The sequence below is a fragment of the Candidatus Kosakonia sp. 282A-S69 genome (assembly GCF_029433855.1).
Classification (GTDB): Bacteria; Pseudomonadota; Gammaproteobacteria; order Enterobacterales; family Enterobacteriaceae; genus Kosakonia; species Kosakonia cowanii_A.
Genome location: NZ_JAROAU010000001.1, coordinates 639,888 through 697,558 on the forward strand (window position 1 = coordinate 639,888; position 57,671 = coordinate 697,558).

Sequence of the window (57,671 nt, forward strand, 5' to 3'; positions counted from 1 at the left end):
TAGCTAAATGCGGAAGAGATAAGTGCTGAAAGCATCTAAGCACGAAACTTGCCCCGAGATGAGTTCTCCCTGAGACTTTAAGTCTCCTGAAGGAACGTTGAAGACGACGACGTTGATAGGCCGGGTGTGTAAGCGCAGCGATGCGTTGAGCTAACCGGTACTAATGAACCGTGAGGCTTAACCTTACAACGCCGAAGATGTTTTGGCGAAGAGAGATGATTTTCAGCCTGATACAGATAATGTTGTGCGGCATAAGCGGCATGACGACAGAATCTGCCTGGCGGCAACAGCGCGGTGGTCCCACCTGACCCCATGCCGAACTCAGAAGTGAAACGCCGTAGCGCCGATGGTAGTGTGGGGTCTCCCCATGCGAGAGTAGGGAACTGCCAGGCATCAAATTAAGCAGTAAACCGGGGCAACAAACCGGTGGTTGTAAAAAAATTCGGTGGAGCGGTAGTTCAGTCGGTTAGAATACCTGCCTGTCACGCAGGGGGTCGCGGGTTCGAGTCCCGTCCGTTCCGCCACTTATTTTAAGAACCGTATCTCTCACGAGATACGGTTTTTTTTCGTCTGCACTTTATGAAAAAGGGCCGAATGGCCCTGATCCCTACTCTTCCCAGCGCTTTAACAGCAAACTGGCGTTTACGCCGCCAAAGCCGAACCCATTTGACATCGCGTAACGAATCTCAAGCGGCTGTGCGGTAAGCGCCACCACGTTTAATCCCTCGGCTTTCTCATCAGGATGATGCAAATTCAGCGTCGGCGGAGCAATCTGTTCACGCAGCGCCTGAACCGTGAAAATCGCCTCTATTCCTCCCGCCGCTCCCAAAAGATGCCCTGTCGCTGACTTAGTGGATGTAATTGCTACCGTACTGTTAGTGCCAAACGCCCGTTTTATCGCCGCCAGTTCGCCCTTATCGCCAACCTGAGTTGAGGTTGCATGGGCGTTAATATGCTGAATGTCGACGGTTGAAATCCCCGCCTGACGGATCGCGGCTTCCATAGCCCGTGCAGCACCGTTACCATCTTCCGGGCCGGCAGTAAGATGGTACGCATCTGCGCTGGTGCCATACCCTACCAGTTCAGCCAGCGGCGTCGCGCCGCGCGCCAGCGCATGTTCGAGAGATTCAATCACCAGCAAGCCGGCGCCTTCACCCATCACAAAACCATCCCGATCGCGATCAAATGGGCGTGAAGCGGTCGACGGATGATCGTTAAAACTGCTCGACAATGCGCGTGCCGCTGCGAATCCCGCAAGGCTTACCCGATGGATCGCTGCTTCACTGCCACCACATAACGCGATATCAGCTTCACCGCTGCGTATCAACCGCGCGGCATCACCAATAGCCTGCGCTCCGGCCGCGCAAGCTGAAACGGGTGCGCCGATCGGGCCGCGAAAACCATAGTTAATTGAGACATGCCCAGCGGCGAGGTTGGCGAGAAAAGAGGGAACGGTAAAAGGGGATAGCTTACGTGGTCCACGGGAATCCGTGGTGCGTACCGCGTTAGCGATCTCGCTGAAGCCGCCGATCCCCGTGGCGATAACCGTTGCGGTTCGATCGCGCTGCGCATCCTCCTGTGGAAACCAGTTCGCCTGCGTTAACGCCTCTTTTGCTGCCACCAGCGCAAACTCAATAAAGCGATCCATTTTTTTACGTTCTTTCGCCGGGATCGTGCTTAACGGATCGAAACCGTGATGTGGATCCTCTTCAATAGAAGGGACCTGGCCTGCCACTTTGCAGGCGATATCGTCGACGATTTTATCGTCAAGACGGGAGATACCCGATTTGCCCGCAACTAATGATGACCAGACGTGAGAAAGGCCGCAGCCCAGCGGGCTGACGATGCCCATACCGGTTATAACGATGCGCTTTTGCGAAATGCTCATATTCACTCCTCCTTATTCATATGTAATTGTGGCGCATATTTCAGCGACGTCTCCCCGGCCTGCTTACGCTGCAAATAGTCATGACGATAGCGGATCACCGGTGACGCTGCCGGGCCGGGCATCATGGCGTACTTTTCAGGAGTGATGGGCTCGCCGGTGGCCTTATCGACGAGAATCGCCTCAACAGGGCGTGACGTTTCCCGTTCAACCAGCGCCATCTGTGGGCCTTCAGGTGAGAAATGACGATTACCCCACTGCGCCAGCGCGATGATGACGGGACGAAAATCCTGGCCTAATGGTGTGAGGTGGTATTCATAGCGCGGCGGGGTAGTGCTGTAGCACACCTTTTCAAGCAGCCCCTCTTCAGCCAACATTTTCAGGCGTCGGGAGAGGATATTCGGCGCTATATTGGCATTTTTCTGGAACTCATCGAAACGGGTAAATCCTGCGAAGGCGTCGCGCAGGATAATCATGCTCCAGCTATCACCAATGCGTCCCAGACTACGGGCAACAGGGCAGGGAGCCTGGAAAAGTGCTTCATTTTTCATGATCGACATCTGCTGTAGTAAATATGCCGCACCAAAGTGGCATAGTAACTTGCAATATGCAAGTTACTACTTTTTTACCTACTATTGCCGCTGCGGCAAAAATCCTCTGCTTTTCTGTCTCTTTTTCACCCTCGCTCAACTCACCATAATCACGCCATCTACTGAGAAATATTGAGAGAGGAATTGATATGTCTATCCCTGCATTTGGACTGGGAACCTTCCGTTTAACCGATGACGCGGTTATCGCCTCGGTGAAAACGGCCCTTGAATTGGGTTACCGCGTGATCGACACCGCGCAGATTTATGGCAATGAAGCCGCCATTGGCGAAGCGCTTGCGCAGAGCGGCGTCGCGCGGGAATCACTGTTTATCACCACCAAAATCTGGACTGAAAACCTGGGGGAAGAGAAGCTGATCCCGAGCCTGCATGAGAGCCTGAAAAAGTTAGGCACTGACTACGTGGATTTAACGCTAATTCACTGGCCGTCGCCGGGCGCAGCCGTGCCGGTTGCCGAGTCGATGCAGCAGTTGATGAATGCCAAAGCGCAGGGGTTAACGCGCCAGATCGGCATCTCCAACTTTACTATTGGGTTAATGGAGCAGGCGATTGAAGCAGTCGGGGCTGAAAACATTGCCACTAACCAGATTGAGCTCTCCCCCTATCTGCAAAACCGAAAAGTGACGCAGTGGGCAAAAGAGCACGGTATCCATATCACCTCATATATGACGCTGGCTTATGGTAAAGCGTTGAAAGATGCCACGATTGCCCGCATCGCCGAGAAACATCGCGCAACGCCAGCGCAGGTGATCCTGGCATGGGCAATGGGGGAGGGGTACGCAGTGATTCCATCCTCAACCAAACGCGAGAACCTGGCGAGCAACCTGCAAGCGCAGAGTCTGAAACTGGATGCGGATGACAGGGCTGCCATCGCCGCACTGGATTGCAATGACCGGCTGGTCAGCCCGGAAGGGCTTGCACCTGAGTGGGATTAATCAGCAACGTGACGGGAGCCTGGCTCCCGTTTCTTTTATCTACCCGTCTGCGGCACATGCTCGCTGACGAAGTCGATAAAGGCGCGAATACGCGTGCTCACAGCCCGATCGCTGTAGTAAACCGCGCTGAAGGGCATCTCTACCGGCAGTAATCTGTCTGACATCAGCGCAACCAGCTCGCCGCTCGCCAGCTCTTTATCGATCATGTAATCCGATAAGCTGGCGATACCGTTACCGCTCAGACAGAGGTGCTTGAGGGTTTCACCGCTATTGGACGCGAGCGTGGGCGTCACCTCCAGCAGTTGCCCATCCGCTGCTGCCACCGGCCAGGTATTCAGTGATACCGGCTCCGTAAAGCCCAGGCAGACATGGTTTTGCAAATCCTCTACCGTTTCGGGGGTACCGTAACGGGCAAGGTACTCGGGCGAAGCAATAATTTTGCGGTAGCTCTTAAAGAGCGGACGCGCGCGCAGGCTGGAATCGGTCAGCTTGCCGACGCGAATAGCGACATCCACCTTACGTTCAATCAGGTTGATAAAGGTTTCGCTTGAGACCAGCGACAGGTTGATCTCCGGGTAACGTTCACGAAACGGCTTAATCAGCGGCATTAAAAAGTGCAGCACCACCGGCGTGGCGGCGTCGATACGCAGCGTACCGCGCGGCGCCGATTTATTCTCCATCACCTCGTTTTCCGCCGCCGCCATCTCCTGCAGCACCGTTTGTACACGACGGAAATAGCGCTCGCCCTCCTCTGTGAGGCTAAGCTGACGCGTCGTGCGATTGAGCAGATTAACGCCGAGCTTATTCTCCAGCTTCTTTACTGCCCGGCTAATGGCAGAGTTTGCCTGACCGAGACGTTCAGCCGCGCGGCTAAAACTGCCGCTCTCCACGACTGCGACAAAAATGGCGAGTTCTTCCGAGGTGGTTTTCATTATTGCCTCTGTAGCAACATTACAACGAGATTATTCATGCGGACGTATTTAACCACGCCGCGTGTCGCAATGCCATTGCGCGGCGTTAAGGTCAATGGCACCTATACAACCAGCGTCTTTTCCGGTGATTATTCATTGAAACTATGGTCTACAATCCCTATAACTGAGTGACGCCCCTTTTTCGGGCGCGGAAATCAAAGAGGTTTAAAGCCGAAGTGGCGAAAAATACTTACGCTATGCGATATGTTGCCGGACAACCAGCGGAGCGCATTTTACCGCCGGGATCGTTCGCCAGTATTGGTCAGGCTTTACCTGCCGGCGTTCCTCTCAGCCAGGATGAAAAAATCCGCGTACTGGTGTGGAACATCTTTAAGCAGCAGAGGGCGGAGTGGCTCTCGGTGCTGCAAAGTTTCGGCAAAGATGCGCACCTGGTTCTGTTACAGGAAGCGCAGACGACGCCTGAACTGGTGAGTTTCGCAACCAGTAACTATCTTGCCGCCGATCAGGTTCCCGCCTTTGTGCTGCCTCAGCACCCCTCAGGCGTGATGACGCTCTCTTCTGCCCATCCGGTCTACTGCTGTCCTCTGCGCGAGCGTGAGCCGATTCTGCGGCTGGCAAAGTCAGCTCTTGTGACGGTTTATCCGCTGCCGGACAGCCGTAATCTGATGGTAGTGAATGTTCACGCGGTTAACTTCAGCCTCGGTGTCGATGTTTACAGCAAGCAGTTGCTGCCGATTGGCGATCAGATTGGTCGCCACGATGGCCCGGTAATTATGGCCGGTGATTTTAACGCCTGGAGCCGCCCGCGCATGAACGCGCTCTACCGTTTCGCACGTGAAATGGCGCTGCGGCAGGTGCGATTCACCGACGATAATCGTCGGCGAGCCTTTGGCCGGCCGCTCGATTTTGTCTTCTATCGCGGCTTAAACGTTGATGAGGCCTCGGTGCTTGTGACCCGCGCATCGGATCACAACCCGCTACTGGTGGAGTTCAGCCCGCTCCCTTCCGGCAAATAGGTCGAAAAAAGATAAAAAAAAGCACCGTGGGGAAACGGTGCTTTTTTATTGTTTCAGCTCAGGAGTCAGGCGTCGCGCTGTTCTTAACGAAGAGCGTGATTTGATCGCCCGGTCGCAGATTGGACGTATCGGTGTTCCAGCGCATCACATCTTTAATGTTTACGCCGTGGCGTTTCGCGATACTCGACAACGAATCACCTTTGCGCACGCGATAGGTAATGCTGTCGCTGTTGCTGGCAAGACGCTGTGCGCTGCTGCCTGCACCCACCGTCAGGTTTTGACCCACTTTCAGGTTCGCGCCGCGCAGATTATTCCACTGCTTCAGATCCTTTGCGCTTACCCCGAGGCGTGAGGCGATACCAGATAGCGTATCGCCTGAGCGAACCTTATAGCTTTTACTGGAGAGCGGAGTGTTATCCGCAACCAGCGTCGGCTGTACGGCGGCGATTTCGCCGGATGCCAGCGACTCACGCAGCTGATCTGCATGTTTCTTTGGCACCATGACGTACTGTGGACCGGCTGAACCCAACGTTGAACCTTTAACGCCTGCGTTAAACGCCTTCAGTTTGTTGACGGATATCCCCGCCATTTCAGCCAGCTGACCCACTTCTACCGGGCTATTCAGCCTGACGCGCGCCAGCGCACGGCTTTCGTCCGGCGTTGGCAGGTTGATGCCATAACGTTTGCTGTTTTTGAGAAGATCGCTCAACGCCAGCATCTTAGGCACATAAATCTTTGTTTCATAAGGCAATGACAGCGACCAGAAATCGGTAGGTTTCCCCTGCGCTTTGTTCGCTTTAATCGCCTTCAGTACGCGGCCTTCACCGCTGTTATAGGCGGCAACGGTCAGTAACCAGTCGCCGTCAAACATACGGTTAAGACGCTGCATCATGTCGAGTGCGGCCGTAGTCGAGGCCACAATGTCACGACGCGCATCGTAGCTGCGTGTCTGTTTTAAACCATAATTTCGCCCTGTGCTCGGAATGATTTGCCAAATGCCTGCGGCATTGGCACCAGACGTTGCGTGCGGGTTAAAAGCGCTCTCCACTATGGGTAGTAGTACCAGTTCCATGGGCATGTTACGTTTTTTAACTTGCCCTGCTATCCAGTACATATACGGCTCTGCCCGTAAAGTTACATCGTGGAGATAGCTCTTATTGTTTAAATACTTCAGTTTCTGCTCGCGAATCCGGCTGTTTTCCGGAATTCCCATCTTTAGCTCGTCGCTTATGGAGGTCCACAAGTTGCTGTCCGTTTGGTCGGCGAGTGTTCCGTCGTCCATCCAGCGTGCCTGACTTGTGAACTTCCCAGCTTCCCCTTGACCAGCTGCAGAAAGGCTCTGTGCGTGCTGTTGTACCGAACCGTCACGTTGCGACGCCTGGCAACCCACGAGCAGGACAGAGGCGAATAATATCGCTTTTGCCTTCATGTGTGTGTCAATAGTAGTTGCTTAAAAGACGAGCGATGATAACGGCGATGTTTTCAAAAGGCAACCCGCAATGTCAGAAAGCATCTTTCTTTGCCCGTAACCAGGCGAAACGCTCCTCTGGATGTTGCAACACCATTTCTTGATTTATTACTTCAATTAAATCAGCATCTTCCGTACGTAAAAATAAATTTATTTTCCGCTCATTTTTCAGAATTACAGGGAGTGTTTTTTCGTTTTTAGCACGTAACTCACTCACTTTCTTATAATATTCCTGAACGTCTGCATCTTCCGGCAACACGCTGACAGCAAACTTCATATTCCCTAAAGTGTATTCATGTGCGCAACAAATCACCGTGTCGTCGGGAAGAGCGTTAATTTTGCAGAAGGATTGATACATCTGCGTTGCAGTCCCTTCAAATAATCTTCCACAGCCACCAGAGAAGAGCGTATCGCCGCAAAAAAGGTAAGGAAAACTAAAGAAACAGATATGTCCTAAAGTGTGCCCTGGGGTGGCGAAGACCGAGAAATCATGGCCTAAAACGGTGACCGTATCGCCTTCGGCCACAACCTGGGTCGTGCCCTTATGTTGTGTCTCTGCTGGCCCATAAACCACCACATTAGGGAAAGCCTCCCGCAAGGCCTGCACGCCGCCGACATGATCGTTATGGTGGTGCGTTAGCAGAATGGCTTCGGGTTGCCACTGCTGTTCTTCAATGGCGCGCAGCACCGGGGCGGCCTCGCCCGGATCAACGATCAGACAGCGCCCATCATCCTTGCTTAACACCCAGATGTAGTTGTCCTGAAACGCGGGAATACTGTTAAGATTCATAAATTACCTCTCAAAGCGTAGCGGAAGGTTGCAATGAAGCCGGCAAGGACTCCCCGAAAATTCGTCGCGCCCGTAAGCTGGGGCGCGCTCCCAAAAGGTGTTTATTATCGCCAGGCGCTGGAGGAGGAAATCAAGCCGTGGCTGGCGAAAATGTATGGTTTTCACCTGCTTAAGATTGGCAACCTCAGCGCGGAAATCAACCTCGAAAGCTGCGCGATTTCCCATCAGGTCAATGTCTCGCTGGCAGGCGAACCTGCGCAGGTGCGCGCGGATCCGCTCTCTTTACCGTTTGCCGAGAAGTCCGTCGATGCCTGCCTGCTGGCCCATACGCTGCCCTGGTGTCCCGATCCGCACCGGCTGCTGCAGGAGGTCGATCGCGTGCTGATTGACGACGGCTGGCTGGTGATGAGCGGTTTTAACCCCATCAGCCTGTTGGGCGCCTGCAAAGCGGTGCCGTTTGCGCGCCGCTCGCCGGCGGTCAAAAGCCGAATGTTTACCCTCACGCGCCAGTTTGACTGGCTCGCGCTGCTCAATTTTGAAGTGCTTCATTATAGCCGCTTTCGCGTGTTGCCCTGGACGAAGCAGGGCGGAAAGCTGCTGAGTGCGCATCTGCCGGCGTTGGGCTGTATGCAGCTGATTGTGGCCCGTAAACGCACCATTCCGCTGACGCTCAATCCCTTAAAACAGAGCCGCTCACGGGCGCGCGTACCGCAGGCCGTTGGTGCAACACGGCAGTCTTAAGCGAGGGTTTCCGGCTGGTAACCGACATCTTCCTGGGTAGGATTCATCGCCGCCGCGCGCGCCAGCTCATCGCAGCGTTCGTTTTCCGGGTGTCCCGCGTGGCCTTTTACCCACTCCCAGCGAATTTGATGCTGGCTGAGCGCCGCATCCAGACGCTTCCACAAATCGACGTTTTTGACCGGTTTCTTCTCTGCCGTTTTCCAGCCGCGTTTTTTCCAGTTGTGGATCCACTGGGTGATGCCCTGGCGCACGTACTGGCTGTCGGTGCTAAGCACCACTTCGCAGTGCTCTTTCAGCGCTTCGAGGGAGACTATCGCCGCCATCAGCTCCATGCGATTGTTGGTGGTTAAACGGTAGCCTTCGCTGAAGGTCCGTTCATGTCCGCGATAACGTAAAATGGCACCATATCCACCCGGTCCCGGATTGCCGAGGCACGATCCGTCGGTGAAAATTTCTACCTGTTTGAGCATCTCTGGTAGACTTCCTGAGTTGAAAACGACAAGTCTGACATAAATGGCCGCTATGAGCACTGCAATTACACGACAGATCGTCCTCGATACCGAAACCACCGGTATGAACCAAATCGGTGCGCACTACGAAGGGCATAAGATCATTGAGATCGGTGCGGTCGAGGTGATAAACCGCCGCCTCACCGGCAATAACTATCACGTCTACCTGAAGCCCGATCGGCTGGTGGATCCGGAAGCGTTTGGCGTTCACGGTATCGCCGATGAGTTCCTGCTGGATAAACCCACTTTCGGCGATATTGCCGATGAGTTTATCGACTATATCCGCGGCGCGGAGCTGGTCATCCATAACGCCTCGTTTGATATCGGCTTTATGGATTATGAGTTCAGCAAGCTGAACCGCGGCATTCCGAAAACCGAGACCTTCTGCAAAATCACCGACAGCCTGGCGCTGGCGCGCAGAATGTTCCCGGGCAAGCGTAACAGCCTTGATGCGCTCTGCTCGCGCTACGAAATAGATAACAGCAAGCGAACGCTGCACGGCGCGCTTCTCGACTCCCAAATACTTGCCGACGTCTATCTGATGATGACCGGCGGCCAGACATCGATAAAGTTTTCGATGGAAGGCGAGAGCCAGAATCAGTCAGGCGAAGCGGGGATCCAGCGCGTTGTGCGTCAGGCGAACAAATTGCGCGTTGTTTTAGCCAGTGATGAAGAGCTGATGGCCCATGAATCGCGCCTCGATTTAGTACAGAAAAAGGGCGGAAGTTGCCTCTGGCGCGGTTAAATCCATTTATTAATCGTGAAAAATCAGCCCGTGGGCGATTTTTGCAGCAAACGATTCAAAACAAGAGAAAAAGCGTTGACGGCACCAGAGGCAATACGTAATATTCGCCTCGTTCCCTAACAGGAACACAACGCGGAGCGGTAGTTCAGTCGGTTAGAATACCTGCCTGTCACGCAGGGGGTCGCGGGTTCGAGTCCCGTCCGTTCCGCCACTATTCAGAAGGCCTGAATCATTGCTGATTCAGGCCTTCGTCGTTTCTACTCCTTCACCACCGCGCGTTGCGCGATAAACCCGCTCTCCACGCCCGCACGCTCATGACGCGCCAGCCAGCAGTAGCAACCTGCACCGAGAAAGACGCCGATAAACCAGCTGAAGTTTGCCACTTCATGCAGCGCCGGAATAAAACTAATTACCAGTCCCACCATCACCGACGGCAGCAGCGCGGCAATCGCCCTGGGGTTAAAGCCGTTTTTGTACCAGTAACGGCCATTCGGGGAGACAGAAAAGAGATCGTCGACAAACACCTGGCCGCGTTTAATCAGATAGAAGTCTGCCAGCAAAATGCCAAACAGCGGGCCGATGCAGGCACCGAGCACATCCAGCGTGTAGTGGATCAACTCCGGGGACTGGAACAGGTTCCACGGCGTCAGCAACACGGAGCCGACCGCCGCAATCATTCCCCCGGTACGAAAGCTGATCTTCTGCGGTGCGCAGTTGGAAAAATCAAACGCCGGCGAGACGAAGTTAGCGACAATATTAATGCCGATCGTGGCGGTAATCATGGTCAGCAGGCCAATCGCCATCGCCAGATCGCTGCCCACATGGCTGACGGTTTCAATCGGGTCAGTGATCATTTTGCCAAACAGCGATTGCGTTCCCGAGACAATCACCACTGTCACAATCGAGAAGAGCAGGAAGTTAAAGGGCAGTCCCCAACGGTTGCCGCGGCGGATGGCCTGCATGCTTTTGCCGTAACGGGAGAAGTCACCAAAGTTGAGCAGCGGGCCGGAGAAGTAGGAGACCACCAGCGCCGTGGCGGTGATCATCTGCCATGCCTGCTCGCCGGGTGTCAGCGACTTACTGGCAAGGGTAAAAGAGATACCGTCAAACCCGGTCTGGTAGAGGATCCAGCCTGCCAGCGCCATCATCACTACATAGACCGCCGGCCCGGCAACATCAATAAAACGTTTGATCGCGTTCATTCCGTGCCAGAAGACCAGCGCCTGCAGCGCCCACATAATGCCGAAGCAGATCCAGCCCAGCGCCGACAGCCCCAGAAAGTGGCTGCTTGTCAGCGCGCCCAGCGAAGGCCAGAATTTGAGCGCCACCAGCATCAGGGCATTGGCGGCCAGATAGGTTTGAATACCGTACCAGGCGAAGGCGATAAGCCCGCGGATCACCGCCGGAATATTGGCGCCGAACACGCCAAATGCCTGACGGCAAATCACCGCATAGGGTACGCCGGTCATCTGGCTCGGCTTCGCCACCAGGTTTGCACAGAGCTGCACAATACAGATCCCCACCAACAGGCAGAGCAGCACCTGCCAGCTGGCGAGCCCTAAGGCGAAGAAGCTGGCGGCAACCACATAGCCGCCCATGCTGTGCACATCGGACATCCAGAACGAAAAGATGTTGTACCAGGTCCAGTTCTGCTGGCGAGTCGGGGCGAGATCCTCATTAGTCAATCTTGGGCTATAACGAGCATCGTACTGCGGATCAGGGTTTGGCATGGATTCTGCTCCTTTAAATAGCGGTAGCGTTTATAGGTCTGCTATCGGCTATTGCATTAACCAGGCCAGGTTTGGATTTTTTGTATACAAGATGGATAAAAAACGTATACAAAAAAGGCAATGCTGCGTCACACAGGAATCAGGTTATGAACCATTACACGGGGCTACAGGCGCCTGCCGATCGGGATGAGAGAGAGCATTTCATCTGGCAATCGCTGTTAACGGCCATTGTTGAGCATCAGCTGCCGCCGGGCAGTAAGTTGCCGGAAGAGGCGCTGGCTGACGTATTTGGCGTCAGCCGCACCGGCATTCGCAAAGTGCTCACGCGCCTTGCAACGGTGCAAATGATCACCATCGCGCCCAGACGCGGTGCATTTGTCGCTAATCCTGGCATCGATGAGTCAAAAGAGATCTTCGCCACGCGCAAAATGATTGAGTGTGCCAACCTGCCGCAGGTGCTGGCACATCTGCAACCGCCGCATCTGGCGGCGCTGGAGGGGATCATTACTGAGGAGGAGGCGGCGCACCAGCAGCATGACGGCGCAGCGGCCATTCGCCACTCGGCGGCTTTCCATATTCAACTGCAGGCGATCTCGGGCAATGCGGTGGTGACCGACATTATCACGACGTTGACGCAGCGCTCCTCGCTGGTGATTGCCGCTTGGGGCGCGCCGTGGCAGCAGGGCTGCCGCTGTCACGATCATGATGCGCTGATCGCACTCTTACGTAATAAGGATCTGGCGGGCCTTCAGCACGCCATGGCACACCACTTTGACCACATTGTTTCCAGCCTGCGCTTTGAGCGCAGCGGCGAAACGCTGCCCGATTTTACCCGCCTGTTTGGCACCCGAGGAGAGCTGTAATGAGCGCATTTTGTATACAGGTCATCAACCCCAATACCAGCCCGGAGATGACCGAAACCATTGCCAGCGCCGCGCGCCGCATCGCCTCGCCGGGCACAACCATTCTCGCCAGCTGCCCGACGCAGGGGGTGGAATCTATTGAGGGACATTTCGACGAAGCGATTGCCGCCATTGGCGTGCTGGAGCAGATAAAGCAGGGTAAAGCGCAGGGCGCGCAGGGGCATGTGATCGCCTGCTTTGGCGATCCGGGATTGCTGGCAGCACGAGAGCTGGCGAGCGGTCCGGTTATCGGCATTGCCGAAGCGGCGATGCATATGGCGACGCTGGTGGCGACGCGCTTTTCAATTGTCACCACGTTGCCGCGCACGGTGATCATCGCCCGCCATTTACTGCGTCAGTATGGCTTTGAACATCACTGCGCCGCGCTGCACGCCATCGATTTACCGGTGCTGGCGCTGGAAGATGGCACGGGTCTTGCTCAGCAAAAGGTACGCGAGCGTTGTATACAAGCCAAACGTGAGGATGGAAGCGGGGCGATTGTGCTGGGATGCGGCGGTATGGCAAACCTTGCCAGCGAACTGACGCAGGAGCTGGGCATCCCGGTGATCGACGGTGTAACGGCGGCGGTCAGGATGGTCGAGTCGCTGCTCGCCCTCGGTTTTGGCACCAGTAAATATGGCGATCTTGCGTATCCCAATAAAAAGCCGCTTTCAGGATGCTTTGATATGCTCAGCTGAAGGCGGCCCCGGTTAAGAGGTTGAATCAGCATGCAAGCAGGAACCGAGACTCCCTTCTGGCATTTTACCGCCGACTACCCACGCGATATGGCGGGCTACGCCGGCAAGCCGCCGCACGCACAGTGGCCGGGCGACGCGCGCATTGCCGTGCAGTTTGTGCTGAATTTTGAAGAGGGGGGCGAGAACCATGTTCTGCACGGCGACAGCGGATCGGAGCAGTTTCTCTCCGACATCATCGGCGCGGCCAGCTACCCGGCGCGCCATATGTCGATGGACTCCCTCTATGAGTACGGTTCGCGCGCCGGTTTCTGGCGTATCCATCAGGAGTTCCAGCAGCGCGGCCTGCCATTAACGGTATTTGGCGTGGCGATGGCACTGGCGCGCAACCCGGCGGTCGTCGAGGCGATCAAGGCGGCAAATTATGACGTAGTGAGCCACGGCTGGCGCTGGATCCACTATCAGGATCTTGATATCCAGACCGAGCGCCAGCATATGCAGCAGGCGGTAGAGATCCTGCAAACGCTGTTCGGCAAACGTCCGCTCGGCTGGTATACCGGGCGCGACAGCCCCAACACCCGCGCGCTGGTGGTAGAGCAGGGCGATTTTCTCTATGACAGCGACTACTACGGCGACGATCTGCCCTTCTGGACCACCGTTAATGAGAAACCGCACCTGATTGTGCCCTATACGCTGGATGCCAACGACATGCGCTTTGCCACCGCCCAGGGCTTTAACACCGCCGAGCAGTTTTATACCTACCTGAAAGATAGCTTCGATGTGCTCTATGCCGAAGGCGAAGCGGCACCGAAGATGATGTCTATCGGCATGCACTGCCGCCTGCTAGGACGACCGGGGCGGTTTCGCGCCCTGCAGCGTTTCCTCGATTATGTGCAGAGCCACGACAAGGTGTGGATCTGCCGCCGCCAGGAGATTGCCGAGCACTGGCTGAAACATCACCCTTATAAAGCGTAACCAGTCTGCTGCCCGCCAATGCGCGGGCGAAGGTTAGCGCGTCAGGCGCAGCTGCTGCAGGTTACCATCAAGCTGTAACTCCGTTTGCAGACGCGCGACATTCCGGCAGATAAAGGCCATCTCGCGGTGCGCTTCCAGCTTTTGGCGCCACTTCTCCGGCACTTCGATAAGGTTGTCGTAAAGCGCTTCCAGCGTGGGGAAGGTGCTGAGGAGCTGGGTAGCGCTTTTTGGCCCGATCCCGGCGACGCCCGGCACTTTTGAACTGCTGATGCCCGCCAGCCCCCAGTAGTCCGGCAGCTGCTGCGGCGTGACGCCATACTCACCGGCAATAAACGGCGCATCGAGCCAGCGTTTCTGGAAGTAGTCGCGGATGCGGATGGTGGGCGAGAGCAGCTGGCAGTAGCCTTTGTCCGTTGAGACGATCGTTGCCTCCTGCCCCGCCTGAGCCATTTTCACCGCCAGCGTGGCGGCGAGATCGTCGGCTTCATTGCCCGGCGTCGCCCAGCAGCGAATGCCGCGCTGCTCAAACGCCGCGCGCAGTGCGGGCATCTCCTGATGGAGTGGCTCCGGCATCGGCGGTCGGCCTGCTTTATAGTCCGGCAGCAGCTGGTGACGCCAGCCCTGATTGCGCGCTTCATCATCGAACACCGCCACCGCGTGGGTCGGCTGGCTATGCACAATCAGCTGCTCAAGCGCGTGCAGGCAGGTCTCCGCGCAGGGTGAACCCTGCACCGCATGAATACGGCGAATGAGATTGAGTGCGTCGACAATAAGCAGATGAGCCACGGATACCCTCCTTGTAAGCGAGCGCTAAGGGTAACATTGCCCGCTTTTTGAGGCTATGAAACGGTAACTATTCAGGAAGATGCCTCGCAAAACGAGGCATCTGTCAGGCAGGTTAATCGCAGGTAACGACTTTCATCGCCAGGCCACCGCGGGAGGTTTCGCGGTACTTGGCGTTCATATCTTTTCCGGTTTCGTACATCGTCTCGATCACTTTATCGAGGCAGACGCGCGGCTCGCTGGTGCGGCGCAGCGCCATACGTGCGGCGTTAACTGCTTTAACCGAGGCAATGGCATTACGCTCGATGCAGGGCACCTGCACCTGGCCCGCGACGGGATCGCAGGTCAGACCGAGGTTGTGCTCCATGCCGATTTCCGCTGCGATGCACACCTGCGCCGGGCTTGCGCCAAGCAGTTCAGCCAGGCCCGCTGCCGCCATCGAACAGGCAACACCCACTTCCCCCTGGCAGCCCACTTCCGCACCGGAGATCGACGCATTCATCTTATAGAGCGAGCCGATAGCGCTGGCGACCAGCAGATAGCGCGCCAGCGAGTTAGCGTTCACTTCGCGGATAAATTTGTCGTAGTAGGCCAGCACCGCCGGGACAATGCCGCAGGCGCCGTTGGTGGGGGCGGTCACCACGCGGCCACCGGCAGCGTTCTCTTCATTAACCGCCAGCGCGAACATATTGATCCAGTCGACAACCGCCATCGGATCGGTTGTGGTTTTATCACTGCTGACCAGCATGCGGCGCAGCGCGGCGGCACGACGCGGCACACGCAGTCGTCCCGGCAGCACCCCTTCGGTGTTGATGCCGCGCTCAATACCGCCGTGCATCACTTCCCAGACGCGCGCCAGGTGCTGCTCCAGCTCCTCTTTGCTGTGCAGCGCCAGCTCGTTTTTCATCATCAGGCCGGAGAGAGAAAGCCCGCTCTGCTGGCAGTGACGCTGTAAATCGGCGGCGCTTTTATAGGGGTAAGGCACCTCAACCGGCGCGCTGGTGGTCTGACCGAAGTGCGCTTCATCGACGATAAAGCCGCCGCCAATGGAGTAGTAGGTCTGGCTGTAGAGTACCTTTTCGCCCGCCAGCGCGGTGATGCGCATGCCGTTCTCATGCAGCGAGAGGTTATCGGCATGGAAGTTCATGCAGCGATCGACCGGAAACTCCACTTCGTGCTCGCCGTTCGCCAGCAGCAGGCGGCCGTGTGTGTTCACGTCCTGAATAAATCCGGGAATCGCATCAATATTGACGCTATCCGGCAGATTGCCGGCCAGCCCCATAATAATGGCGATATCCGTATGGTGGCCTTTGCCGGTCAGAGAGAGCGAGCCGTAAACATCCACGACCACGCGGGTTACATCACGCAGCAGGCCGTGGGATATCAAATCATCGGTGAACTGTTTGCCAGCTTTCATGGGGCCGACGGTGTGCGAGCTGGAGGGACCGATACCGATCTTAAAAATATCGAATACGCTGATCATAACGCGTTATCCATGACAAAGAGGGATGGCGCCGCCCGGCTGGACGGCGCGCAGAGATTAGCTGAACAGGGAGTAGAAAATCGCGGAGATAGCGATAAGACCCATAATCACAATGAAGACGTTACTGATGTGGCCGCTGTATTTACGCATCGCAGGGACACGGGCAATCGCATACATCGGCATTAGGAAGAGGATCATAGCGATAATCGGGCCGCCCAGTGTTTCGATCATGCCGAGGATGCTCGGGTTCCAGGTCGCAACAGCCCAGGTGGTCAGCAGCATGAACAGCGCGGTAATGCGGTTCAGCTTGTTGATTTCAATGGTTTTACCTTTGCTACGCAGCGACTTGATTACCATACCGTTGAAACCTTCACGCGCGCCGAGATAGTGGCCGAGGAAGGATTTGGTGATGGCGATCATTGCGATGATCGGTGCCATCCAGGCGATGATCGGCGCATTAAAGTGGTTAGCCAGGTAGGAGAGAATCGAGATGTTCTGCTCTTTCGCGGAAGCGAGATCGGCCGGTGCCAGGCTCAGCACGCAGCTGAAGACAAAGAACATGACCGTCAACACCATCATGATGTGGGCGAAGGCCAGAATGCGGGAGCATTTACGTTCTGCTTCTGCGCCGTACTCTTCACGTTTCGCCACGGCGAAGGAGGAGATGATCGGTGAGTGGTTAAAGGAGAAGACCATTACCGGGATCGCCAGCCACAGGGTCATCCACAGGCCATTGCCGGTGGCGGACGCCGTGTCGAAAGAGAGGGTTTCCAGCACCGCGCCGTTCCACTGCGGGATCAGGTAAATCGCCAGCAGCATCAGGGCGATAACAAACGGGAAGACCAGAATACTCATCGCTTTAACGATCATCTGCTCGCCGAAGCGCACGATGGTCATCATACCCACGATCAGGATCAGGGAGAGGATGGCGCGCGGCGGCGGCGTCATGCCCAGCTGGTGGGTCATAAAGCTGTCGACGGTATTGGTGATCGCCACGCTATAAACCAGCAGAATTGGGTAGATGGCGAAGAAGTAGAGCAGGGTAATCAGTTTACCCGCGCCGATACCAAAATGTTCTTCCACCACTTCGGTGATATCTTCGCCGGGATTTTTACCGGAAAGCACAAAGCGGGTCAGGCCACGGTGTGCGAAGTAGGTCATTGGGAAGGCAAGGATAGCCATGATGATCAGCGGAATCAGTCCGCCTACGCCAGCGTTGATGGGCAGGAACAGTACGCCAGCGCCAATCGCGGTACCGTAGAGGCCTAGCATCCACATGGTGTCGGTCTTACGCCATGCGCTCCGCGTTCCGGTTGAAGCCAGATTACTGGTTTGAGTCGTTTCCATTGGTAAATCTCCTGGGAAAAGCAAAAAGCTGCCATTTAGACAAATCGATTGCCATAGACGCCAGCGGTAATATTTTATCCGGTTGATTGCGGCTATTTTTATAATTTCTTACCGCAATTATTTGCGGCGGAAAGATACATGTATGTTATGACTCTATCAGTGATCAGGATCGCAATTGCGATAATCCACTTTTTAAGTGGGCATATTTAGACCATCTGTCTGCTTATCGAAAATCATCTGAGATTTATGGGCGCGAAGGCTATCACCCGCCAGATATGCGATCAAACTCACAGCGGTGAAAGACGATAAAAGCGCTGTAGATCATCCCATTAGCAGTGATTTATCGACTTTTAAGCCAACTGAAGTGGATCATTACCTTGTGCAGGATAAGGGCATTAGGCTGTGAGAGAGGGAAAGGTATAAGGGCGGCTTATGGCCGCCCGGTGAACGATATAGATCAGGCGCAGATTTCGTAGCAGGGGATATAGGCTGAACCGGGGAGTTTCATACGGTGCTGGGCGACAAAGCCTTGCAGCAGATCGTCCATCCTGCGCATCATGTCGCTGTCGCCATGAATTTTGTAAGGGCCATACGCTTCAATCGCACGAATACCGTGCTCTTTGACGTTGCCCGCCACAATCCCGGAGAAGGCGCGACGCAGATCTGCCGCCAGCACTTCGACGGGCTGATCCGGGTAGAGCTTCAGGTTGGCCATATTTTCATGAGTCGGTTCGAACGGCACCTGCAGATCCGGCGCAATGCGAATCGACCAGTTGAAGCTGTAAGCATCGCCGGTTTCGCGACGATTCTCTTTCACCTGCGGCATCGCCTTTTTCATCTGCCGCGCCACTTCGGCCGCATCGTTGATGATGATGGTGTAGTGGCGGCGCGCGGCTTCGCCCAGCGTGTTAACGATAAACTCATCCAGCACGCGGAAGTAGTCGGCGCTCTCTTTCGGCCCGGTGAGGATCAGCGGCAGCACCTGATTTTTGTTCGCCGGGTTCATCAGAATACCCAGCAGGTAGAGCAGCTCTTCCGCCGTGCCGACACCGCCCGGGAAGATAATGATACCGTGGGCGATGCGCACAAACGCTTCCAGACGCTTTTCAATGTCCGGCATGATAATCAGTTCGTTAACCAGCGGATTAGGCGGCTCTGCGGCGATGATCGACGGCTCGGTCATGCCGATAAAACGCCCCTCTTTATAACGCTGCTGCGCGTGGCCGACCGCCGCGCCCTTCATCGGCGCTTCCATCGCCCCCGGCCCGCAGCCGGTGCAGATATTCAGTTCGCGCAGGCCGAGCTGGGTGCCGACGCGGCGCGCGTAGAGGTACTCGGTTTCGTTGATAGAGTGGCCGCCCCAGCAGACCACCATGCTCGGTGCTTCGCCGACGTGCAGGGCACGGGCGTTACGCAAAATCGAAAACACCAGGTTGGTGATATGGGTTGAACTCTCCATATCAAGATGCTGAAAGCGTCCGGCGTTATGGATCTGGCCGTTCACGAACAGGATATCGCGCAGTACGGCAAACAGGTTGGCCTGCAGCGCGCGGATCAGACGCCCGTCAACGAACGCCTCTTCCGGTGGGTTAATCAACTCCAGCTTTACGCCGCGTTCACGGCGCAAGACGTTGATATCAAAACTTTCGTTACGGGAGAGCAGCTCTTTACTGCTGTCGGTCTGGCTCCCTGAGTTCAGTACAGCGAGAGAACAGTTGCGAAACAGTTGATACAGGTCGCTGCTGGCCGTGCGTTTAAGCATATCGACTTCCAGCTGCGACAACATATCCATCGAGCCAAGCGGGCTAATATGTGTAATCAAGTGAACTCCTTACGGGACGAAAATTTTATCTTCCCTGCTGATTACAATAGTCCTGGCTTATGACGTTTAACAACCTGCCAACGCATGTTTTACTGGCGCGCCAGCCGCCCGGTTGCCGGAACGAAGCGGGTGTTGCTGCGCCACGGGTTGATATCGAGGCCGCCGCGTCGGGTGTAGCGCGCGTAAATGCTGAGGGATTCCGGCTGGCAAAAGCGCTGAATATCCGTAAAGATGCGCTCAACGCACTGCTCGTGGAACTCATTGTGATGGCGGAAGGAGACCAGGTAGCGCAGCAGTTTTTCTCGATCGATCTTCCCCCCGCGATACTGGATCTGGACAGAGCCCCAGTCAGGCTGGTGGGTGATCAGGCAGTTTGATTTCAGCAGATGGCTGACCAGCGTCTCTTCCACCTTCTCGCCACTCGCAGCGTCGGTCAACAGCGCAGCATCAAACTCATAGTTATCAATAGCGATATCCTGATCGTCGATGCAGAGGCCAGCGAAGCGGGCGACCGGCTGCCCTTCCAGCTCATCGACGCGGTAGAGCGTAACGCTTACCGCACCCTGCGCGCAGGCGCTGAGGTCGCGTTGCAAAGTGCTGCGCACCTCATCCCAACTGGCGAAACGGGTCTGGTTAAAGCTGTTGAGATAGAGTTTAAAACTTTTAGACTCCACCAGATTAAGACTGGCGTAATCCAGCTCCACCTGGCCGACCGCGACCTGCGGCAATCCGTTGGCATTAAGCCAGGAGAGCTCATACAGCGTCCAGATATCCGCGCCGTGAAAGGGGAGGTTATCAGCTTTCAGCCCAAGAGGATCGCGGTTGAGCGAGCGCGGCACGCCTTGCAGTAGACCGGCGTCATAGGTGTCGCGGTAGTCGGTGGTTTTGCCCAGCGTCAGGCCTGAGAGCGCCTGGTGGTTATCATAAGAAGACATGTTTCATCGCCATTTTGCAGGTAAACTATGGCGCAAGTTTATCCTGGCTTAAGTAAAGAGAGAAATCGGTGGAAAAAGAGACGGCTCAGGCGCTGAAAGCCTTTACGGAACGTTATTGCGATGCGTGGCATGCGGCGCACGGCAGTTGGCCGCAGAGTGAAGAGTTGTATGGCGTCCCTTCGCCCTGCATCATCTCTTCCACCGAGGCCGCTGTGTTCTGGCAGCCGCAGCCCTTTACGTCGCAGCAGAACGTTCACCCCGTTGAACAGGCGATGGAGATTGTGGTACAACCGCCGATTCATGCGTTCTATACCACGCAGTTTGCCGGTGACATGCGTGCGCGGCTGGGCAATATCAGCCTGACGCTGTTGCAAACCTGGAGCGAAGCGGATTTTGTCCGGGTACAGGAAAATCTGATTGGGCACCTGGTGACGCAGAAAAGGCTCAAATTATCGCCTACACTTTTTATCGCCACGCTCGATAGCGAGCTGGATGTCATCTCGGTGTGTAACCTGAGCGGCGAGGTGGTACAGGAGACGCTCGGTACGCGTAAACGTACGCGTCTGGCCAGCGACCTGCCCGAATTCCTCACCCAGCTTGAACCCCTTGTGTAAGCCCATAGCCTACATCCCGTGTGAGAGATCTCTTACAAAGCCTGTAGGAGATCGGCTGTTCGTATTCTATAATTCACGTGAGTTATCTTTATCTAAACGATTAAAAAACATAATGTTAATGGGATAATCCCTGGGATTACAGAGCTGGTGCGGCATCGCTTTGTCGTTAAGTCTCCTTGTAAGACCGGCCGGAATACGTAATTCTATCTCCTGTCGACACGGAGTCTGACTAAGGGACGTACATCAGGATGATGTTGTCTCTGGACACACCGGGAAGGTGCTTCACGGACAGACTTCAGGACGAAGTGAGAGGATATCGCCGGAGTGCGTTAAAGGACACCTCCAGGACGGAGAATGAGAGCCGGTCAGGATGGACGGTAGATCAGGAGGATCCAGGACACGCTTTAAGGATAAGGCCAGGTCACATCGGGGTGGTGTGAGCATGATGCGTTGTTTAAGGATGAACGGGTCAGGAGACCGCAGGAAAAGTTTTCATGGATGAGCAGGGAGCACACGGGTAGCCGGATAGCTGCAAAACGAACCGGGAGCACTGTTTTTACAGTGCTCCCTTTTTTTATTTCTCCCGCTCTTTGCTATGCTGCGCGCCAGTCTGATTAAACGGGGGCTTTTATGACTCAACATCAACGCGTGCGCCAGCAGCTTCAACTGATTGAAGCGCAGCTGCGCAAGCACGATCTCTGGCAAACCACCGCCCCGGCGCAGAGCGCCTTTGAGAGCACGCAACCCTTCTGCATGGATACTCTCGCACCCTTTGAGTGGCTGCAATGGGTGCTGATCCCACGTATGCACGCGCTGCTCGACAGCAAACAGGCGCTGCCGCAGGCTTTTGCTATCGCGCCCTATTACGAAATGGCCCTTGAGGCGACGCACCCCGCCCGCGATGTGATGCTGGTTCATCTCCAGCAGCTTGACGCCCTGTTTGCCGACGAAACTCACTGATGCTGGAGATAATCTACCAGGATGAGTGGCTGGTTGCCGTCAATAAACCCTCCGGCTGGCTGGTGCACCGCAGCTGGCTCGACCGCGATGAAAAAGTGGTGGTGATGCAGACCGTGCGCGACCAGATTGGTCAGCATGTCTTTACCGCCCATCGCCTCGACCGGCCCACCTCCGGCGTTTTGCTGATGGGTCTCTCCAGCGAAGCGGGGCGGCGTTTGTCCCTGCAGTTTGAGCAGCACCAGCTGCAGAAGCGTTACCACGCCATCGTGCGCGGCTGGCTGATGGAGGAGGCGCTGCTCGACTATCCCTTGATCGAGGAGCTGGACAAAGTGGCGGATAAATTCGCCCGCACCGACAAAGATCCGCAGCCTGCCGTGACCCACTATCGTGGTCTTGCCACGACCGAATTGCCGGTGGCGATCGGTAAGTTTCCCTCCACGCGCTATGGGCTGGTCGAGCTGGAGCCGAAAACCGGGCGCAAGCACCAGCTTCGCCGCCATCTCTCCCATCTGCGCCATCCGATTATTGGCGACAGCAAGCATGGCGATCTGCGGCAAAACCGCAGCGCGGCGGCCCATTTCGGCCTCAATCGCCTGATGCTGCACGCCAGCCAGTTAAGCCTTACGCACCCCTTTACCGGCGAGGCGCTGACCCTGCGCGCCGGCTTCGATGCGGTGTGGATGCAGGCGCTGGATCAGTTCGGCTGGCGGGGCCTTCTCCCTGAGAATGAAAGGGTTGAGTTTAGCGGGCTCAGCGGTCAGGATGAGGGCAATCTGGAATCACGCAAGGAGTGATAAGCATGGCGAATGTAGGCATTTTTGTCGGCACGATGTACGGCAATTCGCTGCTGGTAGCGGAAGAAGCACAGGCGATTTTAGAAGCCGGGGGACATACGGCAAAGGTGTATGAAGATCCCGAAGCGGCGCAGTGGGAGAGCAACAAAGGCAACTATGCGCTGGTGGTCACCTCCACCACCGGCCAGGGCGATCTGCCGGACAGCATCGCGCCGCTGTTTCACTACCTGCGCGACACCGTCGGCTACCAGCCCGAGTTACGCTACGGCGTGATTGCGTTGGGCGACAGCACCTACAGCCACTTCTGTGGCGGCGGGAAAAAATTTGATGCCCTCCTGCAGGAGCAGGGCGCGCAGCGCATCGGCGAGGTGCTGCTGATTGACGCCAGCGAAGATCCGGAGCCGGAAAGCGTCTCCAATCCGTGGGTAGAGCAGTGGGCAAGCCTGCTGAAATAAGCCCTTCTCCCTCCCGCGCGGCGGGAGGGTTAGCCTCTTTTTCTCAACCGTCAAGCGACGCCATTCACACTCTTCGCACGTGATCGGCGCTTTTACCCCGCCGTTTATCGTCCGTTTCAATTTTCGTGAAATACCCCCCATCGCCCTGGGCTAATGCCCCAAACCCACGCTGACCTGCCACCGAATGTTGTGTTGATGCACGGTGAGAGTTACCAGGCCGCTTTTTATACTCCTTGAGCCAGTTAATAAAGCCGCCCGCCGTGAAGTGAAACCGCGCCGGGCCGCGGCATAAAAAGAGCGACAGCGTTCTGTCTTCCCCTACAGGTTGCGCCGTACAGGATGCATGTTGAAAAGAACATCTATGCTTCGGGAGTACAACCATGAGTGCATTAAGCCAGGCGGCGAGCAGCGCTGAAAAGCGCACTAACGCCCGCTACTGGATCGTGGTGATGCTATTTATCGTCACATCCTTCAACTACGGCGATCGCGCCACGCTATCGATTGCCGGCTCCGAGATGTCTAAGGCTATCGGCCTTGATCCTGTCGGTATGGGCTATGTCTTTTCCGCGTTCTCCTGGGCCTATGTGATTGGCCAGATCCCGGGCGGCTGGTTGCTTGACCGCTTCGGCTCGAAACGCGTCTACTTCTGGTCCATCTTCACCTGGTCTCTTTTTACGCTGCTGCAAGGGTTCGTCGACCTCTTCAGCGGCTTTGGCATCATCATCGCGCTCTTCACCCTGCGCTTTATGGTCGGCCTGGCGGAAGCGCCCTCGTTTCCGGGCAACAGCCGCATTGTTGCCGCCTGGTTCCCGGCACAGGAGCGCGGCACTGCGGTGGCGATCTTCAACTCCGCGCAGTACTTCGCCACGGTGATCTTCGCGCCGATCATGGGCTGGCTGACCCATGAAGTGGGCTGGTCGCATGTATTCTTCTTTATGGGCGGGCTTGGGATCCTCATCAGCTTCCTGTGGCTGAAAATGATCCACGAGCCGAACCAGCATCCGGGCGTTAACAAGAAGGAGCTGGAGTACATCGCCGAAGGCGGCGCGCTGATCAACATGGATCAGAAGAGTAACCAGCAGAAAGTGCCCTTTGCGCAGAAGTGGGGACAGGTCAAACAGCTGCTCGCCTCGCGCATGATGATCGGCGTCTACCTTGGGCAGTACTGCATCAACGCCTTAACCTACTTCTTTATCACCTGGTTCCCGGTCTATCTGGTGCAGGCGCGCGGTATGTCGATCCTGAAAGCGGGCTTTGTCGCCTCGATCCCGGCGATCTGCGGCTTTGTTGGCGGCGTGCTTGGCGGGGTGATCTCAGACTGGTTGATGCGCCGCTACGGTTCGCTGAACGTGGCGCGCAAGACACCGATCGTGCTGGGCATGCTGCTCTCCATGAGTATGGTGTTCTGTAACTACACCGATTCAGAAACCCTGATCATCGCCTTTATGGCGCTGGCCTTCTTCGGCAAAGGCATCGGTGCGCTCGGCTGGGCGGTGATGGCAGATACCGCGCCGAAAGAGATCAGCGGCCTGAGCGGCGGCCTGTTTAATATGTTCGGCAATATCTCCGGCATCGTCACGCCGATTGCGATTGGCTACATCGTCGGCACCACCGGCTCGTTTAACGGCGCGCTGATCTACGTTGGCGTTCATGCGCTGGTGGCGGTGCTCAGTTACCTGGTGCTGGTGGGCAATATCAAACGCATCGAACTTAAACCCGTAACAGGACGCGAATGATGAATACACAAGCCACGCCTCGCATCACCGATATGAAAGTGATCCCGGTTGCCGGGCACGACAGCATGTTGATGAATATCGGCGGCGCGCATAACGCTTACTTTACCCGCAATATCGTGGTGCTGACGGACAGCGCCGGCCATACCGGCGTGGGTGAAGCGCCGGGTGGCGAGGTGATCTATCAAACATTGGTCGATGCCACGCCCATGGTAGTGGGACAAGAGATCGCCCGGCTGAACAAGGTGGTGCAGCGGGTGCACAAAGGCAACCAGGCGGCGGATTTCGACACTTTTGGTAACGGTGCGTGGACCTTTGAACTGCGCGTTAATGCCGTCGCGGCCCTGGAGGCGGCGCTGCTCGATCTGCTCGGCAAAACCCTGAATGTTCCGGTGTGCGAGCTGCTGGGGCCGGGCAAACAGCGCGATGCCGTTACCGTGCTCGGCTACCTCTTCTATGTCGGCGATCGCACGAAAACCGACTTGCCCTATCTGCAGGCGACGCCAGGCAGCCACGAGTGGTACCGGCTGCGCCATCAGGAGGCGATGAGCAGCGAGGCGGTAGTGCGCCTTGCCGAAGCCTCACAGGATCGCTACGGCTTCAAAGATTTCAAACTGAAGGGCGGCGTGCTGCCGGGCGAGCAGGAGATTGACACCGTGCGCGCGCTGAAAAAACGCTTTCCTGATGCACGCATCACCGTCGATCCCAACGGCGCGTGGCTGCTGGACGAAGCCATCCGCCTCTGCAAAGGGCTGAACGATGTGCTGACCTATGCGGAAGATCCCTGCGGCGCAGAGCAGGGCTTCTCCGGGCGTGAAGTGATGGCGGAGTTTCGTCGCGCCACCGGTCTGCCGGTCGCCACCAATATGATCGCCACCAACTGGCGGGAGATGGGCCATGCAGTGATGCTCAACGCGGTTGATATTCCGCTCGCCGATCCGCACTTCTGGACGCTCTCCGGCGCGGTGCGCGTCGCGCAGTTGTGCGACGACTGGGGTTTAGCCTGGGGTTGCCACTCCAATAACCATTTCGATATCTCACTGGCGATGTTCACCCACGTCGCTGCCGCAGCACCAGGCACGCCAACGGCGATTGATACCCACTGGATCTGGCAGGAGGGCGATGCGCGTCTGACGAAGGAGCCTTTGCCGATCCGCGAGGGCAAAATCGCCGTACCGGACGCGCCGGGGCTTGGCGTTGAGCTGGACTGGGCGCAAATTGAGAAAGCGCACGCGATCTATAAAACCTTGCCGGGCGGTGCGCGTAATGACGCCGGCCCGATGCAGTATCTCATTCCTGGCTGGACGTTTGATAAAAAACGCCCCGTTTTTGGACGGCATTAAAAGAGCAAAAGGAGATCAATATGAGTACGTACAGTTCCACGCCCGTTGTGGCATCAATGCAGGTTATTCCCGTTGCCGGTCACGACAGCATGTTGATGAACCTGAGCGGCGCGCACGCGCCTTTCTTTACCCGCAATATTGTCATCATTAAAGACAACGCCGGTCATACCGGGGTAGGCGAGATCCCCGGCGGGGAGAAGATCCGCCAGACGCTGGAAGAGGCCGCCGCGCTGGTGGTCGGGAAGACGCTGGGCGAATACAAAAACGTGCTCAACAGCGTGCGCAACACCTTTGCCGATCGCGATGCCAGCGGGCGTGGGCTGCAGACCTTCGATCTGCGCACCACCATTCACGTGGTCACGGGTATCGAAGCGGCGATGCTCGATCTGCTCGGTCAACATCTTGGCGTGAACGTCGCCTCCCTGCTCGGCGAAGGCCAGCAGCGCAGCGAAGTGGAGATGCTCGGTTACCTCTTCTTCGTAGGCGATGCCAAAAAGACGCCGCTGCCTTACCAGAGCCAGCCCGACGACGCATGCGACTGGTATCGCATCCGCCATGAAGAGGCGATGACGCCGGATCGCGTGGTGCGCCTCGCCGAAGCGGCCTGGGAGAAATATGGCTTTAACGACTTCAAACTGAAGGGCGGCGTGCTGGCGGGGATGGAGGAGGCAGAAGCGATCGCCGCGCTGGCAAAACGCTTCCCGCAGGCGCGCGTGACCCTCGATCCGAACGGCGCATGGTCGCTGGATGAAGCGATCGCCATCGGCAAGCAGCTGAAAGGCGTGCTCGCCTACGCCGAAGATCCGTGCGGTGCCGAGCAGGGCTTCTCCGGGCGTGAAGTGATGGCGGAGTTCCGCCGCGCCACCGGTCTGCCAACCGCCACCAATATGATCGCCACCGACTGGCGGCAGATGGGCCACACCCTGTCACTGCAATCGGTCGATATCCCGCTGGCCGACCCGCACTTCTGGACTATGCAGGGCTCGGTGCGCGTGGCGCAGATGTGCCATGAGTTTGGCCTCACCTGGGGGTCGCACTCCAATAACCACTTCGATATTTCGCTGGCGATGTTTACCCATGTCGCCGCCGCCGCGCCGGGCAACATTACCGCCATCGACACCCACTGGATCTGGCAGGAGGGCAACCAGCGCCTGACCAAAGCGCCATTTGAAATCAAAGGCGGGATGGTACAGGTACCGACCACGCCGGGGCTCGGTGTTGAGCTGGATATGGATCAGGTGATGAAGGCCAACGCGCTGTATCAAAAACACGGACTCGGCGCGCGCGACGATGCGATGGGCATGCAGTACCTGATCCCCGACTGGAAATTTGATAACAAGCGTCCCTGCATGGTGCGTTAATGAAATTGCCACTCCTTGCGGGGGCTGGCATTTCCCGCTGCCGGCAAGGTGTATGCTTACCGTGGTGAATATGCGTAAGGACGGCTTATGAAAATTGTCATCGCCCCCGACTCCTACAAAGAGAGTTTAACGGCCCTGGAGGTGGCGACCGCCATTGAAGCGGGCTTTAGCGAGGTGTATCCCGACGCTGAGTACGTGAAAATCCCGGTGGCGGACGGCGGGGAAGGGACGGTAGAAGCGATGGTCGCCGCCACGCAAGGGCGGGTGGTGAAAGTGGTGGTCAAAGGGCCGCTCGGTGAGGAGGTCGACGCCTTTTATGGCCTCTCTGGCGATGAGCAGTCGGCGTTTATTGAAATGGCGGCAGCAAGTGGGCTGGAGCGCGTGCCACCGGCGAAGCGCGACCCGTTAATCACCACCTCATGGGGGACCGGAGAGCTGATCCGCCATGCGCTGGATGCAGGCGTGAAACATATCATTATCGGCATTGGCGGCAGCGCGACCAACGATGGCGGCGCGGGGATGGTACAGGCGCTCGGCGCAAAGCTGCTTGATGAGCAGGGGAAGCAGATCGCCGCAGGCGGTGCGGCGCTGGAGAGCCTGGCGCGCATTGATATTGGTGAACTGGATCGTCGCCTGGCGCAGTGCCGGATTGATGTGGCCTGCGATGTTACCAATCCGCTTACCGGTAAAGAGGGGGCTTCAGCGGTCTTTGGCCCGCAAAAAGGGGCGACGCCTGCGATGATAGAGCGGCTGGATAAGGCGCTGGCGCACTATGCGCAGATAATCGCCCGCGATCTTGATTGCGATGTATTAACACTCCCCGGCGGCGGCGCGGCCGGGGGCATGGGCGCGGCGTTATATGCCTTTTGCGGCGCCGGGCTGCGTCAGGGGATTGAGATTGTTACCGATGCGCTGGCGCTGGATGAACACGTGGCCGACGCGGACCTGGTGATCACCGGCGAAGGGCGTATCGACAGCCAGACCGTGCATGGCAAAGTGCCGGTCGGCGTTGCAAGGGTCGCCAAACGGTATGATATTCCGGTGATCGGCATTGCCGGCAGCCTGACCGCCGATGTCGGCGTGGTGCACGATCACGGCATCGACGCGGTGTTCAGCGTGATTTACAGCATCTGTTCTCTCGACGATGCATTAGCCAACGCCGGGGAGAATGTACGCTTTACCGCCCGCAATGTGGCGGCGGTGTTAAAAGCGGGGCAGACGTTGCGGTAAGCATTGCCGAATGCCGGATGGCTGGCTTTGCCGGATGGCGCTTACGCTTATCCGGCCTACGGGTGCGATATGCCTGTGGGGCTGGCTTTGCCGGATGGCGCTTGCGCTTATCCGGCCTACGGGTGTGATATGCCTGTGGGGCTGGTTTTGCCGGATGGCGCTTGCGCTTATCCGGCCTACGTTCACGAAGCCGCTGAAACCGCGTAGGCCGGATAAGCGTTTACGCGCCATCCGGCAATGGGATCGCACTTAACCAATCAGCCGGTGCGCTTCGCGCGCCACGTTGTCCATCTCGTCGAGGAGTTCGAGAAGCTCCGGCTCAAGATCTTCGGCGGGCACGCCGCTGCGCAACTGATGCTCAATCAAATGACAGAGCTTTTTCAGGCGGGGTACGCCGCTGTAGCCGCAGCTACCGTGCAGTTTATGAATTCCCTCCGCCAGCCCGCCTGGCGCTTCACCGACCAGCTGCTCTTCGACCATATTGCGGATCTCCGGCAGGAACTCGACCAGCATATGCAGCATATCGCGCGCCAAATCCGATTTTCCCGCCGCCTGGCGCAGGGCTAACTGCCAGTCAAGCGTCGTTTCATCATCCACGGTAATAACGGGCGGCGCCTGCTCTGTTTCCGGCTCCTGCGGCGTCAGCCATGCGCCGACGCTGTGGCCGGGCTTATAGCGCAGCAGCAGGTTACGCAGCTTCTCCTCCTCAATCGGCTTCGCCAGGTAGTCATTCATCCCGGCGCTGAGCAGCTTCTCTTTCTGCCCGGCCATCGCATGGGCGGTGACGGCGACCACCGGCGTCTGCTGCTGGTGCGGCAGCTGGCGGATCAATTCGCAGGCGCGAATACCGTCCATGTCCGGCATCTGAATATCCATCAGCACCAGATCAAACTGCATCTGCTTCGCGCGCTCAAGAGCCTGCAGGCCACTTTCACACAGCTCCACCTGCTGAACCTGATCCTCAAGCAGGGCGCCAATCAGCTTCAGGTTGGCGGGGTTATCATCCACTGCCATCACCGACATCGGCAATTTGCTCTCATCCGGCGCGGGGAGCTCAGCCTGCCTCGTGATGCGGCAATACTCGGTTAACGCAGGCAGCAGACGCGTAGAGGTGAGCGGTTTGAGCAGACAGGCCGCTGCGCCATCCTGTTTGAGCGATTCGGCGTCAACCTGCGCGTGGCACGGCAGCGCCAGCAGCAGGTAGTCGGTCATTTCCGCGGCGCGTGCCAGGCGGTCATGCTGCATGCTCAGTGGCTCCCGTACGGTCACTGGAATTGCCATCAACAGCATGTCGTAGTGCGCCTGCGGCAGCGCGGAAAACGACGGGCTGTAGATCACTTCCAGCGGCGTTTCGCTCAGCACATCGAGCGTACACTGCGCCGCCGTCGCATTCGGCTCCACATAGGCCAGGCGCTTGCCGACCAGACAGCGGGTCGGCTGCATCTCGCTGATGGCGTTAGGGTTGAGATCGAGATTGATATGGAACCAGAAAGTCGATCCGCGATTGGGCTGGCTGTGGAAAGAGATATCGCCGCCCATCTCATTGACCAGCCGCTGGGTGATCACCAGCCCCAGCCCGGTGCCGCCGTGGCGACGCGAAATGCTGGCATCCGCCTGACGAAACGCCTGGAAGAGCCGCGACTGATCGCGCTCCGGAATGCCGATGCCGGTATCGCGGATCTGCATCTCCACCTGCACTTTGTTATTACTGATGGCGCGCTTCTCCACCACCACGTCGATATTGCCGTTTTCCGTAAACTTGATTGCGTTACCGACCAGGTTGGTGATCACCTGTTGCAGGCGCAGCGGATCGCCGATCACGTTATCCGGCACATCGTTTTTGATATTCAGCGTCAGCTCCAGCCCCTTGTCATGGGCCGAATGCGCCAGCAGCGTCACCACCTCATCCAGCGTGCTGCGCAGCGGGAAGGGGATGCTTTCCAGAATCAGCTTGCCCGCTTCCAGCTTGGAAAAGTCGAGCACGTCATTGATGATCGCCAGCAGGTTATTGGCTGAACGCTCAATGGTCAGCAGGTGGTCACGCTGGGTAGGGTTTAGCTCCGATTTCAGCGTCAGGCGGGTAAAGCCAATCACGCCATTCAGCGGCGTACGCAGCTCGTGGGACATATTGGCGAGAAACTCGGATTTGATGCGTGCCGCTTCCTGAGCGCGTTTTTTCGCCAGATCCAGTTCGACGTTCTGGATCTCCATCTGCTCCAGCGTTTCGCGCAGATCGGAGGTCGACTGGTCAATGTTGTGCTGCATCTCTTCGTGATAGGCCGCCAGCGACATTGCCATTGAGTTAATGCCGTTTTTCAGCATATCCAGCTCGCCAAGCATAAACCCTTCGACGCGGCTATCGAGCTGGCCGCGGCGGATCCGATCGACGGTATTGACCATATTGCGGATCGGGCTTGTGACATCACGCATCAGCCGCCAGCCGAAAATCAGCGCGATGCCGATACAGAAGAGGATCATCAGGCTGGAGATAAAGATCTCTTTGTACTGCTGCAAACGTACCGATTTGAGATCCAGCTCCAGCGCCACATAGCCGAGCAGATTGTCGGTGATCTTATCCGCCGGTAGCGAAGAGCTGGCGGGTGCAAACCCTTCGGTGAGGATCGGTGTGCGCAGGATCATCACATCGCCGCGCCGGGTGACGCTCAGCTTGCGCGGAATGGGCTGATTAGCGGGCAGCTTGAGGGAGTCGCCCTCCAGTTGCAGGTTCGATGAGACGAAGAGCGCGTTCTTATTGTCGTAGATCGAGATGGCCCGCACGATATCGGAGTGACGCCGATGCAGGACGCTAATCAGCTGGCCGATGGCGTCTTTATCCTGCAGCGTCATGCTGTATTCGCTGGAGACGGCCAGCGGCTCAATAATGCTGGCACCGGCGTCTTCAAGCTGACGCTGCAAATCGTTATAGCGATGCACAACAAAAAAGATGCTGAGCAGCACACCGATAAGCACGGTGGGGGCCAGAATCAGAATCATCATGCGTGCGCGCAAGCTGTAGTTGGTCATGGAATTCCGTTATGGGAGAATGGGCCCATTGATCAGTAATTGAGATTTTTCACCGCAATGGCGCAATTCTACTCTGCAAAACGACGAGTGACGACTCGTCAAAAAATAACCGTAACAGTAAACGACCTTGACCCGTTTGGGCAGGGGGTGGCGCGTCATAATGGTAAAGCGCTGTTTATTCCCGGTTTGTTACCCGCAGAGAGGGCGGAAATTATCCTCAAAGAGGAGAAGCGCCAGTTTGCCCGCGGCGAAGTGAGCCGTCGCCTGAACGACAGCCCGGAGCGCGTAGCGCCGCGCTGCCCGCACTTTGGCGTCTGCGGCGGCTGCCAGCAGCAGCACGCCAGCATTGAGCTGCAACAGCGCAGCAAACGCGCCGCGCTGGCGCGCCTGATGAAGCAGGACGTAGACGATGTTATCGCCGGCGAGCCGTGGGGATACCGCCGCCGCGCACGCTTAAGCCTGAGCTGGCAGCCGAAAGCGCAGCGTCTGGAAATGGGTTTTCGCAAAGCGGGCGAGAGCGATATCGTCAATGTCACACAATGCCCGGTGCTGGTGCCCCGTCTTGAAGCACTGCTCACGCCACTGCGCGACTGCCTGGCTGAATTAAGCGGCGTTCGCCAGTTAGGGCATGTCGAACTGGTCGAGGCGGATAATGGTCCGCTGATGGTGCTGCGCCACACCGCGCCGTTAAACGCCGCCGACAGAGCAAAACTGGAACGCTTTTCGCATTCCCATCATCTTGCGCTTTATCTCGCGCCGCAAAGCGATATTGTTGAGCAGATCACTGGTCAGACTCCCTGCTACGCTTCTGACGGGCTACCCTTACACTTCAGCCCGCGGGATTTTATCCAGGTCAATGATGGCGTAAATCAGCAGATGGTCGCCCGCGCGCTGGCGTGGCTCGATGTGCAGCCGCAGGACCGCATTCTCGATCTCTTCTGTGGGATGGGAAACTTCACGTTGCCGCTGGCGAAGCGCGCAGCAGAGGTGGTTGGCGTGGAGGGCGTTGCTGAACTGGTGGCAAAGGGGCAGGAGAACGCACAACAGAATGGTTTGCACAATGTGACATTCTTTCATGAAAATCTGGAGGAAGATGTTACAAAACAGCCGTGGGCGAGCCGTGGGTTTGACAAAGTTCTGCTCGACCCTGCGCGTGCGGGGGCGGCGGGTGTCATGCAGCATATTCTAAAATTGTCGCCGGGCCGGGTGGTTTACGTCTCCTGTAATCCCGCCACGCTTGCACGCGACAGTGAAGCGCTGCTGAGTGCGGGATACCAGATTGAGCGGCTGGCGATGCTGGACATGTTCCCGCACACTGGCCACCTGGAATCGATGGTGTTGTTTGTGAAACACAAATAATTAATTTCGGCTTGCCGAATTCGGCAGGCCCGGTCCCTGAAAGGAGAGGACAATGGTTGCGGTACGCAGTGCGCATTTGAACAAAGCGGGTGAATTCGATCCGGCCAAATGGATCGCCAGTCTGGGCATTACCAGTCAGCCGTCGTGTGAACGCTTAACCGAAACCTGGGCTTATTGTCTGCGTCAAACTCAAGGGCATCCGCAGGCGGAGATCCTGCTTTCACGCGGTATCGAGATGGTGGAGATCCTCTCGATGCTGAGTATGGATACCGACACGCTGCGCGCCGCGTTGCTCTTTCCGCTCGCCGATGCGGAAGTGGTCAGCGAAGAGGTGCTGCGTGAAAACGTCGGTAAAGCGGTGGTTGAGCTGATCCACGGCGTGCGCGACATGGCCGCCATCCGCCAGTTAAAAGCGACTCATACCGATTCCGTCTCCTCCGAACAGGTGGATAACGTCCGCCGCATGCTGCTGGCAATGGTGGATGATTTCCGCTGTGTGGTCATCAAGCTCGCTGAACGTATCGCCCATCTGCGCGAAGTGAAAGATGCGCCGGAAGATGAGCGCGTACTGGCAGCGAAAGAGTGTACCAACATCTACGCGCCGCTGGCGAACCGCTTAGGTATCGGTCAGCTGAAGTGGGAGCTGGAGGATTACTGCTTCCGCTACCTGCACCCGGAAGAGTACAAACGCATCGCCAAACTGCTGCACGAGCGCCGCATCGATCGCGAACACTACATTGATGAGTTTGTCGGCCACCTGCGCGCCGAGATGAAGACCGAAGGCGTGAAAGCCGAAGTGTATGGCCGCCCGAAACATATCTACAGCATCTGGCGCAAGATGCAGAAAAAGCACCTCGCATTCGACGAGCTGTTTGATGTCCGTGCCGTGCGTATCGTCGCTGAACGGTTGCAGGATTGCTACGCCGCGCTGGGGATTGTGCATACCCACTATCGCCATCTGCCGGATGAGTTTGACGACTATGTCGCTAACCCGAAACCGAACGGCTACCAGTCCATCCATACTGTTGTTCTGGGGCCGGGCGGTAAAACCGTTGAGATCCAGATCCGTACCCGCCAGATGCACGAAGATGCCGAACTCGGCGTTGCCGCGCACTGGAAGTACAAAGAGGGCACCGCGACGGCGACGGGTGCGCGTTCCGCCCATGAAGATCGCATCGCCTGGCTGCGTAAGCTGATCGCCTGGCAGGAGGAGATGGCAGACTCCGGCGAGATGCTCGACGAGGTGCGCAGCCAGGTCTTTGATGACCGGGTCTACGTCTTTACGCCAAAAGGGGATGTGGTAGACCTGCCCGCTGGCTCCACGCCGCTGGATTTCGCTTACCATATTCACAGCGATGTTGGTCACCGCTGCATCGGCGCGAAAATCAGCGGTCGCATCGTGCCCTTTACCTATCAGCTGCAGATGGGCGATCAGATTGAGATCATCACCCAGAAGCAGCCGAACCCCAGCCGCGACTGGCTCAACCCGAACCTCGGCTATGTCACTACCAGCCGCGGGCGCTCGAAAATTCACGCCTGGTTCCGCAAGCAGGATCGCGACAAGAACATTCTTGCCGGTCGCCAGATCCTCGACGACGAGCTGGCGCACCTCGGTATCAGCCTGAAAGAGGCAGAAAAGCACCTGCTGCCGCGCTACAACTTCAACGAGCTGGACGAGCTGCTGGCGGCGATTGGCGGCGGCGATATTCGCCTCAACCAGATGGTCAACTTCCTGCAGGCGCAGTTCAACAAGCCGAGCGCCGAGGAGCAGGATGCCGCTGCGCTCAAGCAGCTGCAGCAGAAAACCTATGCGCCGCAGAACCGCAGTAAAGATAACGGTCGCGTGGTGGTCGAAGGGGTCGGCAACCTGATGCACCACATTGCGCGCTGCTGCCAGCCCATCCCGGGCGACGAAATCGTCGGTTTTATCACCCAGGGGCGCGGTATCTCGATTCACCGCGCCGACTGCGATCAGCTGGAAGAGCTGCGCAATGTCGCACCGGAGCGCATCGTTGATGCCGTGTGGGGCGAAAGCTACTCGGCGGGCTACTCGCTGGTGGTGCGCGTCACGGCAAACGATCGCAGCGGGCTGCTGCGTGATATCACGACCATTCTCGCCAATGAAAAGGTCAATGTGCTGGGCGTTGCCAGCCGCAGCGATACCCGCGAGCAGCTGGCGACCATCGATATGAATATTGAGATCTACAACCTGCAGGTGCTGGGCCGCGTGCTTGGCAAACTGAATCAGGTGCCTGACGTTATTGACGCCCGCCGCCTGCACGGCGGCTGATCGTCTCTTCACCCGATCCTCTCCGGCAGGGGAGGATCGCTTTTTAGCAAGGATTTTTCATGACACAAATCGAGCGTCTGCTCGGGATCATGCAACGGCTGCGCGACCCGCAAACCGGCTGCCCGTGGGACAAAGAGCAGACTTATGCCACCATCGCGCCCTATACGCTGGAAGAGACTTACGAAGTGCTCGACGCCATTTCACGCGAAGACTTCGACGATCTGCGCGGCGAGCTGGGCGATCTGCTCTTCCAGGTGGTCTTCTACGCGCAGATGGCACAGGAAGAGGGGCGTTTTGACTTCAACGATATCTGCGCCGCTATCAGCGACAAGCTGGAGCGCCGACACCCGCATATCTTTGGCGATGCACAGGCGGGTAACAGCGCAGAAGTGCTTGAGCGCTGGGAGCAGATCAAAACCGCCGAGCGGGCAGAGAAAGCGCAGCACTCGGCGCTGGATGATATTCCCCACAGCCTGCCGGCGCTGATGCGTGCCCATAAGATCCAGAAGCGCTGCTCAACCGTCGGTTTTGACTGGACCACCATCGGTCCGGTGCTCGACAAAGTGTATGAAGAGATCGATGAAGTGATGGACGAAGCCAAACAGGCGGTTGTCGATCAGGCGCGCGTGGAAGAGGAGATGGGCGATCTGCTTTTCGCGACGGTAAATCTCTCCCGGCATCTGGGCGTCAAAGCGGAAGTGGCGCTGCAAAAAGCGAACCTCAAATTTGAGCGTCGCTTTCGCGAAGTTGAACGTCTGGTGCAGGCGCGTGGGCTGGAAATGACCGGCGTAGATTTGGAAACAATGGAAACTATCTGGCAGCAGGTAAAGCGCCAGGAACATGATCTTTAAGGCATTTGTGGTAATAAGCGCGATTTGTGTGATTTTTTAAATAGCAAGCGCTTGATTTGCGTCAAAAACATTTGCTGGAAAGGGGCTATTTTCACACTCATTACGTTTGTTGAAACGTTTCCGCTAACGCCGCTTCGGCTCATCCAGCGTGCTTCCGGGCGGCAACAGCACGAATCAGCGGACGTTCAGAATTGTTGTACAAGCGGCGTCAGCAAAGAAAGCTAACGCTAATGCGGCCTGAAGAACGAAGAGGAGGGGGAATGAAAGTTTGTGGCGCAACTCATCATCCGGTATACTGCTTTCCCGTCCTGGTTATTCCACCGTCTTTTAAACCTAACTTCTCAGGTTCAGCATGACAACGAACTATATTTTTGTGACCGGCGGGGTCGTATCCTCTCTGGGTAAAGGCATTGCCGCAGCCTCCCTGGCAGCTATTCTTGAAGCCCGTGGCCTCAAGGTCACCATGATGAAACTGGATCCGTATATCAACGTCGATCCGGGCACAATGAGCCCTATCCAGCATGGTGAAGTGTTCGTTACCGAAGATGGCGCAGAAACCGATCTTGATTTGGGTCACTACGAGCGTTTTATCCGCACCAAGATGACCCGTCGCAACAACTTCACCACCGGCCGTATCTACTCCGAGGTGCTGCGTAAAGAGCGCCGCGGTGACTATCTCGGTGCGACCGTGCAGGTTATCCCCCATATCACTAACGCCATCAAAGAGCGCATTATTGCCGGCGGCGAAGGCCACGACGTTGCGCTGGTTGAGATCGGCGGTACCGTGGGTGATATCGAATCCCTGCCATTCCTCGAAGCGATCCGCCAGATGGCGGTAGAAGTGGGCCGCGAGCGCACCCTCTACATGCATCTGACGCTGGTGCCATATATGGCCGCTTCCGGTGAAGTGAAAACCAAGCCGACTCAGCACTCCGTGAAAGAGCTGCTCTCCATCGGTATTCAGCCAGATATCCTGATTTGCCGCTCCGATCGCGCCGTTCCGGCCAACGAAAGAGCGAAAATTGCTTTGTTCTGTAACGTTCCAGAAAAAGCTGTGATTTCTCTGAAAGACGTCGATTCCATTTATAAAATTCCGGGCCTGTTGAAATCTCAGGGGCTGGACGATTATATTTGTAAACGATTCAGCCTGAACTGCCCGGAAGCGAATCTCGCCGAGTGGGAGCAGGTCATTTACCAGGAAGCGAATCCGTCGGGCGAAGTCACTATCGGTATGGTCGGCAAATACATCGAATTGCCGGATGCCTATAAATCGGTGATTGAAGCGCTGAAACATGGTGGTCTGAAGAACCGCGTAACCGTCAACATCAAGCTGATTGATTCGCAGGATGTGGAGACGCGCGGCGTTGAGATCCTCAAAGGCCTCGATGCTATTTTGATCCCGGGTGGCTTTGGCTACCGCGGCGTAGAAGGCAAGATCGCCACCGCGCGTTTTGCGCGTGAAAACAATATTCCTTACCTCGGCATCTGCCTGGGTATGCAGGTTGCGTTGATTGAGTATGCGCGCCATGTGGTCGGGATGGAGAACGCCAACTCCACGGAATTTGTGCCAGACTGTAAGTACCCGGTTGTGGCGCTGATCACCGAGTGGCGTGACGAAGAGGGCAACGTTGAACAGCGTTCTGAGAAGAGCGATCTCGGCGGCACCATGCGCCTCGGCGCGCAGCAGTGCCAGCTTAGCAATGAGAGCCTGGTTCGCCAGCTCTATGGCTCAGAAACGATTGTTGAGCGCCATCGCCATCGCTACGAAGTCAACAATATGCTGTTGAAACAGATTGAAGCTGCGGGCCTGCGTGTTGCGGGTCGTTCCGGGGATGATCAGTTGGTCGAGATCATCGAAGTGCCGAACCATCCGTGGTTCGTTGCATGCCAGTTCCACCCGGAGTTTACTTCTACGCCGCGTGACGGACATCCGCTGTTTGCCGGTTTTGTGAAAGCCGCCAGCGAGTATCAAAAGCGCCAGGCGAAGTAAAATATACAAAGACAGTGCACCCCGACGGGTGCATTGTTGTCTGGAGTTTTAGTTTAACTTGTACTGAGGAAAACCTAATGTCCAAAATCGTTAAAGTCATCGGTCGTGAAATCATCGACTCCCGTGGTAACCCGACTGTTGAAGCAGAAGTTCACCTGGAAGGTGGTTTCGTTGGTCTGGCTGCCGCTCCGTCAGGTGCTTCCACTGGTTCCCGCGAAGCGCTGGAACTGCGCGATGGCGACAAATCCCGTTTCCTGGGTAAAGGCGTAACCAAAGCGGTTGGCGCGGTTAACGGCCCGATTGCTCAGGCGCTGCTTGGCAAAGATGCCAAAGACCAGGCTGGCATCGATAAGATCATGATCGATCTGGACGGTACTGAGAACAAATCCAACTTCGGCGCGAACGCAATCCTCGCCGTCTCCCTGGCTGCTGCGAAAGCTGCTGCTGCCTCTAAAGGCCAGCCGCTGTACGAGCACATCGCTGAACTGAACGGCACTCCGGGCAAATACTCCATGCCGGTTCCGATGATGAACATCATCAACGGCGGCGAGCACGCTGACAACAACGTCGACATCCAGGAATTCATGATCCAGCCGGTTGGCGCGTCAAGCGTTAAAGAAGCGATCCGCATGGGTTCTGAAGTGTTCCATCACCTGGCGAAAGTGCTGAAGTCTAAAGGCATGAACACCGCTGTAGGTGACGAAGGCGGCTACGCGCCGAACCTGGGCTCCAACGCCGAAGCGCTGGCAGTTATCGCTGAAGCGGTAAAAGCAGCAGGCTACGAGCTGGGCAAAGACATCACCCTGGCGATGGACTGCGCAGCGTCTGAATTCTACAAAGACGGCAAATATGTGCTGGCTGGCGAAGGCAACAAAGCTTTCTCCTCTGAAGAGTTCACTCACTTCCTGGAAGAGCTGACCAAACAGTACCCGATCGTCTCCATCGAAGATGGCCTGGACGAATCTGACTGGGACGGCTTTGCTTACCAGACCAAAGTGCTGGGCAACAAAATCCAGCTGGTTGGCGACGATCTGTTTGTGACCAACACCAAGATCCTGAAAGAAGGTATCGAAAAAGGTATCGCTAACTCCATCCTGATCAAATTCAACCAGATCGGTTCTCTGACCGAAACCCTGGCTGCAATCAAGATGGCGAAAGATGCGGGCTACACTGCCGTTATCTCTCACCGCTCTGGCGAAACTGAAGACGCAACCATCGCTGACCTGGCGGTAGGTACTGCGGCTGGCCAGATCAAAACCGGTTCCATGAGCCGTTCTGACCGCGTTGCCAAATACAACCAGCTGATTCGTATCGAAGAAGCCCTGGGTGAAAAAGCACCGTACAACGGTCGTAAAGAGATCAAAGGCCAGGCATAATCCCTGCGCGTTGGTCTTAGAGAAATGCCAGTCGAATGACTGGCATTTTTTTTACTTAAAATCGACTTCCATCTGCTGCGGTATGGTCAAACCGCGCGTCGTCTGCACGCAGCGGGCGATATAGTCGGTGAAGCGCGGCGGCTTCGGCATCCCCAGGCTCAGCAACTTATCGTTACTGAAGCGCACGTTGAGCGTCGCGAAGGCACCATATAACCGCATCGCTTTCAGCATCAGGCGCTCATTGCACGGTCCGAAGATAGTCTTCAGCTCACGACGCATCTTCACCAGCGTTTCATAGCTCACCTGCGCGTAGTTATCGGCAACGGGGGCTTTCTCCAGCGCCTGTGCCATCGCGCTGTCGATATCCGCAAAACGCACGCTGTTCTCTTCTCCGGCGGAAATATGCACCACTTCCCCATGCGCTATCGCTTTCTCCAGCAGCATCAGCAGGGCGTCAGCACAGTAATCAACCGGGATCACATCTACGCGATCCTCCAGCGAGCACATAAATTTTTGCAGCATCAGCCCCATACTGAAGACCCAGAAAATACTGGTCGACGGCTGGCAGCCGTGGCACGTATGGCCAACCACGATGGAGGGGCGGGCGATAACCAGCGGCAGCTGCGGGCAGTGCTGTCGCATCAGTTGCTCAATGGTCGATTTGGAGTGGGTATACGCCACAAGGTGCTCCGCGTTTTCACGGAACTCTGCGCTCTCGGCCACCAGCGAATCCGGCTCCGGGGTACACGACATCGCCGTGCCAACATGCAGGAAACGCTGCAAGCCCGTCACCTGCGCCATCCGGCGCGCGAAGGCGAGCGTCCCCTCCACGTTCACTTTCCAGATCAGAGGATTATTGCCAAATGACGCCACCGCCGCGCAGTTCACAACATGGGTCACGTGATCAAGGCGCGGATCGTCGAGAAAATTCTCCGGCTCGCCCAAATCACCGCAAAGGATCTGCCCGGCGGTGAGGGCGGCAAGCTGCGCCTCGCTGAGATTGAATTTGCGCATATTACTGACAATGCGCGCCAGCCCGGTTTCGCGATCGGCGGCGCGCACCAGCAACAGTAAATTGACCTTTTCATTACGCTGCAGGATTTTTTCTAATACTGCCCCGCCCAGAAAACCCGTTGCGCCCGTTATTAATAGTGTGGTCATGCGTGCTATCCCATTATGGTTGAATGGGCGGATTGTAGGAGCAGAAAAGTAAACGCCAGATAAATAAATGCGCGGCGTAAAAAGGCGAAAATTAAGCTTAATTTAAGGAAAGTGTTGCGGGGGATTTTTATAGGACAGCGAAGCCGGGTAAAAAATCCGGACAAAATAATTAAATTATTTATCTCTTTGATTTTTATGTTAATTAATTGGTTTTTGTGCGCGTGAAATAAAAGTGTAAAACAATTCAAAATGTAAAATAAATAATCTCCGGTTACATCCTTTTTCCCCTTTAAAAATCATATTAGACGATTCGCATGCGCTAATTGCGGGCAGGCACTTTCGCTTTTAACGACAATACTAAAGATATCATTAAAAAGTCAGAGGGAGGCCGACAGATGTTAGAGCACATCAAAGGCAAGCTGGTAGTCTCATGCCAGGCGCTGGAAAATGAGCCGCTACACAGCCCGTTTATTATGGCGAAGATGGCGCTGGCAGCCGCAGAGGGTGGCGCGTCGGCAATTCGGGCGAATAGCGTGGTCGATATTCAGGCCATCAGGCAGCAGGTCGCGCTGCCGGTGATTGGACTTTTAAAGCGTGACTATCCCGATAGCGAAGTGTTTATCACGCCTACGCTGCGCGAAGTCGATGAGTTAATGGCCGCCGCACCAGAGATGATTGCGCTTGATGCGACGCAGCGCCCGCGCCCCGGCGGAAAAACGCTCGCGCAACTGGTCGCCGGGATCCGCGCCCGCTGGCCCGCGCTACTGCTGATGGCGGATATCGCCAGCGTTGAAGAGGCAGTAATAGCAGAAGCGCTGGGTTTCGACTGCGTCGGTACCACGCTGTATGGTTATACGGCGCAGACAAAGGGGCATATGCTGCCGGAGGAGGACTTCGCGCTACTCAAAATGGTGCTGGCGGCAGTCACCATTCCGGTGATTGCTGAAGGGAATGTTGACACCCCCGCGCGCGCGGCGCGCTGCCTGGCGCTCGGTGCGCATGCGGTGGTGGTGGGCGGGGCAATTACACGTCCGCAGCAGATCACGCGCCGTTTTTGCGATGCCCTCAACTCACCAGCTGTCTGAGGAGCCGCCGCCATCGCTGGATCCACCGTCGCCGGAGCTTGAACTGTCACTGCTACTGTGGCTACCGCTATCGCCGCCCGAATGGTGGTGAAGGTGGCTGGTGGAGGTCGAGGTCCAGGTGGTGCTGTCATCACGCATCCCGCTCCCGTTTCCTGCAAGCAGGCGCTGCGGGTAGAGCCACAAGATGAATAATCCCGCAAAGATGATTAAGAGCGGGATAGAGAAGCTGAGCCAGACAAAAGGTCGCACCCAGGAGGCGAATTCAGAGGTAATTGCCAGCGCTGGGGTAAGTAAGAAAGCTGAGCCAAAAAAGAGCACCAGCACCGTTTTTTTTCTGCGCTTGATGATCAGTAAAAAGAGGCCGACAGCGAGAAAGGGCACCCCTTGCCAGTAAGAGAAATTGACCAGCTTGCCGCGCACCCATGCCCACGAAGCGGAGGCGGGCGACGGCAGCGGCTCCCCGCTTAGCAGCGCATCTATGCCCGTCAGCCCGTGACGCAGGCCGGAGAGCAGATCGCCCTCCCTGAAGTAGGGCAGCATCTGCTCTTTGATCACCTGGCTTGCCAGCGCATCAGTGATGGTGGTTTCAAGACCGCGTCCGACTTCCACGCGCACCCGGCGATCCTGCCACGCCACAAGGATCAACACGCCATCATTGCGCTGTGCATCACCTAGTCGCCAGGTATTAAAGGTTTGCGTGGCAAACGTTTCAAGGTTCTCTCCCTCAAGGGAGGGCAACACCAGCACGGCGACCTGTGCGCCGGTTCGCCGGTTAATCTGCGAAACCTCGCTGATAAGCGATGACTCCTCGCGGGCAGGGATCAGATCCTGCGGATCGTTGACGAAGCCGAACATCGACGGAACCGGGAGCGCGTGGGCCTGAAACGTCGCGCCCACCAGCAGCAGCAATAAGGTGACTACGCGCGCCATAACGCAACTTCCTTGCAGGGCCAGGGGGAGATTGGCCACATCATAGCGGCACTGTTTACCCGCTGACAATTCGCCATAAATGGCGTACTACCCGCCGGAGATGTTACGCCAAAGCGCAAATGGCACATGATCGGCGGCGGGTTATCTGCAATAATCCCTTTTTTCACTTCAATAAAGAGCCAGCATGCAGTACCCGATTAACGAGATGTTCCAGACCCTGCAAGGCGAGGGTTACTTCACCGGCGTTCCCGCCATTTTTATTCGTTTACAGGGATGCCCGGTTGGTTGCGCCTGGTGCGACACCAAACACACCTGGGATAAGCTCGCGGATCGGGAGGTGTCGCTCTACAGCATTCTTGCCAAGACCAAAGAGAGCGACAAATGGGGCGCAGCCAGCAGTGAAGATCTGCTTGCCATTATTGAGCGCCAGGGCTGGACGGCGCGCCATGTGGTGATCACCGGCGGCGAACCCTGCATTCACGATCTTATTCCGCTCACCGCGCTGCTTGAGAAGCACGGCTTTAGCTGCCAGATCGAAACCAGCGGCACCCACGAAGTGCGCACCTCCCACTCCACCTGGGTGACGGTTTCGCCGAAGGTGAATATGCGCGGCGGGTATGATGTGCTGCAACAGGCGCTGGAGCGCGCCGATGAGATCAAGCACCCGGTCGGGCGCATGCGCGATATCGAAGCGCTGGATGAGCTGCTGGCGCAGCTGCACGATCAGAAGCAGCGGGTCATTGCCCTGCAACCGATCAGCCAGAAAGAGGACGCCACGCGCCTCTGTATTGAAACCTGCATTGCGCGCAACTGGCGGCTGTCGATGCAGACGCACAAATATCTCAACATCGCCTGAAAAAACAGACCCGCCAGCGGCGGGTTTGTTGTTTTACGCAGACGATCAGCCGCGGTAGACGCATCCGGCGGTGCAGGTCTCTTTCACCATCACCGCGCTCAGCAGCGGCACAACCGGCTTCATCTGATCCCAGATCCATTTCGCCAGCACTTCGCTGGTCGGGTTTTCCAGCCCCGGGATCTCATTGAGATAGTAGTGATCCAGTCTGTCGTAGAGGGGTTTGAACGCCGCTTTCAGCTCGGCGAAATCCATAATCCAGCCGGTATAAGGGTCCACCTCGCCGGTGATCTCCAGGCGCACCATAAAGGAGTGGCCATGCAGGCGACCGCACTTATGTCCCTCAGGAACATGGGGCAGGTGGTGCGCGGCTTCAAAGGTGAAATCTTTAAACAAGGTGGTCGACATAATGCACTCTCAGGCTACAAAAACCGCCGAATGGTAGCGGAAATGACCTTTTTTAGCATTAACTAAAACCGCTAAAAACGATTAGCCGCGCGACGGTTTATCCACTCACTTAATTTATCGCTAAATTTCAACGACTTATTCAACCTGTTTTACTGTTAAGGGTGATAGCTAAAACAGGTTAGTCCTTTTGGTTATTTATTATTTCCAACCTTTCTTTAATTGTTATTATCGCCCCCGTTAACCTTACTTTCTCTTCTGTTTTTCAAAACATAAAAACAGCTTTGCTACTGGAACATAACGACGCATGACGACCCAGGCCCCATCTTCCGCGTTGCTCCCGTTAAACCCGGAGCAACTGGCGCGCCTCCAGGCGGCCACCACCGATTTGACTCCTGCCCAGCTCGCCTGGGTTTCCGGCTATTTCTGGGGCGTGCTCAATCAGCAGCCCGGCGCAGCCGCCGTTGCCACTGCCGCACCCGTCGCCGAAACCCCTTCTATTACCCTGATCTCCGCCTCGCAGACCGGCAACGCGCGCCGCGTTGCTGAAGCGCTGCGCGACGATCTGCTGGCGGCGAAACTGAGCGTCAATCTGGTGAACGCGGGCGACTACAAATTCAAACAGATCGCCCAGGAGAAACTGCTGGTGATAGTCGCCTCGACGCAGGGTGAGGGGGATGCGCCGGAAGAAGCGGTAGCACTGCATAAGTTCCTGTTTTCGAAAAAAGCGCCGAAATTTACCGATACCGCCTTTGCGGTCTTTGGCCTTGGCGACAGCTCCTATGAGTTCTTCTGCCAGGCAGGGAAAGATTTCGACAGCAAGCTGGCAGAGCTGGGTGCCGAGCGCCTGCTCGATCGCGTCGATGCCGACGTTGAGTACCAGGCCGCCGCCTCTGAATGGCGCGCGCGCGTTGTCGAGGTGCTGAAGGCCCGCGCTCCGGTCGCCACGCCTGCGCAAACCGCGGCCAGCGCCAGCGGCGCGGTGAATGAAGTCACCTCCAGCCCCTACACCAAAGAGGCGCCGCTTGCCGCCACGCTCTCCGTTAACCAAAAAATTACCGGGCGTAACTCGGAAAAAGATGTCCGCCATATCGAAATCGATCTCGGCGACTCCGGCCTGCGCTACCAGCCTGGCGATGCGCTTGGCGTCTGGTATCAGAACGATCCGGCGCTGGTCAAAGAACTGGTGGAGCTGCTGTGGCTGAAGGGCGACGAGCCGGTAATGGTAGAGGGTAAAACCCTGCCGCTTGCCGAAGCCCTGCAGTGGCATTTCGAACTCACCGTTAACACTGCCAATATCGTCGAGAACTACGCCACCCTGACACGCAGCGAATCGCTGCTGCCGCTGGTGGGCGATAAAGCGCAGTTGCAGCACTACGCCGCGACCACGCCGATTGTCGATATGGTGCGCTTCTCCCCGGCGCAGCTGGACGCCGATGCGCTGATTGGCCTGCTGCGCCCGCTGACGCCGCGCCTCTACTCCATCGCCTCTGCGCAGGCGGAAGTCGAGAGCGAAGTGCATGTCACCGTGGGCGTGGTGCGGTATGAAATTGAAGGCCGTCCGCGTGCCGGTGGTGCCTCAAGCTTCCTCGCCGATCGCGTAGAAGAGGAGGGGGAAGTGCGCGTCTTTATTGAGCATAACGACCACTTCCGCCTGCCGGCTAACCCGGAAACACCGGTCATTATGATAGGCCCTGGCACCGGCATCGCGCCGTTCCGCGCCTTTATGCAGCAGCGCGCCGCCGATGAGGCGCCGGGCAAAAACTGGCTCTTCTTTGGCAACCCGCACTTTACCGAGGATTTCCTCTACCAGGTGGAGTGGCAGCGCTATGTGAAAGAGGGCGTACTGAGCCGTATCGATCTCGCCTGGTCGCGGGATCAAAAAGAGAAAATATACGTACAAGACAAACTGCGCGAACAGGGCGCAGAGCTGTGGCGCTGGATCAATGAGGGTGCCCACATTTATGTCTGCGGCGACGCCAATCGCATGGCGAAAGACGTTGAGCAGGCCTTACTGGACGTGATTGCCGAATTCGGTGGCATGGATACCGAAGCGGCGGATGAATTTTTAAGTGAGCTGCGCGTTGAGCGCCGTTATCAGCGAGATGTCTACTAATGAGCGAAAAACATCCCGGCCCTCTGGTGGTCGAAGGCAAACTGGCCGATGCCGAGCGCATGAAGCTTGAGAGTAACTATCTGCGCGGCACCATCGCCGAAGATTTAAATAATGGTCTGACCGGCGGCTTCACCGGCGACAACTTCCTGCTGATCCGTTTTCACGGCATGTACCAGCAGGATGACCGCGACATTCGCGCCGAGCGCGCCGAGCAAAAACTCGAACCGCGCCACGCCATGCTGCTGCGCTGCCGCCTGCCGGGCGGCGTTATCACCACTCAACAGTGGCAGGCGATCGATAAGTTCGCCCATGACAACACCATTTACGGCAGTATCCGTCTGACCAACCGCCAGACCTTCCAGTTTCACGGCATCCTGAAGAAGAACGTGAAGCCGGTGCACCAGATGCTGCACTCCGTCGGTCTTGATGCGCTGGCGACCGCCAACGACATGAACCGTAACGTGCTTTGCACCTCGAACCCGTTCGAATCGCAACTGCACGCCGAAGCGTATGAGTGGGCGAAGAAGATCTCCGAGCACCTGCTGCCGCGCACCCGCGCCTATGCGGAGATCTGGCTCGATCAGGAGAAGGTCGCCACCACCGATGAAGAGCCGATCCTCGGCCAGACCTATCTGCCGCGTAAGTTCAAAACGACGGTCGTGATCCCGCCGCAGAACGATATCGATCTGCACGCTAACGACATGAACTTTGTCGCGATTGCTGAGAACGGCAAGCTGGTCGGCTTTAACCTGCTGGTCGGCGGCGGGCTCTCTATTGAGCACGGTAACAAGAAAACCTACGCCCGCACGGCGAGCGAATTTGGCTATCTGCCGCTGGAGCATACGCTGGCAGTGGCGGAAGCGGTGGTCACCACCCAGCGCGACTGGGGCAACCGTACCGATCGTAAAAATGCCAAAACGAAATACACCCTGGAGCGCGTCGGCGTTGAGACCTTCAAAGCGGAAGTGGAACGCCGCGCGGGGATCAAATTTGAGCCGATCCGCCCGTATGAGTTTACCGGTCGCGGCGATCGCATCGGCTGGGTTAAAGGGATCGACAACAACTGGCACCTGACACTGTTTATTGAAAACGGCCGCATCCTCGATTATCCGGGACGCCCGCTGAAAACCGGGCTGCTGGAGATTGCGAAGATCCACCAGGGCGAGTTCCGCATCACCGCCAACCAGAACCTGATTATCGCCAGCGTGCCGGAGAGCCAGAAAGCGGCCATCGAGCAGCTGGCGCGCAGCCACGGTCTGATGGACGCGGTAACGCCGCAGCGCGAAAACTCAATGGCCTGCGTCTCCTTCCCGACCTGCCCGCTGGCGATGGCGGAAGCGGAGCGTTTCCTCCCTTCCTTCGTCGACAAAGTGGAAGGGCTAATGGAGAAACATGGCGTCGGCGACGAGCATATCGTACTGCGCGTCACCGGTTGCCCGAACGGCTGTGGCCGCGCGATGCTGGCGGAGATTGGTCTGGTGGGTAAAGCGCCGGGTCGCTACAACCTGCATCTCGGCGGCAACCGCAGCGGCACGCGCATTCCGCGTATGTATCGCGAAAACATCACTGAGCCGGAGATCCTGGGCGAGATCGATACCCTTGTCGGTCGCTGGGCGCAGGAGCGCGAAGCGGGTGAAGGCTTCGGTGATTTCACCGTGCGCAGCGGCATTATCCGCCCGGTATTAGATCCGGCGCGCGATTTTTGGGAATAAGCGACAAGTGTTTTGTAGGCCGGAGCAGGCGACGCCGCCATCCGGCACTGCATTGCGCCCTGCGGTATCAAACACCGCCAACACTGTGAGGAACCTATGTCCATACTCGATCTGAACGCGCTTAACGCGCTGGCGAAAGAGGAGCGCGACCAGCAGCTGGCCGACACCAACGCCCGGCTTGAAACCTTCACCGCCGAAGCGCGCGTGGCGTGGGCGCTGGAGAACCTGCCGGGTGAGTATGTGCTCTCATCCAGCTTTGGCATTCAGGCGGCGGTTAGCCTGCACCTGGTCAACCAGGTCTGCCCCAATATTCCGGTGATCCTGACCGATACCGGCTATCTCTTCCCGGAGACCTACCAGTTTATTGATGAGCTGACGGAGAAGCTCAACTTAAACCTCAAGGTCTATCGCGCTGAGCAAAGCCCGGCCTGGCAGGAAGCGCGCTACGGCAAGCTGTGGGAGCAGGGCGTGGAAGGGATTGAGAAGTACAACCAGATCAACAAAGTCGAGCCAATGAACCGGGCGCTGGCAGATCTCAACGCGCAAACCTGGTTTGCCGGGCTGCGCCGCGAGCAATCCGGGAGCCGCGCGGCGTTGCCGGTGCTGGGCATTCAGCGCGGCGTCTTCAAGGTGCTGCCAATCATCGACTGGGATAACCGCACGGTGTACCAGTATCTGCAAAAGCAGGGGCTTAAGTACCATCCGCTGTGGGATCAGGGCTATCTGTCGGTGGGCGACACCCACACTACCCGCAAATGGGAGCCCGGCATGGCGGAGGAGGAGACGCGCTTCTTTGGCCTGAAACGCGAATGCGGGCTGCACGAAGGGTAACTCTTCAGCCGTTGCCGGATGACGCTGACGCTTATCCGGCCTACGTACTGCGGGCGCTGTTTTTGTAGGCCGGATGAGGCGTAGCCGCCATCCGGCAAACAGGCCGCACCGGCTTACGGCTTCACACTGCCGGATGGCGCTAGCGCTTATCCGGCCTACGTACTGCGGGCACTGTTTTTGTAGGCCGGATAAGGCGCAGCCGCCATCCGGCAAACAGGCCGCACCGGCTACGACATCACACTGCCGGATGGCGCTGACGCTTATCCGGCCTACGTACTGCGGGCACTGTTTTTGTTTGCCGGATAAGGCGCAGCCGCCATCCGGCAAACAGACCGCACCGGCTTACGACATCACACTGCCGGATGGCGCTGACGCTTATCCGGCCTACGTACTGCGGGCGCTGTTTTTGTAGGCCGGATAAGGCGAAGCCGCCATCCGGCAAACAGGCTGCACCGGCCTACTGCATCACACTCACATGAGCAGCGACAATCCGCCAACCGAACGGGAACTTCACCCACGTCTGCATCTGGCGGCCGATGTGCTCGCTGTTTTCGCGGGTAAACTCGGTGCTCGCCACCGCCATCTCATCGCCGAAGGTGGTGATGGTGGTATTGCGCAACACTCTTTCTAAACCTGCCGACGGACGCGCCTGGCGAAAATCGCGGATTGCCGGCATGCCATAAAGGTTCTCTGTCGCCCCGTAGCGCACCGTACGCCCGTCATCCCAGAAGAGCTCATCCAGCACCGCCACATCATTACTGATTAACGCCTGCTCATAGCGATAAAACGCCGCTGTCACCTCGTTGAGGATCAGCGGACGGTCAATATTGTCCCGATTCATGCCCCCTCCTGCGGATAAAGAAGCCCGGCCTGCTCCAGCCGCCATGCCGCCTGTAAACAGCGCGCCTCCTGCCACGGTGCGCCAATAATCTGTACGCCGATCGGCAGCCCGTGCTCGCTCTTCAGCGCCACGGTCACCACCGGCAGGCCGAGAAATGAGATCGGCTGCGTCAGCATCCCCATGCTTGCTTTGACCGGCAGGTCGCAGCCGTTAATGCGCATCGTCGCATCCCCGATGTGTGTGGCGCTGCAGGGCGTGGCGGGTGCCAGCAGCAGATCGACATCCTTAAACAGCGCCAGCGTCTCATCACGAAACCAGGCCCGGAAGCGCTGCGCCTGCGTATACCACGCGGAGGGCGTCATGGCCCCCGCCAGCAGGCGCTCGCGCGAGTTCGGCTCAAACTTATCCGCTGAGGTGCGCAGGGCAGGGAGATATGCACTCCCCCCTTCGGCGGCGGTCAGCACAAAGGCCGCCGAACGGGCCAGCTCCGCCTGCGGCAGCGTGATCGCGCGATCCGCTGCCAGCGCGTGCGCCACCTGGCTTAGGGCGTTACGGGCATCGTTATCGCACCAGGTGGTGAAGAACCCCTCCAGCACCGCGCAGCGTAGCGGATTGTCACGGGTAAGCTGCGTGAGCGCCGCCTCGGCCGGGCGATCCGCCTGGGCGCGATCGTCAGGATCGTGCCCCTGCAATGCGTCATAGACCCGCGTCAGATCGTCGACGGTGCGCGCCAGCGGGCCGATATGATCGAGGCTCGGCACAAAAGGGTGGCTGCCGCTGCGCGATAAACGCCCGAAGGTCGGCTTCAGGCCATTCACGCCGCAGAGTGAGGCGGGCACGCGAATCGAGCCGTTGGTATCGGTGCCGAGGGCGAAATTGACCATGCCTGCCGCGACCGCCGCCGCCGAACCGCCGGACGAGCCGCCCGCGACGCGCGTGCGGTCGCGCGGATTGCGCGTCGCGCCGTAGTGGCTGTTCTCGGTGGTGAAGCCATAGGCATAGGCGTCCATATTGAGCGCTCCGGCCAACAGCCCCCCGGCGCGATAGAGCTGACGCAGGGCAAAAGCATCCTGCTCGGCGGGTGGATCCTGGCTTAACAACTCTGCGCCAGCCAGCGTCGTCACGCCCGCAATATCAAACAGGTTTTTCACCGCAAACGGCACACCCGCCAGCGGCGGCAGCATCTCGCCCTGCGCGATGCGGCGATCAATCTGCGCCGCCTCAGCAATAAAGCGCGCAGCGGTGACTTCAGTAAAGGCGTTAATGCCCGGGTTAAGCTGATCGATGCGCGATAAAGTTTGCTGCGCCAGTTCATGGGCGCTGAACCACTTCTCGCGCAGCCCGCGCTGAATATCCTCAATCGACAGATTCATAAGCGGTACTCTCCCGCCCCTTCCTGACGCGGGGGCAGGGGAAACTGCATTAACGGCTGCGCCATCGCAGCGATACGCGCCAGCTGCACCTCAAGCTCTGCGCGGCGCGCGTCATCAAGCGGCACGTCAAGTATCTGCTCCATCAGCCGGACCCACGCCGGCCAGTCCACTGCGTCGTTGTTCATCATCGCTCCTTAAAAACCTGCCGCGCTGCCGTTGCTGCGCGGATCAAACGCGCCCTCCAGCATGCCGTTGGCATGGCGCACAATCGCACCGGCATGGCCGGTCGCTTCGCTTAAGCCGGGCAGCCACTCCACCTCATGGCCGATGGCGCGCAGCGCCTGCGCCGTCTCCTCGCTAAAGCGGCTCTCCAGCTTCAGGCTGTCGGAGCTCTGCCCCCAGGTGCGCCCCAGCAGCCAGCGCGGGGCGCAGACCGCCTCCTGCAGCCCCATTCCCTGTATGACATGGCGGGTAAAGATCGCCGCCTGGGTCTGCGGCTGCCCGTCGCCGCCCATCGTGCCGTAGACCATGGTGCGGCCATCGTTAAGCCGCGCCGCCGCCGGATTTAAGGTGTGGAACGGCTGCTTGCCAGGCATCAGCGCCAGCAGATGCTCCGGGTCGAGGCTGAAGGCCGCGCCGCGGTTTTGCAGCAGCACGCCGCTCTCCGGTAGCACTACGCCGCTGCCAAACTCGTGATAGATGCTCTGAATAAACGACACCGCCAGCCCGTTTTTATCCACCACGCCCATCCACACTGTATCGCCCGGCCCTTTGCCCGGCCCCCACGGCGCGGCGTGCTGCTCATCAATGCTGGCGGCGAGCTGCTCCAGCGGTGCCTGCTCCAGCAGACTCTGCACCGGCAGCGTGACATGGCGCGGATCGGTGATATAGCGGTCGCGCAGGCCAAAGGCTTTTTTGGTCGCTTCGACAATCCGGTGGATGGTCTGCACTTCGCTGGCGTGTTCCATCGCCAGATGATCGGTAATGCCGAGGATCGCCAGCGACACCAGCCCCTGGGTCGGCGGCGTCATGTTAAACACCTCACCCTGGCTGTGCGCGAGCCGCAGCGGCACGCGGCGCTGGGCGCGATGAGTGGCGAGATCCTGCGCGGTGACTGGCAGGCCGAGGGTCGCCATTTCAGCGGCGATAATCGTAGCCAGCGAGCCGCGATAAAAAGTGTCCAGCCCTTCGGTGGCGAGCCGGGTTAGGGTGCGCGCCAGTTTCGGCTGGCAAAAGCGGCTTCCTGCCGCAGGCGCACTCCCCTGGGGTAAGAACGTGTCGGCAAAACCCGGCACATCAACCAGTTCAGCGTATTTCGCCTGGGTAGCGCTGGCCTGCGACTGGGTAACAGGAATACCGTCGGCGGCGTAGCGAATGGCATCCGCCAGCAGACGCGAAAGCGGAAGCTGCCCGCCGCCGAGCGAGGCGGAGACCGCCAGCGCCTCCTCCCAGCCGCTCAGCGTACCGGGCACGGTTAACGCTGCCAGCGGGCCGCGATGGGGAATATGCGCGTGACCGTCATAAAAGGCGGTGGTCGCGTGCTGACCTGCCGCGCCGCTGGCATCGATCGCCAGCGGTTCGCCGTTCGGCGGCACGATCAGCCAGAAGCCGTCGCCGCCGATGCCGTTCATATGCGGGTAGACCACCGCAATGGTGGCCGCCGCCGCCACCATCGCTTCAATCGCGTCGCCGCCGTGGCGCAGCACCGAGAGCGCCGACTCGCTGGCAAGATGGTGGGGCGTTACCGCCATACCGGAGGGGGCCATATTACTCTGCATCGTCACGCTTCCTTTTTTGCGGGTAGTGCTGAGTGCTAAGCAAGAGCTGTTCCAGATTGACGCGATACGTTTCACTGTGTCAGCTTTAGCTGAAACAAAAGTTGCAGGAGGCGTTATGCAGCAGCTCGATATGCGCTTACGCGCGTGTTACGACCACCTCTCGCCGCAGGAGCAGCGGGTGGCCGCCTTTATTCTCGATCATTTCGATGACCTGGTAAGCTACAACAGCGCGGAGCTTGCACGCTTAAGCGGCGTGTCAAAAGCGACAGTCAGCCGCCTGTTTCGCCGGCTCGGTTATGACAACTTCAAAGCGATGCGCGATGAGCTGCGCACCCTGCGCCAGAGCGGGATGCCGCTGGCGGAAAGCCGCGAGGCGGTGCAGGGCAACACGCTGCTGGCGCGCCACTATAAGCAGGAGATGGCGAACCTGACGCAGTGGATCAACAGCCTTGATGCTGAGCAGTTTGCTGCCGTTATCGCCGCCCTGAGCGCTGCCCGGCGGATAGTGATTATTGGCTTTCGCAACAGTGCGCCGGTGGCGCTGCATCTGCGCCAGCAGTTACTGCAAAGCCGGGGGCAAGTGGCGGTGATGCCGCAGCCGGGGCAGACGCTGGCGGAGGAGATTGTCGATCTCACCGCGCAGGATATGGTGGTGATGGTGGCGTTTCGCCGCCGTCCGCGCGGCGTGCGCCCGCTGCTGGAGACGCTGCAGGCGCGTGGCGTGCCGGTGCTGGTGCTGAGCGAAGCGCAGGCCAGCGGCCTGCACGCCGTTAGCCGCTGGCATATTGGCCTGCCGCTGGAGAGCGTGTCGGCGTTCGACAGCTACAGTAGCGCCATGAGCCTGGTCAACCTCCTCGCCAACGCGCTGCTGCACACCACGCTGAGCGAAGGGCGCCAGCGCATCCATACTATTGCCGCGCTCTACCAGGATCTCGACGAACTCGAGCCGCGCTGATGCACTTTTTTGGTGCTTTCGCACCACGCTGATGACACCTCGCGGGGCACGCTGTGCCCCCGTTTTTGTGGATTACCCCGCAGTCCCGTCCCCTTCGCCTATGGCACATTAGTTGCAGAAATAGCAAATAAGAACCTTTTGTTTCATTGAGCCGGATGAAGGATGTGCCCATGTTTGATCTCTCCCATTGTTCACAAATCAACCCGCCCCAGCGCCTGCTGATGGGGCCGGGGCCGATCAATGCCGACCCACGCGTGCTGCGCGCGATGGCGAGCCAGCTTATCGGTCAGTACGATCCGGTAATGACCGGCTACATGAACGAGGTGATGGCGCTTTATCGCGGCGTCTTTCGCACTGAAAACCGCTGGACGATGCTGGTGGATGGCACCTCGCGCGCCGGCATTGAGGCGATACTCGTCTCCGCCATTCGCCCCGGTGACCGCGTGCTGGTGCCGGTATTCGGCCGTTTCGGTCATCTGTTATGTGAAATCGCCCGCCGCTGCCGCGCCGAGGTGCATACCGTCGAAGTGCCGTGGGGGGAAGTCTTTACCCCTGATCAGATTGAAGAGGCGATCAAGCACGTTAAGCCGCGCCTGCTGCTGACGGTGCAGGGCGACACGTCGACAACGATGCTGCAACCGCTCGATCAGTTGGGCGAGATCTGCCGCCGCCACGATGTGCTGTTCTACACCGATGCCACGGCGTCCCTCGGCGGCAACGCGCTGGAGAGCGATGCCTGGGGGCTGGATGCGGTCTCCGCCGGGTTGCAGAAGTGCCTTGGCGGCCCCTCCGGCAGCGCGCCGGTCACCTTGAGCCCGCGCATGGAGGCGGCGATCCGCGCCCGCCGCTGCGTTGAACAGGGGATCCGCACCGAGGCTCACGAGGATGGCAGCGAGGAGATGATCTACTCCAACTATTTCGATCTCGGCATGGTGATGGATTACTGGGGGCCGGAGCGCCTTAACCACCACACCGAAGCGACCAGCATGCTCTTCGCCGCCCGCGAATGCGCGCGCATTATGCTGGAGGAGGGGATGGATAACCTGATTGCCCGTCACGAACTGCATGGCCGCGCGCTGCTCGCCGGCATTCAGGGGATGGGGCTTGCGGTGTTTGGCGATATCCGCCACAAGATGAATAACGTGCTTGGGGTGGTGATCCCACCTGAGGTGCATGGAGAAGAGGTGCGTCAGCGGCTGCTGAACGATTTCCATATCGAGATTGGCACCTCCTTCGGCCCGCTGCAGGGCAAGATCTGGCGCATTGGCACGATGGGCTATAACGCGCGCAAAGATTGTGTGCTGCAAACGCTGACCGCGCTGGAAGCGGTGCTTAACCGCCTCGGTCTTCGCACCGTGCAGGGCGCGGCGATGCAGGCAGCCTGGGATATTTATGAAGGAGCACGCGCATGATGGGTGAGGAGGAGGCCGCCCGCGCTGCCGGTCGGGTGATGGCGCGCTGTGACGCGCTGGCGCAACTGAGCGAAAGCGCTGAGGGGCTGACCCGCGTTTATCTTTCGTCGGAGCATTTACAGGCTAACGCGCTGGTCGCGCAGTGGATGCAGCAGGCGGGCATGACCACCTGGCAGGATGCGGTCGGCAATATCTGCGGGCGCTATGAGGCTGTACAGGCGGGCGCCCAGGCGCTCCTGCTCGGCTCGCATCTCGACACGGTGCGCAACGCCGGGCGCTACGATGGCATGCTCGGCGTGCTGGCAGCAATTGAAGTGGTCGATGCCCTGAATCGCGCCGGGCGACGCGGGGCACAGGCGATTGAGATTGTCGGTTTTGCCGATGAGGAGGGGACACGGTTTAACATCGCCCTGCTCGGCAGCCGCGGCTTGACCGGCAGTTGGCCCGCTGCGTGGCTCGCCTGCGAGGATGCGCAGGGAGTCAGCGTGGCGCAGGCGTTATCCCTTGCCGGGCTGAGCGCCGATGAGATTTTTGCCGCCCAGCGCCCGCTGTCAGCGTTCTCGGCTTACCTGGAGCTGCATATTGAGCAGGGGCCGGTGCTTGAGCAGGAGGATCTCGCCCTCGGCGTGGTGAGCGCGATCAACGGCGCGCACCGTCTGCACGCCCGCTTTACCGGCGAGGCGGGTCATGCCGGAACGGTGCCGATGCGCCATCGCCGCGATGCGCTGGCCGCCGCCGCCGAATGGCTGCTGTTTATTGAGCAGACCACCCAGGCCTTCGCGCCGGATATTGTTGCCACCGTCGGCACCTTGCAGTGCGAGCCTGGCGCGGTGAATGTCATCCCGGGCGCAGTGAGCCTGACGCTCGATATTCGCAGCCCGCAGGATGAAGCGCGCGACGCGCTATTGCAACGCCTGCTGGCGCAGGCCGGCGTGATTGCGACACGGCGCGGCGTGAGTTTTAGCCACGAGATTTTTTATACCATTGCCGCGACGCCCTGTGATGAAGATCTGCGCGCGCAGTTAACCGACGCGGTGCGGGAAGTGCAGGGCCGCGCGCTGCTGTTGCCGAGCGGTGCCGGGCACGACGCCATCGCCATTGCCGAACGCTGGCCGTCGGCGATGCTCTTTGTGCGCTGTGCGGGTGGGATCAGCCACCATCCGGCGGAGAGCGTGGCGGAGGAGGATGTTGCCCAGGCGCTGCGTGCTTTCAGCCTGGCGGTCAGGCAGCTTATTGCGCGCCCGCCAGCCGGTGCCTGATGGCGGCTGCGCCTTATCAGGCCTACACCAGCCATCTCACATTGGCATCGCACCCATAAGCCCGATAAGCGCAGCGCCATCGGGCGATACAAACACCCGCATCCCTCGCGGGCATCGCACCCGTAGGCCCGATAAGCGCAGCACCGTCAGGCGATACAAACACCCGCATCCCTCGCGGGCATCGCACCCGTAGACCCGATAAGCGCAGCGCCATCGGGCGATACAAACACCCGCATCCCTCGCAGGCATCGCACCCGTAGAGCCGATAAGCGCAGCGCCATCGGGCGATACAAACACCCGCACCCCTCGCTGGCATCGCACCCGTAGGCCCGATAAGCGCAGCGCCATCGGGCGATACAAACATCTCCATCCCTCTCAGGCATCGCATCCTCTGCTGGTGCATTTGTGAACGTTTTTCCCTCTTTTGGTGCATGTGTTGCACAAAAACTGTGCATTGTCCGGTTTCACTTTTCTTAAGCGCTGCTTTTCTCGCCACTGACGGCAAAAAATAAACATCCTTAAATCAATGTATTAACAAATATTTCAAAAATATAACTGAACCAATGATCTATTGGTTCGCAAATTGCTTAATAAAACGTGAGCGGCAGCAGGCATAAAAAAGATAACTTGCTGTTATGAAATAAAAAGATAACGCGAAACGCGGATGAACCAATATGGAAAAACCCTCACGCTATCTGGCTAACTCCAGCACAGCGCTTGAACAGCTTCGTGGTCTTATCCACCAGTATGAGTCAACACCAGGGACTCCTCTGCCGACAGAGCGCGAGCTGGCTGAAATGTTTGGCGTCGGGCGGCGCGAGATCCGCCGCGCCCTCGACGTGCTGGAGGAGGAGGGGCGCATCTGGCGCAAGCAGGGCAAAGGGACCTTTACCGGCCCCACCGCGCCTGCCTCGCCCGTTGCGCTGCAGGGCCTGGTTCAGCAAACCAATATGCTGGAAGTGATGGAGTCGCGCTTACAGATTGAACCAGGCCTGGCGCGGCTGGCGGCGCTGCGGGCAAGCCCGGAGCAGCTGGCGCTGATGCAGCGCATGCTTGAGCGCATTGATAACGTCAGCGCTGAAGATCCGGATCTCAATGAATTGTGGGACAGCGCCTTTCACCGGGCGATTGCCGAAGCGGCGGGCAACCGCCTGCTGCTTGGCCTGTTCGACACCCTCGACGCCGTGCGTCGGGAGCCCGCGTGGCACCACCTGCGTGAGCTGGCGCGTACCCCGGCGAAGGTCGACCGCTACAACGATCATCATCACCGCATTATGCA

General features: G+C 57.9%; 49 protein-coding genes, 2 tRNA genes and 1 rRNA gene (1 of these 52 only partly in view). 32 read left to right on the top strand and 20 right to left on the bottom strand.

Features of this window, described 5'->3' with window-relative positions:
• Window positions 1–276 precede the first annotated feature (276 nt).
• Both rrf and PU683_RS02760 read left to right on the top strand, forming a co-directional pair.
• Window positions 277–392 (top strand): 5S ribosomal RNA (gene rrf, locus PU683_RS02755).
• 55 nt (window positions 393–447) lie between these two features.
• A tRNA-Asp gene (locus PU683_RS02760) sits at window positions 448–524 on the top strand.
• 83 nt (window positions 525–607) lie between these two features.
• Here the strand turns inward: PU683_RS02760 and fabF are convergent.
• Both fabF and PU683_RS02770 read right to left on the bottom strand, forming a co-directional pair.
• Window positions 608–1,888 (bottom strand): beta-ketoacyl-ACP synthase II, encoded by a 1,281-nt coding sequence (gene fabF, locus PU683_RS02765; protein ID WP_277169992.1) that lies wholly within the window; start codon window positions 1,886–1,888, stop codon window positions 608–610.
• A gap of 2 nt (window positions 1,889–1,890) precedes the next feature.
• The gene (locus tag PU683_RS02770; RefSeq protein WP_277169994.1) at window positions 1,891–2,436 is read right to left on the bottom strand and encodes a winged helix-turn-helix transcriptional regulator; all 546 of its coding nucleotides are present in this window, start codon (window positions 2,434–2,436) and stop codon (window positions 1,891–1,893) included.
• A 188-nt stretch (window positions 2,437–2,624) separates the two neighbouring features.
• Here PU683_RS02770 and dkgB point away from each other — a divergent pair, with 188 nt between their 5' ends.
• Window positions 2,625–3,428, top strand: coding sequence for a 2,5-didehydrogluconate reductase DkgB (gene dkgB, locus PU683_RS02775; protein ID WP_277169995.1), 804 nt, complete (start codon window positions 2,625–2,627; stop codon window positions 3,426–3,428).
• A gap of 35 nt (window positions 3,429–3,463) precedes the next feature.
• Here dkgB and yafC read toward each other — a convergent pair whose 3' ends face one another.
• On the bottom strand, window positions 3,464–4,360 hold the full coding sequence (gene yafC, locus PU683_RS02780) for a DNA-binding transcriptional regulator YafC (RefSeq protein ID WP_277169996.1): 897 nt from the start codon (window positions 4,358–4,360) through the stop codon (window positions 3,464–3,466).
• A 215-nt stretch (window positions 4,361–4,575) separates the two neighbouring features.
• Between yafC and PU683_RS02785 the strand changes: the two genes are divergently transcribed.
• On the top strand, window positions 4,576–5,376 hold the full coding sequence (locus PU683_RS02785; RefSeq protein ID WP_071789488.1) for an endonuclease/exonuclease/phosphatase family protein: 801 nt from the start codon (window positions 4,576–4,578) through the stop codon (window positions 5,374–5,376).
• Between the two features lie 58 nt (window positions 5,377–5,434).
• Here the strand turns inward: PU683_RS02785 and mltD are convergent, their stop codons facing one another.
• Together mltD and gloB are read right to left on the bottom strand one after the other, a co-directional pair.
• Window positions 5,435–6,805, bottom strand: coding sequence for a murein transglycosylase D (gene mltD / locus PU683_RS02790; RefSeq protein ID WP_277169997.1), 1,371 nt, complete (start codon window positions 6,803–6,805; stop codon window positions 5,435–5,437).
• Between the two features lie 73 nt (window positions 6,806–6,878).
• Window positions 6,879–7,634, bottom strand: a complete 756-nt coding sequence (gloB, locus tag PU683_RS02795; RefSeq protein ID WP_277169998.1) for a hydroxyacylglutathione hydrolase — start codon at window positions 7,632–7,634, stop codon at window positions 6,879–6,881.
• Window positions 7,635–7,667: 33 nt separating this feature from the next.
• Here gloB and PU683_RS02800 point away from each other — a divergent pair, with 33 nt between their 5' ends.
• Window positions 7,668–8,375 carry a class I SAM-dependent methyltransferase gene (locus tag PU683_RS02800; RefSeq protein WP_277169999.1) on the top strand — a complete coding sequence of 236 codons (708 nt, stop codon included), beginning with the start codon at window positions 7,668–7,670 and terminating at the stop codon, window positions 8,373–8,375.
• Here the strand turns inward: PU683_RS02800 and rnhA are convergent.
• Complete coding sequence (rnhA, locus tag PU683_RS02805) at window positions 8,372–8,845, bottom strand: ribonuclease HI (protein WP_277170000.1); 474 nt, start codon at window positions 8,843–8,845, stop codon at window positions 8,372–8,374. The genes PU683_RS02800 and rnhA overlap by 4 nt on opposite strands.
• A gap of 52 nt (window positions 8,846–8,897) precedes the next feature.
• On the opposite strand from rnhA, the gene dnaQ reads away from it, so the two are divergent.
• A complete protein-coding gene (gene dnaQ, locus PU683_RS02810; protein WP_023479454.1) occupies window positions 8,898–9,629 on the top strand; it encodes a DNA polymerase III subunit epsilon in 732 nt (243 codons plus the stop codon).
• Between the two features lie 134 nt (window positions 9,630–9,763).
• Window positions 9,764–9,840 (top strand) — tRNA-Asp (locus tag PU683_RS02815).
• A gap of 46 nt (window positions 9,841–9,886) precedes the next feature.
• On the opposite strand, the gene PU683_RS02820 is transcribed toward PU683_RS02815, so the two are convergent.
• Complete coding sequence (locus PU683_RS02820) at window positions 9,887–11,359, bottom strand: NCS1 family nucleobase:cation symporter-1 (protein ID WP_277170001.1); 1,473 nt, start codon at window positions 11,357–11,359, stop codon at window positions 9,887–9,889.
• 146 nt (window positions 11,360–11,505) lie between these two features.
• Between PU683_RS02820 and PU683_RS02825 the strand changes: the two genes are divergently transcribed.
• From PU683_RS02825 to puuE, 3 genes are read left to right on the top strand one after another with little or no spacing between them, the layout of a single operon-like run.
• Window positions 11,506–12,222 carry a GntR family transcriptional regulator gene (locus tag PU683_RS02825; RefSeq protein WP_277170002.1) on the top strand — a complete coding sequence of 239 codons (717 nt, stop codon included), beginning with the start codon at window positions 11,506–11,508 and terminating at the stop codon, window positions 12,220–12,222.
• A complete protein-coding gene (locus PU683_RS02830) occupies window positions 12,222–12,959 on the top strand; it encodes an aspartate/glutamate racemase family protein (protein ID WP_277170003.1) in 738 nt (245 codons plus the stop codon). The genes PU683_RS02825 and PU683_RS02830 overlap by 1 nt, the downstream gene beginning before the upstream one ends.
• 30 nt (window positions 12,960–12,989) lie before the next feature.
• Window positions 12,990–13,931, top strand: a complete 942-nt coding sequence (gene puuE, locus PU683_RS02835) for an allantoinase PuuE (protein WP_277170004.1) — start codon at window positions 12,990–12,992, stop codon at window positions 13,929–13,931.
• A 33-nt stretch (window positions 13,932–13,964) separates the two neighbouring features.
• On the opposite strand, the gene xni is transcribed toward puuE, so the two are convergent.
• The 5 genes from xni to queF all read right to left on the bottom strand — a co-directional run bounded on the left by xni (window position 13,965) and on the right by queF (window position 20,301).
• A complete protein-coding gene (gene xni / locus PU683_RS02840; RefSeq protein WP_277170005.1) occupies window positions 13,965–14,717 on the bottom strand; it encodes a flap endonuclease Xni in 753 nt (250 codons plus the stop codon).
• Between the two features lie 112 nt (window positions 14,718–14,829).
• Entirely contained in the window at window positions 14,830–16,197 is a 1,368-nt protein-coding gene (locus PU683_RS02845) for an L-serine ammonia-lyase (RefSeq protein WP_277170006.1), read from the bottom strand.
• Between the two features lie 57 nt (window positions 16,198–16,254).
• The gene (locus tag PU683_RS02850) at window positions 16,255–17,544 is read right to left on the bottom strand and encodes an HAAAP family serine/threonine permease (RefSeq protein WP_277170007.1); all 1,290 of its coding nucleotides are present in this window, start codon (window positions 17,542–17,544) and stop codon (window positions 16,255–16,257) included.
• A gap of 457 nt (window positions 17,545–18,001) precedes the next feature.
• Window positions 18,002–19,366 carry a nucleotide 5'-monophosphate nucleosidase PpnN gene (gene ppnN / locus PU683_RS02855; RefSeq protein WP_277170008.1) on the bottom strand — a complete coding sequence of 455 codons (1,365 nt, stop codon included), beginning with the start codon at window positions 19,364–19,366 and terminating at the stop codon, window positions 18,002–18,004.
• Between the two features lie 89 nt (window positions 19,367–19,455).
• Window positions 19,456–20,301 carry an NADPH-dependent 7-cyano-7-deazaguanine reductase QueF gene (queF, locus tag PU683_RS02860; protein WP_277170009.1) on the bottom strand — a complete coding sequence of 282 codons (846 nt, stop codon included), beginning with the start codon at window positions 20,299–20,301 and terminating at the stop codon, window positions 19,456–19,458.
• Window positions 20,302–20,369: 68 nt separating this feature from the next.
• On the opposite strand from queF, the gene syd reads away from it, so the two are divergent.
• The 8 genes from syd to PU683_RS02900 all read left to right on the top strand — a co-directional run bounded on the left by syd (window position 20,370) and on the right by PU683_RS02900 (window position 28,791).
• A complete protein-coding gene (gene syd, locus PU683_RS02865) occupies window positions 20,370–20,915 on the top strand; it encodes a SecY-interacting protein (RefSeq protein WP_277170010.1) in 546 nt (181 codons plus the stop codon).
• A gap of 630 nt (window positions 20,916–21,545) precedes the next feature.
• On the top strand, window positions 21,546–21,875 hold the full coding sequence (locus PU683_RS02870; protein ID WP_277170011.1) for a YqcC family protein: 330 nt from the start codon (window positions 21,546–21,548) through the stop codon (window positions 21,873–21,875).
• On the top strand, window positions 21,875–22,669 hold the full coding sequence (gene truC / locus PU683_RS02875) for a tRNA pseudouridine(65) synthase TruC (protein ID WP_277170012.1): 795 nt from the start codon (window positions 21,875–21,877) through the stop codon (window positions 22,667–22,669). The genes PU683_RS02870 and truC overlap by 1 nt, the downstream gene beginning before the upstream one ends.
• A gap of 5 nt (window positions 22,670–22,674) precedes the next feature.
• Window positions 22,675–23,124, top strand: coding sequence for a flavodoxin (locus PU683_RS02880; RefSeq protein WP_277170013.1), 450 nt, complete (start codon window positions 22,675–22,677; stop codon window positions 23,122–23,124).
• A gap of 380 nt (window positions 23,125–23,504) precedes the next feature.
• Window positions 23,505–24,860, top strand: a complete 1,356-nt coding sequence (locus tag PU683_RS02885; RefSeq protein ID WP_277170014.1) for an MFS transporter — start codon at window positions 23,505–23,507, stop codon at window positions 24,858–24,860.
• The gene (locus tag PU683_RS02890; RefSeq protein WP_277170479.1) at window positions 24,860–26,200 is read left to right on the top strand and encodes an enolase C-terminal domain-like protein; all 1,341 of its coding nucleotides are present in this window, start codon (window positions 24,860–24,862) and stop codon (window positions 26,198–26,200) included. Before PU683_RS02885 ends, PU683_RS02890 begins: the two co-directional genes overlap by 1 nt.
• A gap of 20 nt (window positions 26,201–26,220) precedes the next feature.
• Window positions 26,221–27,561 carry a glucarate dehydratase gene (gudD, locus tag PU683_RS02895; protein WP_277170015.1) on the top strand — a complete coding sequence of 447 codons (1,341 nt, stop codon included), beginning with the start codon at window positions 26,221–26,223 and terminating at the stop codon, window positions 27,559–27,561.
• 87 nt (window positions 27,562–27,648) lie between these two features.
• Window positions 27,649–28,791: a glycerate kinase gene (locus PU683_RS02900; RefSeq protein WP_277170016.1), complete on the top strand. Its 1,143-nt coding sequence runs from the start codon at window positions 27,649–27,651 to the stop codon at window positions 28,789–28,791.
• A gap of 249 nt (window positions 28,792–29,040) precedes the next feature.
• Here the strand turns inward: PU683_RS02900 and barA are convergent, their stop codons facing one another.
• Entirely contained in the window at window positions 29,041–31,815 is a 2,775-nt protein-coding gene (gene barA, locus PU683_RS02905; protein ID WP_277170017.1) for a two-component sensor histidine kinase BarA, read from the bottom strand.
• Between the two features lie 57 nt (window positions 31,816–31,872).
• Here barA and rlmD point away from each other — a divergent pair, with 57 nt between their 5' ends.
• The 5 genes from rlmD (at window position 31,873) to eno (ending at window position 39,681) form a co-directional block, all read left to right on the top strand.
• Complete coding sequence (gene rlmD / locus PU683_RS02910; protein ID WP_277170018.1) at window positions 31,873–33,174, top strand: 23S rRNA (uracil(1939)-C(5))-methyltransferase RlmD; 1,302 nt, start codon at window positions 31,873–31,875, stop codon at window positions 33,172–33,174.
• Window positions 33,175–33,226: 52 nt separating this feature from the next.
• The gene (gene relA / locus PU683_RS02915) at window positions 33,227–35,464 is read left to right on the top strand and encodes a GTP diphosphokinase (protein ID WP_277170019.1); all 2,238 of its coding nucleotides are present in this window, start codon (window positions 33,227–33,229) and stop codon (window positions 35,462–35,464) included.
• 59 nt (window positions 35,465–35,523) lie between these two features.
• Window positions 35,524–36,315, top strand: a complete 792-nt coding sequence (mazG, locus tag PU683_RS02920; protein ID WP_277170021.1) for a nucleoside triphosphate pyrophosphohydrolase — start codon at window positions 35,524–35,526, stop codon at window positions 36,313–36,315.
• 352 nt (window positions 36,316–36,667) lie between these two features.
• Window positions 36,668–38,305 (top strand): glutamine hydrolyzing CTP synthase, encoded by a 1,638-nt coding sequence (gene pyrG / locus PU683_RS02925; RefSeq protein ID WP_277170022.1) that lies wholly within the window; start codon window positions 36,668–36,670, stop codon window positions 38,303–38,305.
• 77 nt (window positions 38,306–38,382) lie between these two features.
• Window positions 38,383–39,681: a phosphopyruvate hydratase gene (gene eno, locus PU683_RS02930; protein ID WP_277170023.1), complete on the top strand. Its 1,299-nt coding sequence runs from the start codon at window positions 38,383–38,385 to the stop codon at window positions 39,679–39,681.
• A 51-nt stretch (window positions 39,682–39,732) separates the two neighbouring features.
• On the opposite strand, the gene PU683_RS02935 is transcribed toward eno, so the two are convergent.
• Window positions 39,733–40,842 (bottom strand): SDR family oxidoreductase, encoded by a 1,110-nt coding sequence (locus PU683_RS02935; RefSeq protein ID WP_277170024.1) that lies wholly within the window; start codon window positions 40,840–40,842, stop codon window positions 39,733–39,735.
• Between the two features lie 395 nt (window positions 40,843–41,237).
• Between PU683_RS02935 and PU683_RS02940 the strand changes: the two genes are divergently transcribed.
• Window positions 41,238–41,927: an N-acetylmannosamine-6-phosphate 2-epimerase gene (locus tag PU683_RS02940; RefSeq protein ID WP_277170025.1), complete on the top strand. Its 690-nt coding sequence runs from the start codon at window positions 41,238–41,240 to the stop codon at window positions 41,925–41,927.
• Here the strand turns inward: PU683_RS02940 and PU683_RS02945 are convergent.
• Entirely contained in the window at window positions 41,913–42,857 is a 945-nt protein-coding gene (locus tag PU683_RS02945) for a TPM domain-containing protein (RefSeq protein ID WP_277170026.1), read from the bottom strand. The genes PU683_RS02940 and PU683_RS02945 overlap by 15 nt on opposite strands.
• A 184-nt stretch (window positions 42,858–43,041) precedes the next feature.
• On the opposite strand from PU683_RS02945, the gene queE reads away from it, so the two are divergent.
• Entirely contained in the window at window positions 43,042–43,713 is a 672-nt protein-coding gene (gene queE, locus PU683_RS02950) for a 7-carboxy-7-deazaguanine synthase QueE (protein WP_187801424.1), read from the top strand.
• Window positions 43,714–43,758: 45 nt separating this feature from the next.
• On the opposite strand, the gene queD is transcribed toward queE, so the two are convergent.
• A complete protein-coding gene (queD, locus tag PU683_RS02955; protein WP_023479478.1) occupies window positions 43,759–44,118 on the bottom strand; it encodes a 6-carboxytetrahydropterin synthase QueD in 360 nt (119 codons plus the stop codon).
• Between the two features lie 304 nt (window positions 44,119–44,422).
• Between queD and cysJ the strand changes: the two genes are divergently transcribed.
• The 3 genes from cysJ (at window position 44,423) to cysH (ending at window position 48,774) form a co-directional block, all read left to right on the top strand.
• Window positions 44,423–46,231 carry an NADPH-dependent assimilatory sulfite reductase flavoprotein subunit gene (cysJ, locus tag PU683_RS02960; protein WP_277170027.1) on the top strand — a complete coding sequence of 603 codons (1,809 nt, stop codon included), beginning with the start codon at window positions 44,423–44,425 and terminating at the stop codon, window positions 46,229–46,231.
• Window positions 46,231–47,943, top strand: a complete 1,713-nt coding sequence (gene cysI / locus PU683_RS02965) for an assimilatory sulfite reductase (NADPH) hemoprotein subunit (RefSeq protein ID WP_277170028.1) — start codon at window positions 46,231–46,233, stop codon at window positions 47,941–47,943. The genes cysJ and cysI overlap by 1 nt, the downstream gene beginning before the upstream one ends.
• A 96-nt stretch (window positions 47,944–48,039) precedes the next feature.
• Window positions 48,040–48,774 carry a phosphoadenosine phosphosulfate reductase gene (cysH, locus tag PU683_RS02970; protein ID WP_277170029.1) on the top strand — a complete coding sequence of 245 codons (735 nt, stop codon included), beginning with the start codon at window positions 48,040–48,042 and terminating at the stop codon, window positions 48,772–48,774.
• Window positions 48,775–49,231: 457 nt separating this feature from the next.
• On the opposite strand, the gene hpxZ is transcribed toward cysH, so the two are convergent.
• The 4 genes from hpxZ to PU683_RS02990 are packed head-to-tail and all read right to left on the bottom strand — an operon-like array spanning window position 49,232 to window position 52,766.
• Complete coding sequence (gene hpxZ / locus PU683_RS02975) at window positions 49,232–49,615, bottom strand: oxalurate catabolism protein HpxZ (RefSeq protein ID WP_277170030.1); 384 nt, start codon at window positions 49,613–49,615, stop codon at window positions 49,232–49,234.
• Entirely contained in the window at window positions 49,612–50,988 is a 1,377-nt protein-coding gene (locus PU683_RS02980; protein WP_277170031.1) for an AtzE family amidohydrolase, read from the bottom strand. The genes hpxZ and PU683_RS02980 overlap by 4 nt, the downstream gene beginning before the upstream one ends.
• Window positions 50,985–51,176, bottom strand: coding sequence for an oxalurate catabolism protein HpxX (gene hpxX / locus PU683_RS02985; protein WP_277170032.1), 192 nt, complete (start codon window positions 51,174–51,176; stop codon window positions 50,985–50,987). Before hpxX ends, PU683_RS02980 begins: the two co-directional genes overlap by 4 nt.
• A 6-nt stretch (window positions 51,177–51,182) precedes the next feature.
• Window positions 51,183–52,766, bottom strand: coding sequence for a gamma-glutamyltransferase family protein (locus PU683_RS02990; RefSeq protein WP_277170033.1), 1,584 nt, complete (start codon window positions 52,764–52,766; stop codon window positions 51,183–51,185).
• Between the two features lie 115 nt (window positions 52,767–52,881).
• Here PU683_RS02990 and PU683_RS02995 point away from each other — a divergent pair, with 115 nt between their 5' ends.
• From PU683_RS02995 to PU683_RS03010, 4 genes are all read left to right on the top strand, one after another.
• Window positions 52,882–53,721, top strand: coding sequence for a MurR/RpiR family transcriptional regulator (locus tag PU683_RS02995; RefSeq protein ID WP_277170034.1), 840 nt, complete (start codon window positions 52,882–52,884; stop codon window positions 53,719–53,721).
• A gap of 170 nt (window positions 53,722–53,891) precedes the next feature.
• Window positions 53,892–55,133, top strand: a complete 1,242-nt coding sequence (locus PU683_RS03000; RefSeq protein WP_277170035.1) for a pyridoxal-phosphate-dependent aminotransferase family protein — start codon at window positions 53,892–53,894, stop codon at window positions 55,131–55,133.
• Window positions 55,133–56,392, top strand: a complete 1,260-nt coding sequence (gene hpxK / locus PU683_RS03005; RefSeq protein WP_431190926.1) for an allantoate amidohydrolase — start codon at window positions 55,133–55,135, stop codon at window positions 56,390–56,392. Before PU683_RS03000 ends, hpxK begins: the two co-directional genes overlap by 1 nt.
• Window positions 56,393–57,066: 674 nt before the next feature.
• Window positions 57,067–57,671: the 5' portion of a FadR/GntR family transcriptional regulator gene (locus tag PU683_RS03010; protein ID WP_277170037.1), read on the top strand. 112 nt of this gene lie beyond the right edge of the window; only the first 605 of its 717 coding nucleotides appear in the window; the start codon lies at window positions 57,067–57,069; its stop codon lies beyond the right edge, outside the window.

Coding starts and splice junctions, on each gene's coding strand:
- cysH (WP_277170029.1), top strand. CDS start 48,040: ATGTCCATACTCGATCTGAACGCGCTTAACGCGCTGGCGAAAGAGGAG.
- PU683_RS02770 (WP_277169994.1), bottom strand. CDS start 2,436: ATGAAAAATGAAGCACTTTTCCAGGCTCCCTGCCCTGTTGCCCGTAGT.
- PU683_RS02845 (WP_277170006.1), bottom strand. CDS start 16,197: ATGATCAGCGTATTCGATATTTTTAAGATCGGTATCGGTCCCTCCAGC.
- PU683_RS02830 (WP_277170003.1), top strand. CDS start 12,222: ATGAGCGCATTTTGTATACAGGTCATCAACCCCAATACCAGCCCGGAG.
- PU683_RS02945 (WP_277170026.1), bottom strand. CDS start 42,857: ATGGCGCGCGTAGTCACCTTATTGCTGCTGCTGGTGGGCGCGACGTTT.
- PU683_RS02880 (WP_277170013.1), top strand. CDS start 22,675: ATGGCGAATGTAGGCATTTTTGTCGGCACGATGTACGGCAATTCGCTG.
- queE (WP_187801424.1), top strand. CDS start 43,042: ATGCAGTACCCGATTAACGAGATGTTCCAGACCCTGCAAGGCGAGGGT.
- PU683_RS02870 (WP_277170011.1), top strand. CDS start 21,546: ATGACTCAACATCAACGCGTGCGCCAGCAGCTTCAACTGATTGAAGCG.
- PU683_RS02820 (WP_277170001.1), bottom strand. CDS start 11,359: ATGCCAAACCCTGATCCGCAGTACGATGCTCGTTATAGCCCAAGATTG.
- fabF (WP_277169992.1), bottom strand. CDS start 1,888: ATGAGCATTTCGCAAAAGCGCATCGTTATAACCGGTATGGGCATCGTC.
- relA (WP_277170019.1), top strand. CDS start 33,227: ATGGTTGCGGTACGCAGTGCGCATTTGAACAAAGCGGGTGAATTCGAT.
- mazG (WP_277170021.1), top strand. CDS start 35,524: ATGACACAAATCGAGCGTCTGCTCGGGATCATGCAACGGCTGCGCGAC.
- PU683_RS02935 (WP_277170024.1), bottom strand. CDS start 40,842: ATGACCACACTATTAATAACGGGCGCAACGGGTTTTCTGGGCGGGGCA.
- PU683_RS02800 (WP_277169999.1), top strand. CDS start 7,668: ATGAAGCCGGCAAGGACTCCCCGAAAATTCGTCGCGCCCGTAAGCTGG.
- queD (WP_023479478.1), bottom strand. CDS start 44,118: ATGTCGACCACCTTGTTTAAAGATTTCACCTTTGAAGCCGCGCACCAC.
- rnhA (WP_277170000.1), bottom strand. CDS start 8,845: ATGCTCAAACAGGTAGAAATTTTCACCGACGGATCGTGCCTCGGCAAT.
- PU683_RS02990 (WP_277170033.1), bottom strand. CDS start 52,766: ATGCAGAGTAATATGGCCCCCTCCGGTATGGCGGTAACGCCCCACCAT.
- PU683_RS02900 (WP_277170016.1), top strand. CDS start 27,649: ATGAAAATTGTCATCGCCCCCGACTCCTACAAAGAGAGTTTAACGGCC.
- gudD (WP_277170015.1), top strand. CDS start 26,221: ATGAGTACGTACAGTTCCACGCCCGTTGTGGCATCAATGCAGGTTATT.
- cysI (WP_277170028.1), top strand. CDS start 46,231: ATGAGCGAAAAACATCCCGGCCCTCTGGTGGTCGAAGGCAAACTGGCC.
- mltD (WP_277169997.1), bottom strand. CDS start 6,805: ATGAAGGCAAAAGCGATATTATTCGCCTCTGTCCTGCTCGTGGGTTGC.
- yafC (WP_277169996.1), bottom strand. CDS start 4,360: ATGAAAACCACCTCGGAAGAACTCGCCATTTTTGTCGCAGTCGTGGAG.
- PU683_RS02940 (WP_277170025.1), top strand. CDS start 41,238: ATGTTAGAGCACATCAAAGGCAAGCTGGTAGTCTCATGCCAGGCGCTG.
- PU683_RS03000 (WP_277170035.1), top strand. CDS start 53,892: ATGTTTGATCTCTCCCATTGTTCACAAATCAACCCGCCCCAGCGCCTG.
- PU683_RS02825 (WP_277170002.1), top strand. CDS start 11,506: ATGAACCATTACACGGGGCTACAGGCGCCTGCCGATCGGGATGAGAGA.
- gloB (WP_277169998.1), bottom strand. CDS start 7,634: ATGAATCTTAACAGTATTCCCGCGTTTCAGGACAACTACATCTGGGTG.
- PU683_RS02890 (WP_277170479.1), top strand. CDS start 24,860: ATGAATACACAAGCCACGCCTCGCATCACCGATATGAAAGTGATCCCG.
- PU683_RS02980 (WP_277170031.1), bottom strand. CDS start 50,988: ATGAATCTGTCGATTGAGGATATTCAGCGCGGGCTGCGCGAGAAGTGG.
- queF (WP_277170009.1), bottom strand. CDS start 20,301: ATGTCTTCTTATGATAACCACCAGGCGCTCTCAGGCCTGACGCTGGGC.
- hpxK (WP_431190926.1), top strand. CDS start 55,133: ATGGGTGAGGAGGAGGCCGCCCGCGCTGCCGGTCGGGTGATGGCGCGC.
- pyrG (WP_277170022.1), top strand. CDS start 36,668: ATGACAACGAACTATATTTTTGTGACCGGCGGGGTCGTATCCTCTCTG.
- rlmD (WP_277170018.1), top strand. CDS start 31,873: ATGGCGCAATTCTACTCTGCAAAACGACGAGTGACGACTCGTCAAAAA.
- hpxZ (WP_277170030.1), bottom strand. CDS start 49,615: ATGAATCGGGACAATATTGACCGTCCGCTGATCCTCAACGAGGTGACA.
- PU683_RS02995 (WP_277170034.1), top strand. CDS start 52,882: ATGCAGCAGCTCGATATGCGCTTACGCGCGTGTTACGACCACCTCTCG.
- dnaQ (WP_023479454.1), top strand. CDS start 8,898: ATGAGCACTGCAATTACACGACAGATCGTCCTCGATACCGAAACCACC.
- dkgB (WP_277169995.1), top strand. CDS start 2,625: ATGTCTATCCCTGCATTTGGACTGGGAACCTTCCGTTTAACCGATGAC.
- cysJ (WP_277170027.1), top strand. CDS start 44,423: ATGACGACCCAGGCCCCATCTTCCGCGTTGCTCCCGTTAAACCCGGAG.
- PU683_RS02850 (WP_277170007.1), bottom strand. CDS start 17,544: ATGGAAACGACTCAAACCAGTAATCTGGCTTCAACCGGAACGCGGAGC.
- truC (WP_277170012.1), top strand. CDS start 21,875: ATGCTGGAGATAATCTACCAGGATGAGTGGCTGGTTGCCGTCAATAAA.
- eno (WP_277170023.1), top strand. CDS start 38,383: ATGTCCAAAATCGTTAAAGTCATCGGTCGTGAAATCATCGACTCCCGT.
- barA (WP_277170017.1), bottom strand. CDS start 31,815: ATGACCAACTACAGCTTGCGCGCACGCATGATGATTCTGATTCTGGCC.
- puuE (WP_277170004.1), top strand. CDS start 12,990: ATGCAAGCAGGAACCGAGACTCCCTTCTGGCATTTTACCGCCGACTAC.
- hpxX (WP_277170032.1), bottom strand. CDS start 51,176: ATGATGAACAACGACGCAGTGGACTGGCCGGCGTGGGTCCGGCTGATG.
- PU683_RS02885 (WP_277170014.1), top strand. CDS start 23,505: ATGAGTGCATTAAGCCAGGCGGCGAGCAGCGCTGAAAAGCGCACTAAC.